Source organism: Halomonas sp. HP20-15, from assembly GCF_033446685.1.
Lineage (GTDB): Bacteria > Pseudomonadota > Gammaproteobacteria > Pseudomonadales > Halomonadaceae > Modicisalibacter.
In genome coordinates this window covers 1-56,734 of record NZ_JAWQLY010000007.1, presented here as the reverse complement: position 1 = coordinate 56,734, position 56,734 = coordinate 1, and the positions used below count along the sequence as shown (strand labels likewise).

At 66.3% G+C, this 56,734-nt stretch carries 52 protein-coding genes and 1 pseudogene (1 of these 53 cut by a window edge); 14 read left to right on the top strand and 39 right to left on the bottom strand.

Annotated elements, in window-relative coordinates:
- From R6258_RS10770 to tcuA, 3 genes are all read right to left on the bottom strand, one after another.
- On the bottom strand, positions 1-796 hold the 5' portion of the coding sequence (locus R6258_RS10770) for a Tex family protein (RefSeq protein ID WP_318450068.1). The gene continues 1,592 nt to the left of window position 1, outside the view; the window shows 796 of its 2,388 coding nt (coding positions 1-796); its start codon is at positions 794-796; its stop codon lies beyond the left edge, outside the window.
- 84 nt (positions 797-880) lie between these two features.
- The gene (tcuB, locus tag R6258_RS10765) at positions 881-2,002 is read right to left on the bottom strand and encodes a tricarballylate utilization 4Fe-4S protein TcuB (RefSeq protein WP_318450066.1); all 1,122 of its coding nucleotides are present in this window, start codon (positions 2,000-2,002) and stop codon (positions 881-883) included.
- On the bottom strand, positions 1,989-3,428 hold the full coding sequence (gene tcuA / locus R6258_RS10760; protein WP_318450064.1) for an FAD-dependent tricarballylate dehydrogenase TcuA: 1,440 nt from the start codon (positions 3,426-3,428) through the stop codon (positions 1,989-1,991). Before tcuA ends, tcuB begins: the two co-directional genes overlap by 14 nt.
- A gap of 113 nt (positions 3,429-3,541) precedes the next feature.
- Between tcuA and R6258_RS10755 the strand changes: the two genes are divergently transcribed.
- The gene (locus R6258_RS10755; protein WP_318450063.1) at positions 3,542-4,228 is read left to right on the top strand and encodes a GntR family transcriptional regulator; all 687 of its coding nucleotides are present in this window, start codon (positions 3,542-3,544) and stop codon (positions 4,226-4,228) included.
- On the opposite strand, the gene R6258_RS10750 is transcribed toward R6258_RS10755, so the two are convergent.
- From R6258_RS10750 to R6258_RS10735, 4 genes are all read right to left on the bottom strand, one after another.
- A complete protein-coding gene (locus tag R6258_RS10750) occupies positions 4,229-5,710 on the bottom strand; it encodes an aldehyde dehydrogenase (protein WP_318450062.1) in 1,482 nt (493 codons plus the stop codon).
- Positions 5,711-5,724: 14 nt separating this feature from the next.
- Positions 5,725-6,186 carry a tripartite tricarboxylate transporter TctB family protein gene (locus tag R6258_RS10745; protein ID WP_318450060.1) on the bottom strand — a complete coding sequence of 154 codons (462 nt, stop codon included), beginning with the start codon at positions 6,184-6,186 and terminating at the stop codon, positions 5,725-5,727.
- Positions 6,186-7,664, bottom strand: coding sequence for a tripartite tricarboxylate transporter permease (locus R6258_RS10740; RefSeq protein ID WP_318450058.1), 1,479 nt, complete (start codon positions 7,662-7,664; stop codon positions 6,186-6,188). The genes R6258_RS10745 and R6258_RS10740 overlap by 1 nt, the downstream gene beginning before the upstream one ends.
- 72 nt (positions 7,665-7,736) lie before the next feature.
- On the bottom strand, positions 7,737-8,849 hold the full coding sequence (locus R6258_RS10735; RefSeq protein ID WP_318450056.1) for a Bug family tripartite tricarboxylate transporter substrate binding protein: 1,113 nt from the start codon (positions 8,847-8,849) through the stop codon (positions 7,737-7,739).
- 310 nt (positions 8,850-9,159) lie between these two features.
- On the opposite strand from R6258_RS10735, the gene R6258_RS10730 reads away from it, so the two are divergent.
- Genes R6258_RS10730 through R6258_RS10715 form a run of 4 tightly spaced genes read left to right on the top strand, consistent with a single transcriptional unit; the run spans position 9,160 to position 13,848 of the window.
- Entirely contained in the window at positions 9,160-9,942 is a 783-nt protein-coding gene (locus R6258_RS10730; RefSeq protein WP_318450054.1) for an SDR family NAD(P)-dependent oxidoreductase, read from the top strand.
- 34 nt (positions 9,943-9,976) lie between these two features.
- Complete coding sequence (locus tag R6258_RS10725) at positions 9,977-11,617, top strand: thiamine pyrophosphate-binding protein (RefSeq protein ID WP_318450051.1); 1,641 nt, start codon at positions 9,977-9,979, stop codon at positions 11,615-11,617.
- Between the two features lie 7 nt (positions 11,618-11,624).
- Positions 11,625-12,839, top strand: coding sequence for an MFS transporter (locus tag R6258_RS10720; protein WP_318450048.1), 1,215 nt, complete (start codon positions 11,625-11,627; stop codon positions 12,837-12,839).
- A 25-nt stretch (positions 12,840-12,864) separates the two neighbouring features.
- Positions 12,865-13,848, top strand: a complete 984-nt coding sequence (locus R6258_RS10715; RefSeq protein WP_318450046.1) for an NAD(P)-dependent oxidoreductase — start codon at positions 12,865-12,867, stop codon at positions 13,846-13,848.
- Between the two features lie 19 nt (positions 13,849-13,867).
- Here the strand turns inward: R6258_RS10715 and R6258_RS10710 are convergent, their stop codons facing one another.
- Positions 13,868-14,119 carry a DUF1127 domain-containing protein gene (locus R6258_RS10710; protein ID WP_318450043.1) on the bottom strand — a complete coding sequence of 84 codons (252 nt, stop codon included), beginning with the start codon at positions 14,117-14,119 and terminating at the stop codon, positions 13,868-13,870.
- A 114-nt stretch (positions 14,120-14,233) separates the two neighbouring features.
- Here R6258_RS10710 and R6258_RS10705 point away from each other — a divergent pair, with 114 nt between their 5' ends.
- Entirely contained in the window at positions 14,234-15,088 is an 855-nt protein-coding gene (locus R6258_RS10705; protein WP_318450042.1) for a LysR substrate-binding domain-containing protein, read from the top strand.
- 313 nt (positions 15,089-15,401) lie between these two features.
- Positions 15,402-17,042, top strand: coding sequence for a methyl-accepting chemotaxis protein (locus R6258_RS10700; RefSeq protein ID WP_412176373.1), 1,641 nt, complete (start codon positions 15,402-15,404; stop codon positions 17,040-17,042).
- Here the strand turns inward: R6258_RS10700 and msrB are convergent.
- The 5 genes from msrB to yrfG form a co-directional block, all read right to left on the bottom strand.
- Entirely contained in the window at positions 17,039-17,551 is a 513-nt protein-coding gene (gene msrB / locus R6258_RS10695; RefSeq protein WP_318450037.1) for a peptide-methionine (R)-S-oxide reductase MsrB, read from the bottom strand. The two genes, R6258_RS10700 and msrB, sit on opposite strands and share 4 nt — an antisense overlap.
- A 140-nt stretch (positions 17,552-17,691) precedes the next feature.
- Entirely contained in the window at positions 17,692-19,272 is a 1,581-nt protein-coding gene (locus R6258_RS10690; RefSeq protein ID WP_318450035.1) for a phosphoenolpyruvate carboxykinase, read from the bottom strand.
- 158 nt (positions 19,273-19,430) lie between these two features.
- Positions 19,431-20,306: an Hsp33 family molecular chaperone HslO gene (gene hslO, locus R6258_RS10685; RefSeq protein WP_318450033.1), complete on the bottom strand. Its 876-nt coding sequence runs from the start codon at positions 20,304-20,306 to the stop codon at positions 19,431-19,433.
- Between the two features lie 54 nt (positions 20,307-20,360).
- The gene (locus tag R6258_RS10680; RefSeq protein ID WP_318450030.1) at positions 20,361-20,756 is read right to left on the bottom strand and encodes an RNA-binding S4 domain-containing protein; all 396 of its coding nucleotides are present in this window, start codon (positions 20,754-20,756) and stop codon (positions 20,361-20,363) included.
- Between the two features lie 17 nt (positions 20,757-20,773).
- A complete protein-coding gene (yrfG, locus tag R6258_RS10675; protein WP_318450028.1) occupies positions 20,774-21,427 on the bottom strand; it encodes a GMP/IMP nucleotidase in 654 nt (217 codons plus the stop codon).
- 70 nt (positions 21,428-21,497) lie between these two features.
- Between yrfG and nudE the strand changes: the two genes are divergently transcribed.
- Together nudE and R6258_RS10665 are read left to right on the top strand one after the other, a co-directional pair.
- Complete coding sequence (nudE, locus tag R6258_RS10670; protein ID WP_318450025.1) at positions 21,498-22,076, top strand: ADP compounds hydrolase NudE; 579 nt, start codon at positions 21,498-21,500, stop codon at positions 22,074-22,076.
- A gap of 229 nt (positions 22,077-22,305) precedes the next feature.
- Positions 22,306-22,686, top strand: coding sequence for a hypothetical protein (locus R6258_RS10665; RefSeq protein WP_318450023.1), 381 nt, complete (start codon positions 22,306-22,308; stop codon positions 22,684-22,686).
- Between the two features lie 231 nt (positions 22,687-22,917).
- Here the strand turns inward: R6258_RS10665 and R6258_RS10660 are convergent, their stop codons facing one another.
- Positions 22,918-23,244, bottom strand: a complete 327-nt coding sequence (locus R6258_RS10660; protein WP_318450020.1) for a hypothetical protein — start codon at positions 23,242-23,244, stop codon at positions 22,918-22,920.
- A 287-nt stretch (positions 23,245-23,531) separates the two neighbouring features.
- Complete coding sequence (locus R6258_RS10655) at positions 23,532-24,608, bottom strand: oxidoreductase (protein WP_318450018.1); 1,077 nt, start codon at positions 24,606-24,608, stop codon at positions 23,532-23,534.
- A gap of 360 nt (positions 24,609-24,968) precedes the next feature.
- On the opposite strand from R6258_RS10655, the pseudogene R6258_RS18885 reads away from it, so the two are divergent.
- Positions 24,969-25,124 (top strand): annotated as a pseudogene (locus R6258_RS18885) (hypothetical protein); the annotation flags it as partial.
- On the opposite strand, the gene ilvD reads toward R6258_RS18885, so the two are convergent.
- Positions 25,054-26,898: a dihydroxy-acid dehydratase gene (gene ilvD / locus R6258_RS10650; RefSeq protein WP_318450422.1), complete on the bottom strand. Its 1,845-nt coding sequence runs from the start codon at positions 26,896-26,898 to the stop codon at positions 25,054-25,056. The pseudogene R6258_RS18885 and the gene ilvD overlap by 71 nt on opposite strands.
- Before the next feature lie 308 nt (positions 26,899-27,206).
- On the opposite strand from ilvD, the gene R6258_RS10645 reads away from it, so the two are divergent.
- Positions 27,207-27,605: a hypothetical protein gene (locus tag R6258_RS10645; protein WP_318450015.1), complete on the top strand. Its 399-nt coding sequence runs from the start codon at positions 27,207-27,209 to the stop codon at positions 27,603-27,605.
- A 107-nt stretch (positions 27,606-27,712) separates the two neighbouring features.
- Here R6258_RS10645 and R6258_RS10640 read toward each other — a convergent pair whose 3' ends face one another.
- The 18 genes from R6258_RS10640 to R6258_RS10555 form a co-directional block, all read right to left on the bottom strand.
- Positions 27,713-28,360, bottom strand: coding sequence for an ATP-binding cassette domain-containing protein (locus tag R6258_RS10640; RefSeq protein ID WP_318450012.1), 648 nt, complete (start codon positions 28,358-28,360; stop codon positions 27,713-27,715).
- The gene (gene thiP / locus R6258_RS10635; protein ID WP_318450011.1) at positions 28,353-30,041 is read right to left on the bottom strand and encodes a thiamine/thiamine pyrophosphate ABC transporter permease; all 1,689 of its coding nucleotides are present in this window, start codon (positions 30,039-30,041) and stop codon (positions 28,353-28,355) included. The genes R6258_RS10640 and thiP overlap by 8 nt, the downstream gene beginning before the upstream one ends.
- Entirely contained in the window at positions 30,017-31,021 is a 1,005-nt protein-coding gene (gene thiB / locus R6258_RS10630; protein WP_318450010.1) for a thiamine ABC transporter substrate binding subunit, read from the bottom strand. The genes thiP and thiB overlap by 25 nt, the downstream gene beginning before the upstream one ends.
- A 105-nt stretch (positions 31,022-31,126) precedes the next feature.
- A complete protein-coding gene (gene lon, locus R6258_RS10625; RefSeq protein ID WP_318450009.1) occupies positions 31,127-33,550 on the bottom strand; it encodes an endopeptidase La in 2,424 nt (807 codons plus the stop codon).
- A 78-nt stretch (positions 33,551-33,628) separates the two neighbouring features.
- Entirely contained in the window at positions 33,629-34,900 is a 1,272-nt protein-coding gene (locus tag R6258_RS10620) for a DUF945 family protein (RefSeq protein WP_318450007.1), read from the bottom strand.
- Positions 34,901-34,976: 76 nt separating this feature from the next.
- The gene (locus R6258_RS10615) at positions 34,977-35,450 is read right to left on the bottom strand and encodes a phosphatidylglycerophosphatase A (protein WP_318450005.1); all 474 of its coding nucleotides are present in this window, start codon (positions 35,448-35,450) and stop codon (positions 34,977-34,979) included.
- Entirely contained in the window at positions 35,447-36,424 is a 978-nt protein-coding gene (thiL, locus tag R6258_RS10610; protein ID WP_318450002.1) for a thiamine-phosphate kinase, read from the bottom strand. The genes R6258_RS10615 and thiL overlap by 4 nt, the downstream gene beginning before the upstream one ends.
- A 13-nt stretch (positions 36,425-36,437) precedes the next feature.
- Complete coding sequence (gene nusB, locus R6258_RS10605) at positions 36,438-36,938, bottom strand: transcription antitermination factor NusB (protein WP_318450000.1); 501 nt, start codon at positions 36,936-36,938, stop codon at positions 36,438-36,440.
- Complete coding sequence (gene ribE / locus R6258_RS10600) at positions 36,935-37,417, bottom strand: 6,7-dimethyl-8-ribityllumazine synthase (protein ID WP_318449999.1); 483 nt, start codon at positions 37,415-37,417, stop codon at positions 36,935-36,937. Before ribE ends, nusB begins: the two co-directional genes overlap by 4 nt.
- A 26-nt stretch (positions 37,418-37,443) precedes the next feature.
- Entirely contained in the window at positions 37,444-38,646 is a 1,203-nt protein-coding gene (gene ribBA / locus R6258_RS10595) for a bifunctional 3,4-dihydroxy-2-butanone-4-phosphate synthase/GTP cyclohydrolase II (protein WP_318449996.1), read from the bottom strand.
- Positions 38,647-38,779: 133 nt separating this feature from the next.
- Entirely contained in the window at positions 38,780-39,916 is a 1,137-nt protein-coding gene (gene ribD / locus R6258_RS10590) for a bifunctional diaminohydroxyphosphoribosylaminopyrimidine deaminase/5-amino-6-(5-phosphoribosylamino)uracil reductase RibD (protein ID WP_318449994.1), read from the bottom strand.
- A gap of 77 nt (positions 39,917-39,993) precedes the next feature.
- The gene (nrdR, locus tag R6258_RS10585) at positions 39,994-40,476 is read right to left on the bottom strand and encodes a transcriptional regulator NrdR (RefSeq protein WP_136067396.1); all 483 of its coding nucleotides are present in this window, start codon (positions 40,474-40,476) and stop codon (positions 39,994-39,996) included.
- A 111-nt stretch (positions 40,477-40,587) separates the two neighbouring features.
- A complete protein-coding gene (gene cphA / locus R6258_RS10580) occupies positions 40,588-43,236 on the bottom strand; it encodes a cyanophycin synthetase (RefSeq protein WP_318449990.1) in 2,649 nt (882 codons plus the stop codon).
- Positions 43,233-44,081 carry a cyanophycinase gene (locus R6258_RS10575; RefSeq protein ID WP_318449989.1) on the bottom strand — a complete coding sequence of 283 codons (849 nt, stop codon included), beginning with the start codon at positions 44,079-44,081 and terminating at the stop codon, positions 43,233-43,235. Before R6258_RS10575 ends, cphA begins: the two co-directional genes overlap by 4 nt.
- Before the next feature lie 170 nt (positions 44,082-44,251).
- Positions 44,252-45,133, bottom strand: a complete 882-nt coding sequence (locus R6258_RS10570; protein WP_318449987.1) for an alpha/beta hydrolase fold domain-containing protein — start codon at positions 45,131-45,133, stop codon at positions 44,252-44,254.
- A 22-nt stretch (positions 45,134-45,155) separates the two neighbouring features.
- Positions 45,156-45,656 (bottom strand): thioesterase family protein, encoded by a 501-nt coding sequence (locus tag R6258_RS10565; protein ID WP_318449984.1) that lies wholly within the window; start codon positions 45,654-45,656, stop codon positions 45,156-45,158.
- 11 nt (positions 45,657-45,667) lie between these two features.
- Positions 45,668-46,624 carry an L-carnitine dehydrogenase gene (locus R6258_RS10560; protein ID WP_318449982.1) on the bottom strand — a complete coding sequence of 319 codons (957 nt, stop codon included), beginning with the start codon at positions 46,622-46,624 and terminating at the stop codon, positions 45,668-45,670.
- Complete coding sequence (locus tag R6258_RS10555) at positions 46,621-47,541, bottom strand: 3-keto-5-aminohexanoate cleavage protein (protein WP_318449980.1); 921 nt, start codon at positions 47,539-47,541, stop codon at positions 46,621-46,623. Before R6258_RS10555 ends, R6258_RS10560 begins: the two co-directional genes overlap by 4 nt.
- A 367-nt stretch (positions 47,542-47,908) precedes the next feature.
- On the opposite strand from R6258_RS10555, the gene R6258_RS10550 reads away from it, so the two are divergent.
- Positions 47,909-48,295, top strand: coding sequence for an antitoxin Xre-like helix-turn-helix domain-containing protein (locus R6258_RS10550; protein WP_318449978.1), 387 nt, complete (start codon positions 47,909-47,911; stop codon positions 48,293-48,295).
- A 134-nt stretch (positions 48,296-48,429) separates the two neighbouring features.
- Complete coding sequence (locus R6258_RS10545) at positions 48,430-48,978, top strand: RES family NAD+ phosphorylase (protein WP_318449976.1); 549 nt, start codon at positions 48,430-48,432, stop codon at positions 48,976-48,978.
- 131 nt (positions 48,979-49,109) lie between these two features.
- Here the strand turns inward: R6258_RS10545 and hrpB are convergent, their stop codons facing one another.
- Together hrpB and R6258_RS10535 are read right to left on the bottom strand one after the other, a co-directional pair.
- The gene (gene hrpB, locus R6258_RS10540) at positions 49,110-51,566 is read right to left on the bottom strand and encodes an ATP-dependent helicase HrpB (protein ID WP_318449973.1); all 2,457 of its coding nucleotides are present in this window, start codon (positions 51,564-51,566) and stop codon (positions 49,110-49,112) included.
- A gap of 110 nt (positions 51,567-51,676) precedes the next feature.
- Entirely contained in the window at positions 51,677-52,549 is an 873-nt protein-coding gene (locus tag R6258_RS10535) for an HAD-IIB family hydrolase (protein ID WP_318449970.1), read from the bottom strand.
- 351 nt (positions 52,550-52,900) lie between these two features.
- Between R6258_RS10535 and R6258_RS10530 the strand changes: the two genes are divergently transcribed.
- Positions 52,901-53,413, top strand: a complete 513-nt coding sequence (locus R6258_RS10530) for a gluconokinase (protein ID WP_318449968.1) — start codon at positions 52,901-52,903, stop codon at positions 53,411-53,413.
- 157 nt (positions 53,414-53,570) lie between these two features.
- Here the strand turns inward: R6258_RS10530 and R6258_RS10525 are convergent, their stop codons facing one another.
- The 3 genes from R6258_RS10525 to dgoD all read right to left on the bottom strand — a co-directional run bounded on the left by R6258_RS10525 (position 53,571) and on the right by dgoD (position 56,542).
- Entirely contained in the window at positions 53,571-54,527 is a 957-nt protein-coding gene (locus R6258_RS10525; protein ID WP_318449966.1) for a 2-dehydro-3-deoxygalactonokinase, read from the bottom strand.
- Positions 54,524-55,210, bottom strand: a complete 687-nt coding sequence (locus R6258_RS10520) for a 2-dehydro-3-deoxy-6-phosphogalactonate aldolase (RefSeq protein ID WP_318449964.1) — start codon at positions 55,208-55,210, stop codon at positions 54,524-54,526. Before R6258_RS10520 ends, R6258_RS10525 begins: the two co-directional genes overlap by 4 nt.
- A gap of 183 nt (positions 55,211-55,393) precedes the next feature.
- Complete coding sequence (gene dgoD / locus R6258_RS10515) at positions 55,394-56,542, bottom strand: galactonate dehydratase (RefSeq protein ID WP_318449963.1); 1,149 nt, start codon at positions 56,540-56,542, stop codon at positions 55,394-55,396.
- Positions 56,543-56,734 lie beyond the last annotated feature (192 nt).

The window sequence follows — 56,734 nt, the reverse complement described above, 5'->3', positions numbered from 1 at the left end:
CGACGTGGCGGGCGATCGCCACCTCGGCCGGGTGCACCGGCACCTCGTCCTCGCCGGGCAACTTGAGGCTCAGCGCCAGTACGCCTTCGTTGCGACCGCGAAACATCGCCAGCGCGCGATGCGAAGGCACCTTGGCGAGGCGCTCGTCATGTTCGAAATAATCGGAGAACTTGGCGCCCTCGCGCTGCTTGCCGTCGACCACCCGCGCGCGCAGCTCGCCCTCGTCCCACAGCCGATCGCGCAGCCGCCCGACCAGTTCGGCATCCTCGGCGAAGCGTTCCATGAGAATCTGCTTGGCGCCGTCCAGCGCCGCCTTGGCGTCCTCGATGGCCGGCGTGTCACCGTCCGCCGCCCGCAGATAGCCCTGGGCCTCGCTTTCGGGGTCCAGGGTGGGGTCGGCGAGCAGCGCATCGGCGAGCGGCTCGAGCCCGGCTTCGCGGGCGATCTGGGCCTTGGTGCGGCGCTTCTTCTTGTAGGGCAGGTAAAGGTCTTCCAGGCGCTGCTTGGTGTCGGCGTCCCGCACCTGGGCAGCCAGTGCGTCGGTCAACTTGCCCTGCTCGTCGATGCTGGCGAGCACCGCTGCACGGCGCTCCTCGAGTTCGCGCAGATAGCGCAGACGCTCCTCGAGTTCGCGCAGTTGGCCGTCGTCGAGGCCGCCGGTGGCCTCCTTGCGGTAGCGCGAGATGAACGGCACGGTGGCGCCGCCATCGAGCATTTCCACGGCGGCGGTAACCTGGTTGGGACGAACGGCGAGTTCCCCGGCGAGGCGGGCGATGATCTTGGCTTGGGCGTCCATGAAATCCTTGGCGGTCCAGCGGCAAAAAGTTCGCGACAAGGTATCACAAACGCCGTCGCTGCACCGCCCGTCAGGAGGCACTCGTCAGCTATCCTGGGCGGTTCCCCCGCGGCGGCGCTCCAGGGCGTTGCGATAGAGCGCGCCCAGACGGTACAGGCCATGCACGAACTTGCCGTAAGGCAGCGTGACGAACAGCGCCAGCACGATGCCCAGGTGAATCACCAGCAGCACGCCGAGCGCCGACGACTCGCGAAACAGCATCAGCACAAGGCCGCTCAGCGCGGTGAGCCACAACAGCGCGATAAAGGCCATGTCCATGCCCAGCTGGCGGCCGTCCCCGGTGTCCGGATCGCGCCTGAGCTTGAGATAGCAAAGCCCGGCCGGGCCCACAAGCAGGCCCAGCCCGCCGAGTATGCCGAACAGCTTGGGCAGACTGGCCAGCTCGTAGGGCGCCACCCAGCCAAACAGGTAATGATAGAAGGTAGCGGTGACGGTGGCCGCGAAACACAGCAGGAAGCCATAGGCCGTGAGGTGATGAAAGCGTCGCCGCCAATGGGAGTGATACTCGTCGGGATAGGTGCAACCGACGTCGCCCTGGCCGTGCAGATGGCGCAGCGACGCTGCCTCGCTCAGTGCGTCGCGCCAGGCACGGCGGTCGAACAGCGCCCCCCGACCTTCGCCGCTCTCGCGCCAGAAGCCGACGAACCCCATCGCCAGCGCCAGGACGACGAACAGCGCGACGCCGCCGAACAGCCCCGCCATGACGTTGTGCGGCAGCAGTGCGTAGAAATCGCCGCCGTGTTGCGTCCCGAGCAGTGCCGCCAGGCCGCCGTTGAGCGCGATGGCGACCAGCAGGATCAGCGTCATACCCAGCGCCAGGGCAATCGAGGAAACCAGTCCGTTGCGATCGAACAGCCGCGCCAGGGGCCTCGGCCAGGCGTATTCGCGATAGGAGGAAGCACGCAGCTTGGCCATCGACTTCGGCACGTTGACCGCGAACTCGTGGGGCGGCGCGTACTGGCAGGCGTAGAGACATTCGCTGCAGTTGTGGCACAGGTTGGCGAGGTAGTTGAGATCCTCGCGCGAGAAGGTCAGGCGCCGCTCCATGGCCGGAAAGACCGGACAGAAGCCTTCGCAGTAGCGGCACGCGTTGCACACCGTCATGTTGTGGCGCGCTTCGTCGATCAGGGTATCAATCTGCTGCATGGCTTTTCGCGTAGCCTCCTGCCTGTGTACCTGCGGTGCGCCCGAAGACCGTGCCGATGGTCATGCCGAACCCGGCCACGTAGCCCTGCCCCAGGATGTTGCCGGCCATGATTTCGCCGGCGAGGAAGACGTTGTCGGCGAGTTCGCCGCTGTCCATGTACATGCGCGCCTTGTCGTCGACTTCGGCACCCAAGTAGGTGAAGGTGATGCCGGTGCGCAGTGGGTAACCGTAGAAAGGCGGTGTATCGATGCGCTGCGCCCAGTGGGTCTTCTCCGGCGTGATGCCCTGGGTGCGGCAATCGTCGAGCACGCTATGATCGAAGGTGCCGGGCTGCACGGCGTCATTGAATTCGTCGACGGTGCGCTTAAGCGCCTCGACCGGCAGATCGAGCTTCGCCGCCAGTTCGCCGAGACTGTCGGCGCGCTCCGGCGGGAATACCGACGGCATGAAGCGGCCCTCGGCCTTGGCGTCGGTGATCGAGTAACCGATCTGGTCCGGCTGCTGGGCGATCAGCCGCCCCCAGATCGCGTAGCGCTTGGGCCAGAAATCCTCACCCTCGTCATAGAAGCGCTGACCCTCGCGGTTGACGACGATGCCCAGCGACACGCAGTCGACGCGGGTGACGATGCCGCCGTCGTACTTCGGCGCGCGGGCATCGATCGCCACGGCATGGCCCTGGGTCGGGTCGCCGATCGACTTGGCGCCGTTGTCGAGCAACGAGCGCAGCATCTTGCCCTGGTTGAAGCGCGTACCGCGGATCAGGAAGTTGCGCGACACCGGACCCCAGGCCTCCTCGAGCCACTCCTGATTGGATTCGAACCCGCCCGAGGCGACCACCACCGCCTTGGCGCTCACCCTCACCTGCTCGTCGCCCAGTCGCACCAGGGCATGGTCGAAACGCTTGCCGTCGAATACCAGTTGCTCGGCCTCAGCCTGATAGAGAATGGTCACCCCCAGCCGCTCGGCGGCCTTGTAGTAGGTATTGACCAGCGCCTTGCCACCGCCCAGAAAGAACGCGTTGGTGCGTCCCAGATGCAGGGTGCCGCCCAGCGACGGCTGAAAGCGCACGCCATAGCCCTTCATCCAGTCGGTGCAGGTCTCCGAGGCGCGAATCACGTGACGCGCCAGGGCCTCGTTGGTGTTGCCGCCGGTCACCCGCCAGACGTCCTCGAAGAACTCGCCCTCCAGGTAGGCGTCGGTCAGCACATCGGTGGGCGCCCGATGCATGCAGCGCAGGTTGCGCGTATGGCTGCTGTTGCCGCCACGCACCTCGCGCGGCGCACTCTCGAGCATCAACACGCTGGCGCCCTGCTCGCGTGCCGATAGCGCTGCGCACAAGGCGGCATTGCCGCCGCCTATCACCAGCACGTCATGACCGGTAAGCGCTTCCCGATCAATCGGCCGTCCGAGCGATGAGACGAACATCGAACACCTCCTCTAACTATTAAATACAACTGTATCCACTAGTGTTCAAAATGACAAGATGTGTATGGGCCATTATCATGACGCGACAAAGCGGCGATCAGACAGGCAGCTCCATGGCAGAAAGCAAATCACGCAAGTCCCCGGCAGCGTCCGCCAACGAGCGCGGCGAACCGCGCAGCGAACAGGCCTATCGGTATATCGTCGAGGCGATCAAGGAAGGCTCGCTGCGCCCCGGCACGCGCATCCGCGAAGTCGATCTGGCCGAGCGCACCGGGCTGAGCCGCACCCCGGTTCGCGAGGCGCTCAATCGCTTGCAGATGGAAGGGTTGGTCGCCAACGATCCGGCACGCGGCACGATCATCACCGAGCTAGACCACGGCATGGTCAGCGAGCTGTATGCCATGCGCGAAGTGCTCGAGGGCACCGCCGCCCGGCTGTCGGCACGCCACGCCTCCGACGTCGAGATCACTTTTCTGCGCGAGATCAGCGAGCGCGACGAGCAGTTCACCGAGACCCTCGACCTGGTCAAGAACAATAAGCTGTTCCACAGCACGCTGTACCGCTGCGCGCACAACCGCTACCTGCTGAAGATGCTGCATTCGCTGCAGGATTCGATGGTCCTGCTGGGACGCAGCACCCTGGCCAAGCCGGGGCGTCCCCAGACCGCACGCCAGGAGCATGCCGCCATCGTCACGGCGCTGGAAAACCGTGATCCCGACGCCGCCGAGCAGCATGCCCGCACGCATATCCGCGAAGCCTACAAGGTGCGTCTCGAGGCGTTCTTCGAGGGCGAGGGCTGATCAGGTGCGCAGTGCAAAGGGATCACGAAGCTCTTCGCCCAGATCGATCATCACGTTCTTGATGTCCAAGTACTCGTCCAGGGCGTGATGGCTGCGCTCGCGGCCGAAGCCGCTGGCCTTGACGCCGCCGAACGGCGCCTGTGCCGCCGAGGCGCGATAGGTGTTGACCCATACGCTGCCCACCCGCAGCCGCCCGGCCATCCGGTGGGCCCGCGCCAGATCGCGCGTCCAGACCCCGGCGACCAGTCCATAGTCGGTGCCGTTGGCGATCGCCACGGCCTCGTCCTCGCTATCGAACGGGATGATCGCCAGCACCGGGCCGAACACCTCCTCCCGGGCGAGTTCGCTATCGGGCGCCACGTCGGTGAAGACCGTCGGCTCGACGAAGCAACCGGCCTGCAATGCGGCGCTGTCCGGCGCCCGCCCGCCGACCTTGAGCGTCGCTCCGTCGCGCCTGGCCCGCTCGATGAACCCCAGCACGCGCGCATGCTGCGCGGGATTGGCTACCGGGCCCATCTCGGTCTCGTCGCGGCGCGGATCGCCGAGGCGGATCGCCGCGGCCCGCTGGCAGACCCGCTCGACCACCCGATCGTAGAGCCCGCGCTGGACCAGCAGCCGCGACCCGGCGATGCAGGTCTGCCCGGCGGCGGCGAAGATCCCCGCCACCGCACCGGTCACCGCCTGCTCCAGCGAGGCATCGTCGAAGACGATGTTGGCCGACTTGCCGCCCAGCTCCAGGGTCACCGGCTTGAGCGCATCGCCGGCCACGCGTGAAATCGCCCGGCCGGTCGCCGTACCGCCGGTGAAGCTGATCAGATCGATGCCGGCATGGCCGGTCAGTGCCGCCCCCACCTCGCCGCCACCGGTCACCACGTTGATCACCCCGGGCGGGAAGCCGGCCCGTTCGCACAGCGCGGCGAACTCGAGGGTGGTCACGCTGGCCACCTCCGAGGGCTTGACCACCACCGTGCAACCCGCCGCCAGGGCCGGCGCCAGCTTGTTGGCGAGGATCGCCATCGGCGAGTTCCACGAGGTCACCAGCGCAGCGACGCCACGCGGCTCGCGGGTGGTGTAATCGAGAAGCTCGGGACGATCGAGCGGCAGCGTCTCGCCGTGCAGCTTGTCGGCCCAGCCCGCGAAGTAGCGGTAGTTGCGTGCCGCGAAGCGCATCTGCACACGGGTCTCGCGAATCACCTTGCCATTGTCGGTGGTCTCGAGTTGCGCCATGCGCTCGGCATCGGCTTCGAGCAGCTCGGCGAGGCGGTTGAGGTGCGTCGCTCGCAACAGGCCCGGCGAGCGACCCCAGCCGCCATCGAAGGCGCCGCGCGCGGCGGCCACCGCGGCGTCGACGTCGGCTGCGCTGGCCGCGGGGAGGCGTGCCCAAGTCGCCTGGTCGAAGGGATTGATGGCCGCGAAGCTGGCGTCGCCTTCGGCCGCTCGCCAGCTGTCACCGATACGCAACTTGTAGTCGTGGATACTCACGCACACCTCCGTCGTCAGTGAAACGGCGAGAAGAAATAGCCAGGCGGCCAGTCGAGGTTGAAGCCCTCGCCGAGCGCGATCAGGAACACAACCAGCAGGACGCTGCCGAGCAACGCCGCCCACCAGCGCAGCTTGCCGACGAAATAACCGAAGGCTGCGCAGAACAGCGCCGCCGAGATTACCAGCCCGATCAACGAGACGGCGACGTAGAGCGCGGCCAGCCACAGCAGGTAGGGCATGGTGCGTTTAAGCTTGTCGCCGAACAGCGGCTCACCGTGCTCGGTGGCGGGCTTGTGCCGCGACCGGCGCACGGTCTGCACGAACTCGATCACCAGCAGTAGCAGGGCCGTCCCGGCAACCACCTGCGGCATCAAACGCGCCGTGAACGGATAGTCCATCGCCGCCCAGAGCATGACCACGAGAATCACGGCGATGATCGCCATGAACACCAGTTCTTCCAGTAGACGACGGGACATCACGAGGCCTCCCGAGTCTGGCTCTTGCCCTTGACGCGCGCCCCGGCGAACAAGATCGCGATGGATACCAGGCCGATCACGATGACGATCGGATCGGCCAGCCACGACCAGCCATAGCGCGAGGCCGAGATAGTCAGGTAGCGCTCGATGCTCGGCGCCAGCACGAAGCCGATCAGCACCGGCGCGCGGGGCCAGTCGTAGGTCTTGAACAGCCAGCCGACCAGGCCGATCACGATGAACGCCACCAGATCCCCCCATTGGCGAGTGTTCTGATAGGCGCCGACCATCATCACGATGATCAAAAAAGGCGCGAACTTACTGGCCGGGATCATGCTCAGCCGAGCGATCGGCCGCGACAGCAGGAAACACGCCAGCGCGCCGACGACGTTGGCCAGCGCCAGCGTCCAGACCACCGTCAGGGTGACCGGCAGGTTGGAAGTCAGCATCGACGGTCCGGGCTGGATGCCCAGCAGGATCAAGCCGCCCAGCAGCACCGCCGTGGTGCCGCTACCCGGGATGCCGAACAGCAGGGTGGGGATCAGCGCCCCGCCCTCCTTGGCGTTGTTGGAGCTCTCCGGCGCGATGACGCCACGAATCTCGCCCTGGCCGAAGCGGCTCTTGTCCTTGGTGGTATGCATCGCCTGGCCGTAGGACAGCCAGTCCACTACCGAGCCGCCGAGACCGGGGATGGCCCCCACCGCGACGCCCAGCGCCGACGAGCGCAGCACCAGCCAGCGGTGGGTGAAGGTCGCCTTGATGCCCGATTTCCAGCCTTCGGATAGCGTCTTCACCTTGGACACCGCCCGGTTCTCGGCCAGCAGATCGATGATTTCCGGTACCGCGAACAGCCCCATGGCGAGAATCGCCAGTGGCACGCCATCCATCAGATAGGTGCTGTCACCGACGAAGCGAAAGGTCACCGAGGCCGGCGCCGAGCCGAGCATCGCGATGAGAATGCCAAACAATGTCGCCAGGATGCCGCGAAACGGATACTTCCCCGCCAGCAGCCCGACCACGCACAGCCCCAGCACGGTCAGCATGAACAAGTGCGGCGACTTGAACGACAGGATCACCGGGCGTGCCACCGGCAGGATCAGGAACAGCACCAGCGCGCCGATCAGCCCACCGATCAACGAGGCACTGAAGGCCGCGCTGAGGGCCAGCCCTGCACGCCCCTGCTGGGCCAGCGGATAGCCGTCGAGGACCGTCGCCTGGGAGCCGGCCGAGCCGGGCACCCCGATCAGCACGCTGGGGAAGGTGTCGGCGGTGGCGATCACCGCGGCCATGCCGATCAGCATGGCAATGGCGGCGTAGGTGTCCATGCCGTAGACGAACGGCAGCAGCAGCGACATGCCGACCACCCCGCCCAGCCCCGGCAGGATACCGACGATCAGCCCCACGCTGACGCCCAGCAGCATGAACACCAGCCGCGAGGGATCGAGCACGATGGATAATGCTTCTAGCGCAGCTTCGAACACGGCAAGTGCTCCCTTCACGTGGCAGAAGACAGGAGAGAAGCCGGGGCTCTCTCCTGTCGAGACGCGTCACCGTCAAAGATTGGCGTCGTAGCGTTCACGGAAGGTCTTGCGCAGGAAGTCGAGCGCCTCTTCGGACACATCGAGCGTCGAGCTCATCGCCGTGTAGGCTTCCTCGCCGACCAGCCACTCGTAGGGCCCGTTGGTGGCTTCGGACTCGGCGATGAACTCGGGATCCTGTCGCGCAGTGCGAAACGCTTGGCGAAGGTCCTCGATTGAGGCTTCGGGGGCGTCCTTCTTGGCCCACAACATCTTGATGCTGCCGGCCGAGAGCACCGCACGGTAGGCATCCCAGGCGAGTCCGGACGGCTTCTTGCCGTAACGCTTCTCGTAGACTTCGGCCACCGTCGGCAGCTCGGGGAACGCCGGGTCGCGCACCAGCTCACCCTTGGTGTTGATGACGCCCATGCTGAATAGCGGCACCGCGATGCCCTCGTCGACCAGCGGCTGGACATTCGAGGTGTAGGCACTGGTGGTCTGGAAATCGATATTGGTCTCGCCCTGCTCGAGTGCCAGGCGTGCCGGGCCACGGCTCTGGTAGCCGAAGATCGCCTGATGCGGCAGGTCGAGCAGGACGAAGGCCGCCAGCGCCGTGGAACCGATGGCCTGTGGCGAGACCTCGCCGTAGATCAAGTTGTCGGCTTCCCAAAGCTGTTGCGGGTCCTCGATACCCAGGTCGGAGCGCGCGTAGACGACCCCGCCCTGGGCCATGGCGGCGATCGGCGCGTAGTGACGGAAGTCGTAGCGCACGCCTTGGGAGCCGTACATGAAGGGGAATACCTGGCCGGCGCTCTGCAGCAGCACCGTGTAGCCGTCGCTGGCGGTGCGCAGCTCGAACTCGTTGGTGCCCTGAACGCCGCCTGCGCCCGGCCGGTTGACGACCTGGATGCTGGCGTCGTCGCCCAGGTAGGGCGGCAGTGTGGCGGCCACGAATCGGCCCCAGGTATCCGCCCCGCCGCCCGGCGACCAGGGCGTCAGGATCTCCAGCGTCTCGTCGTCGTAGAATCCGTTGAGTTCGGCTTGCTCGGCTTGCGCGGTCGCGGTCGTCGCCACTCCCAGCGACAGGCCAGCAGCAGCTAGCAGGATGGCCGCAAGGCGACCGGTACGAAGGCGTGCATCGTTATTCATGTTCTCGTCTCCAGAGCGGGAGTTTCCAGGTTTGCCCGGCACCCTCGCCCCGATGACTGACATTGGTTCATCGGTGTCGACACCGCTCAAAGAGTTGTCGAGACGGTGCGATGCGGGAGAAGGCCTTCCCAGGCGCGTTGTCATTGTGTACCTGAGTATGCAAATGGCTTCATTAATATGCAAGAGTGTTCTTCTAGTTTGAAAGCTTGCTATATTGCCAAGGCATTCATGGCTCGGGTAACGCTCAGACGGGAGGCGCCCGCCATCGGCAGTATCGGCAGGCAACCACTGACAACAATGGGACGTCGCGATGGATCTGAACATAAGCAATAAGGTGGCTCTGATTACCGGTGGCAGCGAAGGCATCGGCCTGGCCACGGCACGCGTCCTGGCCGCCGAGGGCGCACGGCTGGTGCTCGCCGCCCGCCGCGAGGCAACGCTGCAAAGTGCCGCCCGGGAGATCGAGGCGCTCGCCGGCCGGGCGCCGGTCATCGTCTCGGCCGACATGGCCGGCCCGGATGGCCCGGCACGGGCGGTGCAGGCGGCCATCGAGGCCTACGGCGAGCTGGATATCCTGATCAACAACGCCGGCAGCAGTGCCTCCGGCCCCTTTCTGGAATCCGACGATGCCCGCTGGCAGGCCGATTTCGAACTCAAGCTGATGGGCGCGATTCGCTGCATTCGGGCGGCGCTGCCCTATCTGAAGGCTTCCGCCGCGGCGGCGATCGTCAATATCACCACCGTCGCCGGCAAGGCGGCACCGGCGAACTCGCTGCCCACCTCGGCCACCCGTGCCGCCGGCATCGCCCTGACCAAGTCGCTGGCCCATGAGTTGGGCAACGCGGGAGTGCGCGTCAATACGGTGTGCATCGGCCGAGTTCGCTCGGCCCAGGTGGAACGCCGCTGGCAGCGCGAAGCCGCCGAGTTGAGCTGGGACGAATACTCGGCCAGACAGGGCCAGGCGATTCCGCTGGGGCGCCTCGGGAATGCCAGCGAGGTCGCCAACTGCATCGCCTTCCTGGCTTCGCCCTGCGCCTCGTACGTGACCGGCGCCAGCCTCAACGTCGACGGCGGACGCAGTCCCGTCGTCTGACTCAAACTCTCGAACAACAAGTCAGGAGCTTGCCATGCCCTCGGTTGCCCACACCCTGATCGAAGGCCTTCGCCGTGAAGGCATCACCCATATCTTCGGTATTCCCGGCACCCAGAACCTGCCGCTACTGGATGTGCTGCGCGGCACGCCGGACATTCGATTCATACTCACCCGCCACGAACAGGGCGCGGCCTTCATGGCCTACGGCTATGCCCGGGCCGGTCAGCGCCCCGCGGTGGTGACCGCCACCGAGGGGCCCGGCGTCACCAACATGGCGACGCCGTTCGGCGCGGCTTATCGCGGCAATGTACCGATCATCGGCATCAACGGTCTGCAGGAAGCCTGGCTACGCGAGAAGGACGCCAGTCAGGAGATGGACCAGATTAGTTTCTTCAAGCCCATCACCAAATGGGCCTATTCGATCAGCGGCCCGGAGAAGGCCCAGGAAGCCTTGCGCAAGGCATTTCGCGTAGCGCTGAGCGAGCCGCCCGGCCCGGTGCATCTCGAGGCGCCGTCGGACATCTATCTGGAAGAGGTCGAACAGGAAAACTGGCAGCCGGCGCAGTATCGCACCACCACGCTGCCCAGCGTGGACGCCGGCGTGCTCGACGAGATCGTCGCGCGCCTCGAACGTGCCGAGCGCCCGGTGATCCTGGCCGGCAGCGGGGTGCTCCGCGAGCGCGCCTGCGAGGCCCTCATCGCCTTCGCCGAGCGCCACGGGATCCCGGTCGCGCCGCTGCAGTTCAGCCCCGATGCGTTCCCCACGGCGCAACCGCTGGCGCTGGGGCCGCTGGGGCGCAACGGCTGGGAAAGCGCCAACCGGGCCGTCAAGCGCGCCGATCTGGTGCTCGCCGTGGGCGCGCGCATGGATCTTTTCTCGACCACCTTCAAGCACGGGCTGATCCAGGCCGACGCCACGCTGATCCATCACGCGGCCAGCGACGACCCCATCGGCACGGTGTTCCCGGTCGACGTGGCCGCCGTCGGCTCGACGCCGAGTTTGCTCGGCGGACTCACCCAGCGATTGGGCGAACGCCGCTGGGCGTGGCTCGACGTCGGCGCGGAAGTCGCGCAGTGGGAAGCGCAGCGCCAAGCGTTGATCGACGCCGACGCCGAGCCCATCCAACCGCCGTTCGTCGCCGACGTGCTGCGCCGCACCCTGCCCAAGGGCGGAATCATGGTGGTCGACGCCGGTAACGCCGGCAAGCACGCACGCATGCACTTCGTCAGCCATGCCCCGGACACCTACATGTTCATCGACAACTGGGCCGCGGTGGGCGCCGGCTTTCCCACCGCCATCGGCGCGGCGCTGGCCCGCCCCGACGTGCCGGTGCTGGCGGTCCAGGGAGACATGGGCTTCATGTGCAACATCGGCGAGCTGGAAACCGCCGTGCGCGAGAAGATCAAGCTGGTCGCGGTGGTCTTCAACGACCAGGGGCTGGGCAACGAGCGTGCCTTCCAAAACGCCCATTACGGCGGCCGGCACTTCGCGGTCGACTATCGCAACCCGGACTTCGGCGAACTGGCCCGGGTGTTCGGCGCGCATGGCGAGACGGTGACCCGCCCCGCCGACCTCGAGGCCGCCATGCAGCGCGCCTTCGCCGCCGAGGGGCCGGCCGTGGTCGACGTGATGATCGACCAGAACCACCTGGCCCCCGTGCTCTTCGAGGCTTGAGGCCAGCGTGCAAGAGACACCGCCCGACAAGCCCGACGCCGCAGCGATCCGCAACCTGGTGCTGGTCTGCATCGGCCTGACCAGCGTCTTCGTCGCCCAGACCATGCTATTGCTGGCGGTGCCGCTGCGCGCGCTGGAGATGGGTGCCAGCCCCGCGATGGTCGGGCTGGTGCTCTCGGCGCCCTACCTGTTGCCGCTGATGTTCGCGATCCCCCTCGGCGGCATCGTGACGCGCGTCGGCGCCCAGAAGGTCACCCTGCTGGGCGCCTGCGGCATGCTCGCCGGCCCCTGGCTGACGCTGCTGATCCCGGGTTTCGCCGGTCTGCTCGCCACTCAGTTGACCATTGGCATGGCACATGTGGTGATGGTCATCGCGGCACAATCGATCGTCGCCTCGCTGGGGCGCGGTCGGCAGCTCGAGCGCTATTTCGGCTGGTACACCATGTGCCTGTCGGGTGGCCAACTCATCGGTCCGCTGCTCGCCGGCCGGTTGGTCGATACCCAGCCGATGGCCAGCGTGTTCATGGTGATCGGCACGATACCGCTGATTGCCGTGGCCGCCTCCCTGCTGTTCGTCGGCGATTCGCGCAAGGGGCACGCGGCGCCCCGGGCCTTGCTCGGCTATCGCGCCCAGGCTTCGTTGCTGCGCGACAATATCGGCGTCAAGATGTCGCTCGCAGTGACCGTCGCGGTGCTCTTCGCACTCGGCGCCCATGCCGCCTTCCTACCCGTCTATCTCGAGAGCATCGCCCTATCGGCGACCGCGATCGGCGTGCTGATCAGTCTGCGCGCCCTGTGCGCGATGCTGATTCGTCCGTTCATGCCCGGCGTCATCCAGGCCCTGGGCGGCCGATCCAGGACGATGATCGCCTCGGTGGCGGCCGTCGCCCTGGGCATGATGTGGACCGGCTCCACCGGGAGCGTCGGCCTGCTGGCCTTTTATGCCGTGTTGGTCGGGCTGGGATCCGGCATCTCCCAGCCACTGTCGATGGTCGTACTGGCCGAGCACGTCTCCACCGAGCAACGCTCCAGCGCGCTGGGGATGAGGCTGATGGGCAACCGTGGCGCCCAGGTCCTGGCACCTTTGCTGCTGGGATTCATTGCCGAATGGCTGGGATTTGCGCTGGCCTTTTTGCTCTGCGGAGCGATACTGCTTTGTCTGCTGACATTGGTGATCCGCCTGGCACCCGGCTTCGACCGCGCCGAGCGCGAAGCCACATAGTGTCCATCCGGCTAAGGAGAATCGTATGTCCGAGCACACTCCCCTGCATCCCGACTGGCCGGTCGTGATCCTCGACGACTTCGACGATGTCTGCGCCCGATCGCCGGCGGTCGAGGCGTTGCAGCGCGATTTTCCCGTTACCGTCCATCGTCAGCACCTGGAGGGCACGGCACGGCAGAGTGCCCTTCGTCAGGCCCGTATCGTAGTTGCCCTGCGCGAGCGCTCGGCGATCGACCAGCGCTTCCTCGAGGCCGCCCCGAAGCTCGAACTCCTGGCGCAGACGGGAACCGGCCTCAACCACGTCGACGTACCGCGGGTGCACGAACGCGGCATCGCCATCGCCACCACCCCGGGTGGTTCGGTCGATGCCGTGGCCGAGCTGGTCATCGGCCTGATGCTGGCCTTCGATCACCGCATCGTCGCGGGCAACCGCAGCGTCGCAAGCGGTGACTGGGCAAGCCAGTTGGGTCGCGAGGCGAGTGGCCAGACGCTCGGTCTGGTCGGCTTCGGGGCGATCGCCCGAGCCGTCGCCCCACGCGCCCAGGCGCTGGGCATGCAGGTCAAGGCCTGGGGCCGCTCGCTCGAGCCGGCGCAGGCCCGGCAGTTCGACGTCGAGGCCATGCCCAGCGTCGAAGCGCTGCTCGAGGCCGCCGACGTCGTCAGCCTGCACCTGCGCTTGACGCCCGAAACCCGGGGTTTCCTGGATGCGCGGCGGATCGCGGCAATCCGTTCCGGGGCGCTGCTCGTCAATACCGCACGCGGGGCGCTGCTCGATCAGCACGCGCTGCTCGACGCCCTGCAGGCCGGACGCCTGCGGGGCGCCGCGCTGGACGTCACCGATCCCGAGCCACTACCCGCCGGCCATCCGCTGCTGTCGCGCGAGGACGTGCTGATCACCCCGCACATGGGCTGGACGACTCGCGGCACCTACGAACGTTTTCTGTCGGATGTCGGTGACAACATCCGCGCCTTCGTCGACGGCCAGCCGCGGCGTCTGGTCGATGGCTGACTGAGCAGGACTCGCGCGTTCAACGCCTCGGCTCGCCATCGTCCCAGAATGGCCGGCTGGCTTCGCGCTCGATATCGGCCCGGGTCAGGCCGATATCCTTGAGCGTGGCATCGCTCAGCGACCACAGCTGGTGACGTTCTCGATGCAGCTGCTGCCAGCGACGCAGGCGCCGGTCCAGACGCCGAAGCCAGCTCGCCGAGCCCGCCTTCGTGTCCGTGCCCTGACGATCGACGTCATGAGTGAAGTGCAACCCCCCATTGAACAGTGCCATGACAACGCCCTCCGCTCTTCGACTGTACTGTGATGGAAGCAGTGTCGCGGGCGGGCTAAAATCAATCCAACGAATGTTTTTGATGTACTCCATCAACCTGGGTGATGAAAAGCCATGTTGCAGACTATCGATCACGAACTGTTGCGGACCTTCGTCGCGATTGCCGACCACGGCGGTTTCACGCGTGCCGCCCAGGCGGTCAATCGCACCCAGTCCGCGGTCAGCATGCAGATCAAGCGCCTCGAGGAGGATGTGATCCAGCGACCGCTGTTTCAGCGCGAGGGCCGCCAGATGCGCCTGACCAGCGAAGGCGCCACCCTGCTCGGCTACGCCCGGCGCATCCTCGAACTGCATGGCGAGGCATTGAACACGCTGCGCCAGCCCGACATGGTCGGGCGGGTGCGCATCGGCGTGCCCGACGACTACGTGATGCGCTATCTGCCCGGCATCCTCAAGTCGTTCTCGCAGAGTTGGCCGCTGGTGGATGTCGAGGTGCACTGCGCGCCCTCTTCCGAACTGCTGAGTCGCCAGCCGGGCAGCCTCGATCTGAGCATCGTGACCCGCGAGGTCGGCCACGAGATCGGCGAGATCCTGCGGCAGGACGAAACGGTCTGGGTGATCGCCGAAAGCCACGCGCCGCATGAACAATCGCCGCTGCCGCTGGCGCTGTTCGAGGAGCCCTGCTTCTGCCGCAGCCATGCCTGCAACGCGCTGACCATGGCCGGGCGCCAGTATCGGATCGCCTACTCGAGCCCCAGCCTGGCCACGCTGCAGGCCGTGGTGGGTGCCGGGCTGGCGGTCTCGGCATGGATGAGGAGCCTGGTCACGCCGGACATGCGCATCCTCGGCGAGGCGGATGGCTTCCCGCCGCTGCCCGACTCGTCGATCGTGCTGCTGCGCGCGCCGGGGGCGAACTCGCCGGTGGTCGAGGGCCTGGCCCGACATATCGTCGAGGGCTTCAGGAGCTGAAACGGAGCCCACCAGGCCTCGAACGTAAACAAACGTGACAGTTTCCGCCGGATCGTCGACGCCGATCATCGGGCGCAGTACTGTTGCGCTTGAACAGGGGAGATTCCGAAATACGCCAACTGTTTTAGCGATCACATCGACTTTAAGAGAAAGCGCGAAGTGCCGATGTAATCAATAGATATGCACATAAAGTTGAATTAGCCACTTAAACTTTATGCAACCTCGCCACTAGGAAATCGCATTTCCAGAGGTCATTATCATGCTCAAAAAAATACATAAAATCAGCGTCAAATACGCTATTGCATTCATTGCAGTGGCACTATCGCTACTCGTCGTCGTGGTCGCCGACTTCCTGCTGGTCGAGTCCGTCAAAGGGCGCATGACCGAATTCAGTACCACATTTAACAAGGCCGTTTCGGAAGTGCTCAATGCCGACCGCGACCTTTACCAGGCCCGTGTCGCCGAACTGGAAATTCTGCGTGCGAAACCCGGGAGCGAACACGCCCAAGCCATCCACGCCGATTACCAGGAAAACGCCCAACAAGCCGTGGATCGTATGCATCAGTTCATGGCGCTCGTGGCCGATTACCCGGACATCGTCATCAAGCTGAACGCCTTCGATAATCTCTACGCTGATTGGCTGCAGAAATCGGGACGAGTCTTCGAGCTTCACGCTTCGGGGGACATTGCCGCCGCCGCAACACTGCTCGATGGAGAATCGCTGAAAGCCTTCGGGGTTCTTCGCGCAACCTATAACTTGGCCGGCGAAGCGGCTGACGCCAAAATCGGCGAACTCCAGACGGCCACGTTGTCCCAGATCAAAACCCAGACCTGGGCAATCGGCTTATTCTCCCTGGCCGTGTTCATTGCTGCGATGGTGATCGCTCTGGTCGGTCCCCAGTTGATGTCCCGCGCTATCCGTCGCGTGACGTCGCGCATCCAAGAGATCACCGAAGGCGACGGCGACCTGACCGCGCGCATCGAATCGAGCCGTCGCGACGAGATCGGCGACCTGGCCCGTCAGTTCAATGCCTTCATCGGTCGCATTGACCAGACCTTGATCTCGGTACGCACCAGTACCCTGGGCGTGAACACCGCGGCGAGCGAAATCTCCAATGGCAGTCAGGACCTGGCCTCGCGCACCGAGCAGGCGGCTTCCAACCTGCAGGAAACCTCGGCCTCGATGGAGCAGATCGCCTCGACCGTGGGCAACACTTCGGACGCTTCGCAGCAGGCCAACAAGCTGGCCCAGTCGACGGTCGAGATCGCCCGTCAGGGTGAGCAAGCGATGCAGCAGGTCGAGCGCACCATGGAAGAGATCAGCGCCTCGGCCGCCCAGATCAGCGAAATAATCTCGCTGATCGATGGCATCGCCTTTCAGACCAACATCCTGGCGCTCAACGCCTCGGTCGAGGCGGCGCGGGCCGGCGAGCACGGCCGCGGCTTCGCCGTCGTCGCCCAGGAAGTGCGCACCCTGGCCAGCCGTTCCAGTGACGCCTCGAAGAGCATCCGCACGCTGATCGACACCTCGGTCGAGCGCACCCAATCGGGCGCCAGCCTAGTCAAGAGCACCGGCAAGACCATGCAGGACATCGTCAAGAGCGTCGAGCAGGTCACCGACGTGATCGGCGAGATCAGCGCCGGCACCAAGGAGCAGAGCCTGGGCATCAGCCAGGTCAACGTCGCGGTCACCGATCTCGACAACATGACCCAGCACAACGCCGCGATGGTCGAGCAGTTCGGTGCCGCGGCCGGCGAAATGCGCGAACAGGCCGAGCGCCTCAATGCCCTGATCGCCAGCTTCAAGCTCAGCGCCACTGCCGAGGCGCCGCCGAGCACCCGGCAGATCGCCGGCATCGCGCAGCGCCCGACTCAGCGTGGCGCCAAGCCGGCCGGCAAGCCGCCATCGAAAGCCGCGCTGAGCGCCGAGGCCGACGAGTGGGCAGCCTTCTAGGCTGCCCCGCCCTGACGTGGTTCGAAGCGCAGCGCCACGCCGTTATTGCACCAGCGTAATCCGGTGGGCTCGGGGCCGTCTTCGAAGACATGGCCCTGGTGCCCACCGCAACGTGCACAGTGATACTCGGTCCGCGGGATCAGCAGCACGAAGTCGCGCTCGCTCAGCAGGTGGCCCTCGATATGATCGTAGAAACTCGGCCAACCGGTACCCGATTCGAACTTGGTCTCGCTGTCGAACAACGCCAGATCGCAGCCCGCGCAATGGTAAACACCGGGGCGCTTTTCGTCGTTGAGCGAGCTCGAGCCGGCCGCTTCGGTGCCCGCCTTGCGCAACACCTCGAACTGCTCCTCGGTGAGCCGCTCCCGCCACTGCGCCTCGCTCAGCTCGAGCGGCTCGATGTCCGCCGCCCGCTTGAGCTCCAGTTGCGGACGCGCCAGCGCCAGCCCCGGCAACAGCCCGGCCAGACCGCCGGCTCCCAACAGCCCCAGAAAGTGACGTCTCTGCATGATCGGATCTCCACGTTGGTCAGCGTCCTCTGACATACGCCTCAGCGACGCCGTTGGATGCACCTGAGACGCAAACAGGGAGCGCCGTGGCGCTCCCTGTTATCGACCGCGCGGCGAAGGCGCGGTTCAGCCGGCAATTCTCAGTCGAGCGTCGGCCCCGCCGCGACGATCGCCGCCCCGACTCCCGAGAACTTCTGGAAGTTGTCGACGAACTTGGCCACCAGCTCCCGGCGCTGGGCGTCGTAGGCGGCCTTGTCGTCCCAGGTCTGGCGCGGATCGAGCAGCTGCGGATCGACCCCCGGCACGCTGGCCGGCACCGCCAGGTTGAGCCCTTCGAGCGTGCGGGTTTCGGCATCCTTGAGCGCGCCGGACTGGATCGCGCCGATCACCGCCCGCGTGGTGGGAATGCTGAAGCGGCTTCCGCCCCGACCGTGGCTACCGCCGGTCCAGCCGGTGTTGACCAGATAGACCCGCGAGCCGAAGCCTTCGAGGCGCTTGATCAGCAGGTCCGCGTACTCGCGCGCCGGACGCGGGAAGAACGGCGCGCCGAAGCAAGTCGAAAAGGTCGCCTCGAGGCCGGCCGACGAGCCCATCTCGGTGGAACCGACCTTGGCGGTATAGCCCGACAGGAAATGATAGGCCGCCGCTTCCTTGGAGAGGATCGATACCGGCGGCAGCACGCCGCTCATGTCGCAGGTGAGAAAGATGATCGCGTTGGGCTCGCCGGCGCGATTGGCGGCGACCCGCTTCTCGATGTGTTCGAGCGGATAGGCGGCGCGCGAGTTCTGGGTCAGGCTGTCGTCGGCATAGTCGGGATGGCGGCACTCGTCGAGCACCACGTTCTCGAGCACCGTGCCGAAGCGAATCGCCTGCCAGATGAGCGGCTCGTTGCGCTCGGACAAGTCGATGCACTTGGCGTAGCAACCGCCCTCGATGTTGAACACCGTGCCCTCGCCCCAGCCATGCTCGTCGTCGCCGATCAGGTAGCGCGCGGGGTCGGCGGACAGCGTGGTCTTGCCGGTCCCCGAGAGACCGAAGAACAGCGTCGTCTCGCCGTCCTCGCCGACATTGGCGCTGCAATGCATGGGCAGTACGTCCTTCTCGGGCAACAGGAAGTTCTGCACCGAGAACATCGCCTTCTTCATCTCGCCGGCATAGCGCATCCCGGCGATCAGCACCCGGCGCCGGGCGAAGTTGAGGATCACCGCACCTTCGGAGTTGGTACCATCGCGCTCCGGCTCACAGGTGAAGTGTGGCGCGTTGAGGATCGTCCATTCGTTCTTGCCCTTGGGGTTGAACGCCTCGGGGCGCACGAACAGGGTACGGGCGAACAGGCAGTGCCAGGCAGTCTCGGTGGTCACGCGAATCGGCAGGTAGTGCTCGGGGTCGGCCCCGACGTGCAACTCGGCGGTGTAATTCTCGCCTTCCGCCAGGTAGTCCTCGACGCGCTCCCAAAGCGCATCGAAACGCTCGGCGTCGAACGGCTGGTTGACCTTGCCCCAGTCGATCAGCTCGGCGGTGGAGGGCTCGTCGACGATGAAGCGGTCGCTCGGGGAGCGCCCGGTGCGCGCCCCGGTATCGACGACCAGCGCACCGTTGTCGGCCAGCCGCCCTTCGCCGCGGGCGATGGCACGCTCGATGAGCTCGGCGGCGCTCAAGTTGAGGTGATTTCTGGCACGCTGTTCCTTGGACGCCTGGGGCGCAGCTTGGTTGATTGTCATGGGTAATGGGTCCTGGGCCGGGGGCCGGTTCTCTCTCGTTAGCCAAAGTGCTTCGCTGGATACCGTCGTGGGCGTTTACCGCCTCTAGGGTCGAATCGGTACACAGACTGAAACAGTATGGCAAAAAGCCCCCGTCCGTCACGCAGCGACGGTCGCCTTCAATGAACGGTCGGCGCGCCGGCGTCCGGCGATTCGATCAGTGACTCGATTTCCGCCGCCGAAAAATGATAGCGGGTGTGGCAGAAATGGCACTGGGTATCGATGGCCTGCTGCTCCTCGAGAATCCCGCGCAACTCCTCGGCGCCCAGGTTGAGGAGCGCCTGGGCGATACGCTCGCGCGAACAACTGCAGGCAAAACGCAACGGCTTGGGATCGAACACCCGCACGGTCTCTTCGTGATACAGCCGGTGCAGCAGTTCTCGCTGACCAAGGTGCAGCAGTTCCTCCTGCTTGACGGTGCCGGCCAGATGCACGGTGCGCTCCCAGGCGTCCGGATCGCGGTTGCTTTGATCGTCGGGCAGTTGCTGCAGCAGCAGCCCCGCCGCACGTTGACCGTCGGCCGACAGCCACAGGCGCGTGGCGAGCTGTTCGGAGCGCGCGAAGTACGCCTCGAGGCAGCCGGCCAGCGAAGGCTCCTCGATCGCCACGATGCCCTGATAGCGATTGCCCTCGCGCGGATCGAGGGTGATCACGATACGCCCCTCGCCGACCAGCGCGTGGAAGTCGGCATCGTCGTCCGGCAACGGCGCGTCTTCGTCGAGACGGGCGATCGCACGCAGTTCACCGCCGGGGTTCGATTCGGCCATCAGCAGGCTCAGGGCGCCTTCGCCGCGAACCTCGATGCTCAGCGTGCCATCGAGCTTGACGGTCTCGGTGAGCAACGCCACGGCGGCGAGCATTTCACCCAAGTGGCGCGTCACCGCCGGGGGGTAGGCATGGCGCTCGAGCACTTCGGCGTAGGACCGCTCGAGGCTGGCGATCTCGCCGCGCACATTGGTGTCATCGAAAAGGAAACGCTGGATCTGGTCGGTCATCGGCTGTCGTCGTAACTCGGGGTCGGGAACGGAGAAATGAAAGAGGACGGCGGACTAGTCGTCTTCGCCGGGGCGCTGGCGCTGGAAACGCTGGATGTTGCGCCGCTCACGCTTGTCGGGGCGCCCGGGCGGCGCGCGCATCGCCTGATTGGCGAGCCGACGATTCTCGGCCTCGCGCTCACGGCGCGCCAGGCTGTCGGCGGTCTCGCGGTAGAGTTCGCGGGCCTCGGTGGCGCCGCGGCGCTGGTCACTGACGGCCAGTACTTCGACTTCCCAGTAATCCCAGCCCTGCGGCACCTTGATCAACGCCCCCGGCTCGACCATCTTGCTGGTCTTCACCCGGGTACCGTTGTACTGGACCTTGCCGCCTTCGATGGCTTTCTTGGCCAAGCCGCGCGTCTTGAAGAAGCGCGCCGCCCACAGCCACTTGTCGATACGTACCTGTTGCATAGTGGGTAAATGGCGACTCAGGCGGTAGGTAACAAGGTCGCGAAGCGATCCAAGACGATAAATTCCTCGAGTTCGCGCTCGGGCCGCTGGCTATCGGGCTGCTTGATGCCCAGCAAATGGCGGATCCCGAACTCGCGGGCGCTTTCCAGCACCGCCGGGTTGTCGTCGATGAACAGCGTACGCTGCGGATCGAACGGCTCTATTTCCTGCAGCGCGAACCAGAACTCCTGATGTTCCTTGGGTACACCGACATCGGCCGACGACACGATCGCGTCCAGGTACTGCTCGAGACCGGTCAGCGGCAACTTGAGCGCCAGACTCTCACGGTCGGCGTTGGTCGCCAGCACGACCCGCGGATGCTGCTGCCTGAGCCAGGTCAGAAAATCCAGCGCGTCGCTGCGCAGCCCGATCAGATGTTGCACTTCGCGCTTGAGCGCCACGATATCCACGCCCAGTTCCTGGCGCCAATAAGCCAGGCTGTACCAGTTCAGCGTGCCCTGCTCGCGGATGATGCGCTCGCGCAGGGTGTCCTGGGTCGCCTCGTCGAGATGATGAAGTTCGACGTAACGCCGTGGTAGATGCTCGAGCCAGAAATGACTGTCGAAGTGCAGGTCCAGCAACGTCCCGTCCATATCCAGCAGAACGGTGTCGATATCGCGCCAATCAAGCATTGGCCAGGGGCTCCGAGGCAGTGGTAAAAGAGACGCACACGATCAGTTCCATTGTACGGATACGCCCGCCATGCCGCCAATATCGCTCCACAAACCCCAGGTCCTCGGCCGCGAGGAGATCGCACGCAGTCGCCTGTTCACCATAGAAAGCCTCGAACTGCGCTTTTCCAACGGCGCCGAACGGACCTTCGAGCGCCTCAAGGGCAGCGGCAGCGGTGCGGTGATGATCGTCGCCATGCCCGACCCCGACCATGTGCTGCTTATTCACGAGTATGCCGCCGGTTTCGACGACTATGCCCTGACCCTGCCCAAGGGTCTGGTCGATCCCGGCGAGGACATCATCACCGCCGCCAACCGCGAGCTCATGGAGGAATGCGGCGTGGGCGCGCGACGCATCGAGCCGCTGGTCGAACTGTCGCTGGCGCCCAACTATATGAATCATCGCATGCAGGTAATGCTCGCCACCGATCTGTACGAAAAGCGCCTACCCGGCGACGAACCCGAGCCCTTGGTAGTGGAAACCCACGCCCTCGATGCATTGCCCGCCCTGCTCGCCCGCGAGGATTTCCATGAGGCCCGGGCCATCGCCGCCCTGTTCATCGCCCGCGAGAAGCTGCGTAGCGAACGCCAGAGCGAGCCTTGGTGGTAACCGCCGTTGAAATGTCATCATTGTTTGACTAGCCTGCTGATACTTAAACCGCGAAGTAACAAGCAGGAACGGCTTTTGTTCCACGCCCATTCCTTTACAGAAGACCTTTCAGTGTCTAGCTTCTGTATAGGTGCAATGAGGACACCAAGCTGTCGTGCAATGATCGGAGGTTGAATTAGCGACGCTTCATCCGCAGGACAGGAAAATGACCATGCAAGGAGGTATGACCATGATGAATATGAAAGGACTCTCACTGACCCTTAGCTCTGCTCTGCTGGCTTCGCTGCTGGCCCTTTCGGGCACCGCCGTGGCTCAGGAAACCTCGGAAGTCGCACCGGATAGTGGCGTCGAAGCGGGCGTCGAAGGGCACAATGTGCCACCGAAAAAGCCCGCCGAGCAGACCAACTCGTCTTCCGTCGATGGCAGCACGAACAGCACCGCAACCCAGGAAAGCGAAGTAGCTAACGATGACGGCGTCGATGCCCTCAAGGCGCGCGACAGTGATTCCGGCGCGCAGGAAGGCGACCAGACGACCTATAACGACGAGGAACTCGTCGAAGACGATGGCGTCGATACCAAAGAAGACAGGATCGACGAAGAAGCGCCGTAATTTTCTAAAGCTCTACGGTGTATCCAAGACCCCGGCTCCGGCCGGGGTTTTTCGTGGGCGCGCAGCGAGCGCTGGTCGACGACAAGGGCGTCGACGGCGAAGACGACCACATCGTTTCCAATCGTCCTTGAATCCCTTCTCCCCCATGAAAAAACCTCGGCAGTGGCCGAGGTTTTTTCATTCTGCTCCACCAAGCGCTAGGCGATTGATGCCAATGCGGCACTTGCTCGTTTATACGCCGCTATCGCGCACCAGCGGGCTGGTGTTGTAGGCGGTACGCGTGTCCACACGCACGGCCTCACCTGTGCGATGCTGCTTGGCATCGATACCGCCGTCAGGCACCAGGCTCACGCCGCGCTCGACGACCGTCGACTGGCTATCCAGGTTAATGGCCGTGTTGCGGACATCCTGGGCCGGATAGGCCGGCGGAACCTGATGGCCATGATCCAGACCGTGATCGAGTACCAGGCTGCCCGACTGGGCAAGCGCGGCGCCGGAAAAGGCCAGTGATGAAGCCAGCAGCAGGGAAGTCAGTGACAGGCTATTTACGCTTTTCATGTTGCTCATCTCCTTTTGAAAGACACGTGACCAAGTGATCGGATTGCGCCGCTTTCGGCATGACGACAAACGGATCGGTTGGCCATCGGACTCGGCGTTCGTGGCGCCTCATCGATGGAAAACATGATAGCAAGCTAACTTTTAGTTAGCAACAACGATTGCACGCTAACTATATTCCCGCTGGATTGGTCCTACCGCCCTGGCGTGATTCGAAAAAAGGGTCCAAACGCAAAGAACCCCGGCATATGCCGGGGTTCTTGATAGCTTCGAACTAGACCGAGCCGCTGCTATCCACGCAGCTTGTTGAGGCCGCCCTCCTTGATGCGCACCCAGCGTTGCTGTCGCGAACTGTCCAGCCCTGCCTCGATAAGCTGCATGACCGCCAGCGCCTCGTCGAGTGGCACCGGATTGCTGCCCTGACCGCGTAATGCATCGCGGATCCCGGCGTAATAGGCCAGGTAGTCGCCGGGGCGGGTCGGCTGCTCGCGGCTGACCAGCGGCGCGTCTTCCCCGTCCCCGTCACGCAGGGTCAGGGTGCCGTTGCGCGGATCCTCGCCCCACTGCGGTGCCGGTGTCTCGCCGGCTTTAAGGCGATCCTCCTGCGGGTCGAGGCCGTACTTGACGTAACTGCCGGCCGTCCCGTGAATCGCGAAACGCGGCGACTCGGATGCCACCAGCGTCGCCGCATGCAGAATGACGCGACAATTGCCGTAGTCGAGCAGGGCATGGAAATCGTCGTCCACCTGAGCGCCATCGCGGCGCTGGACGAGATCGAGCAGGATCGCCTGGGGCATGCCGAACAAGGCGCGCGCCTGATCGAGCAGATGCGGCCCCAGGTCGTACCAGATCCCCGCCCCCGGCTTGGCCTGCTCGCGCCAGCGTTGACGAACTTCGGGTCGAAAGCGATCAAAGTGCGATTCGAAGTGCACCACGCGCCCCAGCGTGCGCTCCTTGAGCAGGTCGCGCACCGTCATGAAATCGCTGTCCCAGCGCCGGTTGTGGAAAACCGACAGCAATTTGCCGGCGTTCTCGGCCTGGTTCTTGAGCTGGCGCCCCTCGCTTAAGGTTATGGTGAAGGGTTTGTCGACCACCACATTCTTGCCGGCGGCGAGCGCCGCCTTGGCCAGCGGGTAGTGCGTCTCGTTGGGCGTGGGGATGACCACCAGGTCGATATCGCTGCGCGCAAACAACGCCTGCGGGCTGGCCTCCACTGCGACGTCCGGCAGATCGGCATGCACCTTGGCGGCATCGCTCGACGACACCGCCACCAGTTCGAGCCCGGGGGTGGCACGAATCAGCGGCACATGGAATGTCTGGCTGGCAAAGCCGTAGCCCACCAGTCCGACGTTGAACGACTCCCTCATTGATTCCTCCTTGTCCAATACAGGCCATCGTGCCCTGCGGGCTTATGCAAAAGACTACGTTGGCTATCGAAAAACGTTCAAAGAAACGTCATGTCGACCTTGGTCTAAGCAGCCATACTCATTACTGCCCACTGTAAGTGAGCGGTGCAAGTTTTATCCACTCGACCGGGAGATAGCGACGATGTGTTGTTGCGAAGAAAGTCTGGAATTGCTGAACGTATGGTATGTCATCGAATGCCAGCTCGAAGCGCTCGAGGATGAGGCTACCGAAGACGCCCGCCAGGCCGCGTGATAGCTGTCGTTGTGGTTAGCCAGGATACAAAGCGCAGCGACGATCAGCGATAGTAATGTGACGAATCAGCGCGACATGCTTGTGTCGGAATTCCAGGACCCGCGGCCTGCGCCGCGGGTCTTACTTTGCAAGCCGCGAAGCGGTCCGCTCAGCTCAATCGAGCTTGGAGAGATCGCGCACTGCGCCGCGGTCGGCCGAAGTCGCCAGCAAGGCATAGGCCTTGAGCGCCGCGGATACCTTGCGTACGCGCTGAATGACCGGCTTCCAGGCCTCGCGCCCGCGCGCTTCCATCGCTTCGCGGCGGCGCGCCAACTCGGCGTCGCTCAATTGCACGTCGATGGTTCGCCGGGGAATGTCGATGCGGATCAGATCGCCGTTCTCGACCAGGCCGATCGCCCCGCCCGCCGCCGCCTCGGGCGAGACGTGACCGATCGACAGTCCCGAGGTGCCGCCCGAAAAGCGCCCATCGGTCAGCAGTGCGCAGGCTTTGCCCAGCCCCTTGGACTTGAGATAGGAGGTGGGATAGAGCATCTCCTGCATGCCCGGCCCGCCCTTCGGCCCCTCGTAGCGTATGACCACCACCTCGCCCGCCTTGACCCGGCCTTCGAGCACATGCTCGACTGCCTGGTCCTGGGACTCGACCACGTGCGCCGGACCTTCGAAGACCAGCACCGACTCGTCGACGCCGGCGGTCTTCACCACGCAGCCATTCTCGGCGATGTTGCCGTAGAGCACCGCCAGTCCGCCCTCGCGGGAGAAGGCGTGGGCGAGATCGCGGATGCAGCCCGTGGCGCGATCGCCGTCGAGGCTCGGCCAGCGTGCCGACTGCGAGAACGCCTGCTGGGTGCGCACACCGCCGGGCCCGGCCTTGAAGAACTCGACCACCTCGGGCGTCGGGTTGCGCATGATGTCCCAGGTGTCCAGCGCCTCGGCCAGGCTATCGCCGTAGACCGTGGGCACCGCGGTATTGAGTACCCCGGCGCGATCGAGCTCGCCGAGTATGCCCATGATGCCGCCGGCGCGATGGCAGTCCTCGATATGATACTGCTGGGTGTTGGGCGCCAGCTTGCACAACTGTGGCACCTCACGTGACAGCCGGTCGATGTCGGCCATGGTGAAGTCGATCTCGGCCTCCTGGGCCGCCGCCAGCAGATGCAGGATGGTGTTGGTCGAGCCGCCCATGGCGATATCCAGGGTCATGGCATTCTTGAAGGCGTCCTTGGAGCCGATCGCCCGCGGCAGCAGGTGCGCCTCATCATTCTCGTAGTAGCGCTTGGCCAGTTCGACGATGCGCCACCCGGCCTGCTCGAACAGGCGACGGCGGTCGCTGTGGGTCGCCAGCGCGGTGCCGTTGCCGGGTAGTGCCAGGCCCAGCGCCTCGGCCAGGCAGTTCATCGAATTGGCGGTGAACATTCCCGAACAGCTGCCGCAGGTCGGGCAGGCGCTGCGCTCGATCTCGGCGATCTCCTCGTCGCTGTACTTGTCGTCGGCGGCCGAGACCATGGCATCGATCAAATCGAGGCCGTGATCGAGCAGCTTGGTCTTGCCGGCCTCCATCGGGCCGCCGGAGACGAAGATCGTGGGAATGTTGAGGCGCATCGCCGCCATCAGCATCCCCGGAGTGATCTTGTCGCAGTTGGAGATGCACACCAGCGCATCGGCGCAGTGGGCATTGACCATGTACTCGACGCTGTCGGCGATGATGTCGCGGCTCGGCAGCGAATAGAGCATGCCGTCGTGACCCATGGCGATGCCGTCGTCGACGGCGATGGTATTGAACTCCTTGGCCACCCCGCCGGCCTTCTCGATTTCGCGGGCCACCAGTTGGCCCATATCCTTGAGATGGACGTGACCGGGCACGAACTGGGTGAAGGAGTTGGCGACGGCTACGATCGGCTTGTGGAAGTCTTCGTCGTTCATCCCGGTGGCACGCCACAGGGCGCGGGCACCGGCCATGTTACGGCCAGCGGTCGTGGTACGTGAGCGATACTCGGGCATGCGATCCTCGTCTTGGCTAGCCATCTTCTACCGTAGCCGGTCAATCGCTGACAGCGGCCCGGCGAGCCCCGCCAGGGCGGGGCTGGATGGTCTGCAGTTGTGTCCAGGTGGGCTGACGATTCTGTCATGTCTCCCCAGCCGAGACCAGCGGGCCGGCCCCTAGAGCGACGCCGCAGATTGTCATGGCGCGCGTTGTGGAGTGGCACTATTGTGAAAAATGACGCGACGGAAACAGCGTCAGTCGAAGGGCCATCAGTGCCCGACGACTCGTCCCACCTGGCAAGATTTCTACGATCAAGGAGTTGTTCATGGAATCTGCAACCAAGAAAACGACCAAGCTGCACGTCTTTGCATCGTCTTTACTGTTGACGGGACTGCTGACCGCAGGGAGCGCACTCGCCAGCGAATCCACCGGCGCCTCCGGGGAGGGCATGAGCGGGTCGGGGAGCGGCAGCATGTCCCAGGAGTGCGCGGAGACGGCTCAGGATGACAGTGGCCAATGTCCGCAAGAAGAAAGCCTTGGCGAAGGCAGCGAAAGCGACTCTAGTGAGGGAACGAGCGCCGGCAGCGGCTCGGGCTCCAGCCAAAGCGGCACCGGCACCGATGCCGGCACCGACAGTGGCGGGAACGGTGACAGTGGTAGCGATAGCGGCAGCGGCAGCGGTTCAGCCGGCGGCGGCACGACCGGTGGCGGCAGCAGCGAATAATCAACCCGTTCCGAGCGGCCTCGGGGCCGCTCGGTCGGCTACACACTTCACTACCGGCCTTGTCCACCTACTCCCGTCCAACTGCTTCCGTCCATTTTGAGCGCGACCTATGTCGTCAACCGTCCCTCGATCAGGGAAAGGCGCCGATCGGCCAACGCGCGGATATCCTCGCTGTCGTGGCTGACCAGCAGGACCGCCACCCCGCGTCGTTGCTGTTCGCGTACCAGCCTCCATAGATGCTGCCGGTTGTCGCTATCCAGACCACTGAACGGTTCGTCGAGCAACAGCAGCGGCTGTTCGCGCAGCAGCGCGCGCAATAACGCCACGCGTTGACGCTGGCCGCCCGACAGCGCATCGGGTAGTCGATCGTGCAGGCCCCCGAGGCCCACGCCTTCGAGCCCGTCGCGAATGCGCCGGTGTGCGGCGGCATCGAGCTTGAGATCGGGCGCCAGGCCGAGCCCCACGTTGGCCCACACCGGCAGGTGCTCGAACAGATTGTGCTCCTGGAAGACCGTGGTCAGCGGACGCTGCCAGGGGGGCAGGTCGTGCCAGGCATCGCCTTGCCAGCTCAACCAGCCCGACGAAGGGTCGAGAAAACCGGCGATCAGACTCAACAGCGTGCTCTTGCCGCCCCCCGAGGGGCCCTGCACCGCCAGGCACTCACCGGGCGCGAGAGCCAGGTCGAAGCAGAAATCCGGCGTCTCGCCGGGATCGGCGCGTCGGTAATGGAAACTCAACTCGCGACACTCAAGCATGACGTCGGGCTCCGGTCGGCCAGTAACGGGATTGGCGATAACGCGGCAAGCGGCGGGACAATCGCTCGAGCAGCGCAAATACCGCCACCACCACCACCAGCAACACCAGCGCCGTGGCGGCGGCGCCCTGCCAGCGATAGCCGCCCAGTTGCTGATAGAGCAGCATCGGCAGGGTCGGCCGGCTGGGGCTGCCGAACAGCGCGATCACGCTGAAGTCGCCCAGCGACAGCGTCATCGCATAGGCCAGCGCCAACCCCAGCGGGCGCCGCAACCTCGGCCACACCAGCCAGCGCCAGCGCGCGATACCATGGATGCCCAACTGGTCGGCCAGCCGGCGCTGGGCCACCGGCGCATCGAACAAAGCGCCCCTGAGCACCTGCATGGCGAACGGCAGCGCCATGCAGGCATTCACCAGCACCACCAGTGCATAACCCTGCCAGCCGCCTCCCAGGCTCGGCCGCAGCAACAGGAACAGCCCGGTGCCCAGCACCAGCGCGGGTATCACCAGAATCAGCTGGCCACCACCCTCCATCAGCGCAGCCGCCCCACTACGCTCCCGGCGATGCAGTTGGGCGCTGCCCGCCAGCAGCGTCAGTGCCACCAGCAGCGCGCCGACGCCGGCTCCCGTGGCCATGCTTAGACTCAGCGCGGTCGCCGGCCATAGCGAGGAGCCACTCGAGACCAAGTCCGGCAAGCCGCCCAGCCCGGCGACGACCACCGCCACCAACGGCGGCAGCAGCAACAGCGCCAGCCCCGCCAGCCACAACGCATCCAGGTAGCGCGTGATGCCCAGCGCATCGCGCCGCCACCAGCGTCCAAGCGGCATGCGTCGCGCACTGGCGGCGATGAGCTGCGTGGCGCCGCCATGACGCAGCGCCAGCGCCCACAGCGACAGGCAGATGGTCAACTGGACCAGTGCCAGCAAGGCCGCCTGGGCCAGATCGCCCTCGAACTTGAGCGCCTGGTAGAGCGCGACCTCGAGCGTGGTCGCCCGCGGCCCACCGCCCAGTGTCATGACGATGGCGAAGCTGGTGAAACACAGCGTGAACACCAGTGCCGCCAGGCGCGGCAGCACCCGCCGGATCACCGGCCACTCCAGCGCCCGCCAGATCGCCCGCCGGGTCAGGCCGAGCTGGGCGGCCAGTCGCCAGTTGGCCTCGGGTTGACGCTCGAGCGCCTGGAGCAGCAGCCGCGCGCTGAGCGGCAGGTTGTAGAATACGTGGGCCAGCACGATCCCCGACAAGCCATAGAGATAGCCAGCGCTCCCGCCGGTCAGCGCCTGCCACAGCGGCGCCGCCCAGCCCTGGCGGCCGTGCACCGCCACCAGTCCGAACAGCGCGATCAGCGTGGGTATCACCAGCGAGAGTTCCATGGTGCGCACCAACAGCCGCCGACCGGGGAAGCGCGGGCGGCGCGCCAGGGCAATTGCCACCGGTAGCGCCAGGGCGACGCTCATCAGCGTCGACAGCATGGCCTGGGTAAGCGTGAAGCGCACCACGCCCATCAGATAGGGGTCGCGCCACAGCGCGGCGACATCGCCCAGCGTGACCCGCGAGAGCAGCGCCGCCAGGCTGGCCAGCCCCATGCCGACCACTGCCAGCCAGGCGAGTGCGCCCAACCACAGCGGTACATCGAGTTTGTGCGCGCTGCTCCGCACTAACGGGTGCTGGCGCGCAGCCACTCGTCGATCCAGGCGCGGCGTTCACGCGCCACGGTCTGCGGCGGGAAGCTGTACACCTCGGGATCGATCAACTCATCGAACGCCGCAGGCAGCGCATCACCGATATCCACCGCCGGATACATCACGTTGGTCAGCGGCAGCTGGCGCTGGAACTGCTCACCGAGCACGAACTCGAGAAATTCGCGGGCCAGCCCGGGATGCTCGCTATGGCGGGTCATCGCCGCGACCTCCACCTGCAGGTAATGGCCCTCGTCGAACGCCACCGCCCGGTAGCGGTCGGTGTTTTCGACCGCCATGTGATAGACCGGCGACGTGGCGTAGGACAGCACCATCGGCGCCTCGCCGTTCATGAACAGCGAGAAGTAGGCCTCGCTCCAGCCGCGGGTGACGGTCAGGATGTGCGGCTGCAAGCCCTCCCATATCTCGTCGGCGCGCTCGCCGTAGGCGTGCTTGATCCACAGCAGCAGGCCCAGCCCCGGGGTGCTGGTGCGCGGGTCCTCGATGATCACCTTGAGGTCGTCGGGAGCGGCGATCAGCTGCTCGAAGCTCGTCGGTGGGTCGGCAAGCGCCTGGGTGTCGTAGACGAAGGCGAACGGCGCCCAGTCGAACGGCACGAAGGTGTCGTCGCGCCATTCGACGGGCAGCGACACCGGCGCCAGGTCGATGCCGTGTGGCACCAGCAATCCCGTCTCGCGGGCGCTGGCCATCAGGTTCATGTCCAGCCCCAGCACCACGTCGGCGGCGCTGTCCTCGCCTTCCAGGCGCAGCCGCTGAAGGATGCCGACGGCACCGTCGAGGGCGACGAAGCGCAAGCGGCAATCGCACTGCGCCTCGAAGGCCTCCTTGACCTTGGGACCCGCGCCCCACTCGGAGACGAAGGCGTCATAGGTATAGACGGTGAGCGTGTCCTCAGCCTGGGCCGCGGCACTGCCGAGCAGTGCCATCAGCGCCAGGCCGCCGACGATCGCCTGTTGAGACATAGCGGTTTCCTAATCGTCATGGGCTTCGAGCTTCGGTGAGCCCTCGAGAGCTGCTTCGAGCTTCGGGGGCAGCATTATACTAGCTCGTTGCCCATGATCGGGCCTTCAATCGAAAACCACTTTCGCGACGTCCCGGTAATGCTTGGCGAAGTGCACCGTCATGCCCTCCTTGAGAAAATCGGGCAATTCGTCGTAGTCGCGGCGGTTGGCCTCGGGCAGGATCGCCTCGAAGATGTCGCTGCGCCGGGCGGCGATGATCTTCTCGCGGATCCCGCCCACCGGCAGCACCTGGCCGGTCAGGGTCAGTTCGCCGGTCATCGCCAGCGCGCGGTCGATGCTCTCGTTCCTGGCCAGCGAGAGCAGCGCGGTGGTCATGGTCACCCCGGCCGAGGGGCCGTCCTTGGGCGTGGCGCCTTCGGGGACGTGCATGTGCACGAACGCCTCGTTGAAGAAGTCCGGATCGGCGCCGTACTCGCCCAGGTGGCCCAGCGCATAGCTATAGGCAATGTTGGCCGATTCCTGCATCACCTCGCCTAGCTTGCCGGTGAGCTTGATGCCGCGCGTCAAGGCATGCACCTTGCTCGCCTCGATGGGCAACGTGGCGCCGCCCATCGCCGTCCATGCCAGGCCGGTGACCACGCCCACGCCCTTGAGCACCTGCTCCTTGCGGAAGATCGGCGCGCCCAGGTACTCCTCGAGATTGTTGACCGATACCTTGACGCTCTGCTGGTCGCCTTCCAGCAGCTTGACCGCCGCCTTGCGCACGATGCGATGCAGCTGCTTCTCGAGTTGGCGCACCCCCGCCTCGCGGGCGTAACCCTCGATCACCTGACGCAACGCCGCGTCGGTCAGGTTGATGCGTTTCTTGGGGATCTTGTCGCGCTCGAGCAGCCGCGGCCAAAGATGGTTCTTGGCGATCGCCACCTTCTCCTCGGCGATATACCCGGACAGCCGCAATTGTTCCATGCGGTCGAGCAGCGCCGGCGGAATGGTGTCGAGCTGGTTGGCGGTGCACACGAACAGCACCTTGGACAGATCCAGGCGCACGTCGAGGTAGTGATCGAGAAAATCGACGTTCTGCTCGGGATCGAGCACCTCGAGCAGCGCCGAGGCCGGGTCGCCCTGGAACGACTGGCCCATCTTGTCGATCTCGTCGAGCATGATCACCGGGTTCTCGACCTCGACCTCCTTGAGCGCCTGCACCAGCTTGCCGGGCATGGCGCCGATGTAGGTGCGCCGGTGGCCCTTGATCTCGGCCTCGTCGCGCATGCCCCCGACCGAGAAGCGGTAGAACTTGCGGCCCAGCGCATCGGCGATCGAACGTCCCACCGAAGTCTTGCCGACCCCCGGCGGGCCGACCAGCATCAGTATCGAGCCGCCCACGTCGCCCTTGAACGTGCCCTCGGCGAGAAACTCGACGATGCGTTCCTTGACGTCGTTGAGGCCGTCGTGGTCGCGATCGAGAACCTGACGGGCATGCTTGAGGTCGAGCTGGTCGTCGGAGGTGACGCCCCACGGCAGCGCGGTCAGCCAATCGAGATAGTTGCGCGTGGTGCCGTACTCCGGCGAGCCGGTCTCGAGTACCGAGAGCTTGTCGAGCTCGTCGTCGATGCGCGACATGACCCGCTCGGGGACCTCGAGATTCTCCAGCCGGGCGCGGAAGGTATCGACGTCGTTCTCGCGGTCGTCCTTGGAGATGCCCAGTTCCTTCTGGATCACCTTGAGCTGCTCGCGCAGGAAGAACTCGCGCTGACGCTCCTGCATCTGCGCGTTGACCTGCTCGCTGATCTCGCTCTGCAACTGGGCGACCTCGATCTCCTTGCGCAGCAGCGGCAGCACCTTCTGCATGCGCGCCATGATCGGCAGGGTCTCGAGGATCTCCTGCAGTTCGCCGCCCTTGGCGGAAGTGATCGCCGCGGCGAAGTCGGTCAGCGGCCCCGGCTCGTGGGGACTGAAACGGTTGAGATAATGCTTGAGCTCCTCGCCGTACAGCGGGTTGATCGGCAGCAGTTCCTTGATGCCGTTGATCATCGCCATGGCGTAGGCGCGCGCCTCCTCGTCCTCGGCGTCGATCGGCTCCTTGGGATAGCTGACCTCGACCAGGTAAGGCGGCTTCTTCGACAGCCAGCGCACGATGCGAAAGCGCCGCATGCCCTGTGCGATGAACTGGATCTGCTGATCCTCGCCCTGAATCTTGTGGACCTTGACCGCAGTGCCGATCTCCGGGAAATCGTCGTGCGCGAGCTCGCCGCCACCGGCGTCGCCGACATAAGCCACGCCCACCGCATGGTGGTTGGTATTGGCGACTCGCTGCATGGTCTCCTGCCAGCGCTGACGCTGGATCACCAGCGGCTGGACCTGCGCCGGGAAGAACGGCCGGTTGTGGATCGGCAATAAGTAGATGCGCTCGGGGAGGTATTCGCTGGTCGGCACCACGGCGCCGTGGTGGCCCTGCGCCTGCTGCTGCTCGGAGGTGTCGCCGAGAATGTCCGCTGCGTTGTGATCGGGATCCTGATCGAATTCGCTCATCGTTCACCTTAGTGTCCGCCGGGCCATGATTGGCCGTCATGCTGCATGCAATGCGGGCAACGCAGACGAAGTTCAAGCTTATAAAGGCAATTCGGGTAGTTCCCGACCGTTGAGGCGCAGCTCGCCGTCAGTCACGCTCAGCGTCAGTTGGCGGGTATCCAGCGGCAGGCCGAGCTGCATCAACAGCAGCGGCGGTACGTCGTAGGCGTTGAGCCGCCCATCGAGACGCTCCCGCCAGGGATCGCGGGTAGCCGCCTGCGCCAGGTCGGCAATCTCCAGCGCCTGGCTGTCGGTGCCGTCGAACGTCAGCTCGCCGTGGCCGCGCATGTCGACCCCGAACATCGCGCTCGATAGATTCAGGGTCTCGAGGGTGAGCCGCGGCGACTCGGCAAGTGTGGCGAGGATCGCCGGCTCGAGGCGCGCCAGCAACGCCCGGCGTTCGGCGACGTCGAGGCTGGCGATAGCGTCGCCGTGCTTTTCCAGCAGCGCTTGCAGCTCGCCGATCAGTTCACGCACCGCCTCGCCATCGAGGCGCTCCAGGACAAGCTCGAGATTGCCGGCCAGCAGCGGCTGGCCGGCGGCTCTGGCCTGCTGCAGCGACAGGCTCATGGCCACCTGCAAGTCCTGTTCGAGGCGGGTCTCGTCGATGTAGCGCAGTGTGTCCAGGGTCAGCGGCGCGCGACGCGGGTCGCGGTACTCCAGCGAGTCGAGGATCAGCTCGTTGCGCTGATGGTAGTAATCGCCGTGGGCGTCGAACCGATAGCGGCTGTCGATGAACAGCGGCCCCGCGATCAGTTGCCGATCGCCCTGAGTGAGTCGCAGCGGGGCGACCTGGCCGGTAAGGCGCAGGTCGCCGAGGCGTCCGCTGAGGTCGAGCTCGGCACCGGTGAAGGCGAGCCGACCGCCCGGCGTCGCCAGTTCGAAGTCGGCGAGCGTGACATGCGCCTCGCCATGGCGCTCGAAATGGTCCAGCGTTGCGGTCCAGCGCGGTTCGGCGCTGGCCAGCACATCGCCGAACAGCGCCCGGGGCTCGCCCGCGTCGCTCGCCAGGCGTATTTGCAGCGCGCCGCCGAGACGCGTATGCAGGAGGCCATGGCGCGCATCAAAGGGCAGCACGAGCCGCCAATCGCCGCCCTCGCCGGCCGGACTCAGCGCAATACGGCCTTGGGAATGAAACCAGCCGCGCTCGCCGACGTCACGCTCGACCCGGAAGCGGCCATCAGCGTTGGCCTCGGCCACCGCGCGCGCCAGCTCGCGCTCGAAGACGTGACTCGAATAGGCCTGGGCGCCCAGGTAGCCCGCCACGCCGACAACCAGCACCAGCGCCACCGCCAGCCATCTCTTGCGCATGCGAGTCTCCTTCACGACTTCGAACCGACGCTAGACCTTAGAAGCGCTGAAAAAATAGATGAGACGTGGGGCCAGGCTAATGCAGCCAGAACCACAGATGCATGGTACTCCAGGCAAAGACCCCGGCGAGCACGTCGTCGAGCATGATGCCGAAGCCGCCGGTGATGCGCCGGTCGACCCAGCGAATCGGCCAGGGCTTGATGATGTCGAAGATTCGGAACACCACGAACCCCCACAGCGCCGCCTCCCATGAGAACGGTACCGCGGCCATGGTCAGCCAGTAACCGACGAATTCGTCCCAGACGATCCCCGAATGATCGTGGACTCCCAGGTCCCGCGAGGTCTTTCCGCACAGCCAGATGCCGACCAGGCCGGCGAACAGGGTCAGGCCCAGGTACCAGGACAGCTCGAGATCGGACAACAGCCAGTAGAAGGGAATGGCCGCCAGGGTACCGAAGGTCCCCGGGGCGAACGGCACGGCGCCGCTGCCCAGGCCAAAGGCGAAGAAGTGCGTCGGCCGACGCCAGACGCTGGCAGGCGCTCGGTTCATGACGCGCCCTCCGGGAAATGCCGCCAACCGTTGCGCAACAGGCCGGCGTCGACCCCGGCGATGCCCGGCGCCTGGCGCAGACGGCCGATGACGGTCAGCGGTACATCGACAGCGGCGAGGCGTTGCCGGGCGGTTTCGAATTGCGCGGCCGGCAGGCTGATCAACAGCTCGTAATCGTCGCCGCCGCACAGCGCCGCCTCGCGGGCAGCCGCCTCGCCGAGGCGTGCCACCAGACCGGCGCTCAGCGGCAGGTCGGCGGCCTCGAGTTCGGCGCCCAGGCCGGAGGCGGTACACAGATGATCGAGATCGACGAGCAAGCCGTCGGAGATATCGATGGCGCTGTGCGCCAGCCCGCGCAGCGCCTCGCCCGCCGCCAGACGCGGCTGCGGCAGCAGGTAAGCGGCCAGCAGCGGATCGTCGAGCTCGCGCTCGCCGGCATACCAGGCGTCGAGCCCGCCGCGGCCGCCGCCCAGCGAACCGGTCACCGCCAGCACGTCGCCGGCTTTACCGCCGCCGCGGGTCAACGCCTGCCCCGCGGGGAACTCGCCATGCACGGTCACCGAGACGCTCAACGGCCCGCGAGTCACGTCGCCGCCGACGAGGATCATCTCGCAGGCCCGGCACAGCGCATGGAAACCCTCGGCGAAACCGGCCAGCCAGGCGTCGTCGGCCTCTGGCAGGGTGATCGCCATCACGCACCAGCGCGCCCGCGCGCCCATCGCCGCCAGGTCGCTGAGCGCCACCGCCAACACCCGGTGACCGATCGCCGCGGCCGGCGCATCGGCGGGAAAGTGCACGTCGGCCAGCGACGAGTCGACGCTGATCGCCAGCTGGCTGCCGGGGGTCGGCGCCAGCACCGCGCAGTCGTCGCCCGGGCCCAGGACGACCCCGGAACCGACGCCAGGCACGCCAGCCGCGGCGGACTGCGCCGGGCCTGCGAAGTAGCGGGTTATGAGCTCGAATTCGCTCAGCATGGGAACGGGCACGTCAGCGACGGCGTGCGTTGACCTCGGTCATCCGCAAGCGTCCGGCGAGCTTGTCGAGGATGCCGTTGACGTATTTGTGGCCATCGGTGGCGCCGAACGACTTGGCCAGCTCGACGCCTTCGTTGATCACCGCGCGATACGGCACTTCGAGGCGATGCGACAGCTCGTAGGTACCGAGGCGCAGGATCGCCAGCTCGATGGGATCGAGATCCTCGATGCGCCGGTCGAGCAGCGGCGCGATGGCGGCGTCCAGCTCGCCGCAGTTACGGGCCACGTTGTGCAGCAGGTCGTGGAACAGCGCCAGGTCGGCGATCTCCATCACCTTGCGCCAGTTCTCGTGGTCCTCGAGATCCTCGTCGGCGATCTGGCTGCGGAACTCGGCTTCCACGCTGGTCACCGCCTTGCCGGTCATCTGCCACTGATAAAGACCCTGAACGGCCAGTTCGCGGGCGGCGTGACGCGCCTCACGGGCGCTGCTCGTCGGCTGTTCCCGGCGGCTCATGCCTGGCCCCCGAAGCGCTTCATCAGCGACACCATCTCCATCGCCGCCATGGCCGCCTCGGCGCCCTTGTTGCCGGCCTTGGTGCCGGCGCGCTCGATGGCCTGCTCGATGGAGTTGACGGTCAGCACGCCATTGGCGACCGGCGTCTCGAATTCCAGTTGCAGCGCCCCCAGGGCGCTGTTGCAGCCGCCGGCGACATATTCGAAATGCGGCGTGCCGCCGCGGATCACCGCGCCCAGCGCGATCACCGCGTCGGGCTTGACCACGCGCAGCGCGCGCTTGACGGCCAGCGGCAGCTCCCAGGCGCCCGGAACGTGGACGAGATCGATGTTGTCCTCGTCGACACCGTGGCGCACCAGGCTATCGACGGCGCCCTCGACCAGGCTGTCGACCACGTGGTGGTTGAAGCGCCCCACGACGATCACGTAGCGACCGTCGACATCGGTGAAGGAACCTTCGACTTGAGAAATCGGTTGCATAACCATGTCCTGACAAAAAAGGGGGCTTATTCTAGCGGCTCGCCCGCATCGGCGGAATCGGCATCCAGCCGTTCGACCACTTCCAGGTCGAAACCCGACAGCGCGGAAAACTTCCACGGCGAACTCAACAGGCGCATCTTGCCGACCCCCAGCTGACGCAGGATCTGCGAGCCGGTACCGATCATCAGGTAGTTGCCGGCGCCATCGGAATCGCTGGTGCGCGGCGCCCGGCGACGTTCGAGGAAGATGTCCAGCTGCGACTTGAAGTCGAGCGAGGCGCGGCCGTCGTCGAGCAGCACGAAGACCCCGGCGTCGGCCGCGGCGATCTTCGCCAGGGCGTGGTGCGCGGTCCAGTTGCTGCGCTCGGGCTTTTGCAGCGTCAGCAGATCGCGCAGGCTGTCGGCGAGATGCACGCGCACCGTGGTCGACGCGTCGGGCGTCGGCTCGCCCTTGACCAGTGCCAGGTGGTGGGCGCCCTGGATGCGATCGTGGAACACCTGCAGGGTCATCGGACCGAACGCAGTCTCCACCGGCTGCGACTCGACGCGCTCGATGGTCTGCTCGGTATGAATGCGATAGTGGATCAGGTCGGCGATGGTGCCGATCTTAAGGCCGTGCTCGGCGGCGAAGCGCTCGAGTTCGGGGCGCCGCGCCATGCTGCCGTCGTCGCTCATCACCTCGCAGATCACGCCGCTGGGCTCGAAGCCGGCCATCGCCGCCAGGTCGCAGGCCGCCTCGGTATGGCCGGCGCGGCGCAGCACCCCGCCCGGCTCGGCCATCAGCGGGAAGATATGCCCGGGCTGGACGATATCCGCGGGCTTGGCGTCGCGCGCCACCGCGGCCTGCACGGTGCGCGCCCGATCGGCGGCCGAGATGCCGGTGGAAACGCCCTCGGCGGCCTCGATCGACAGCGTGAACTTGGTGCCGAAGCCCGAGCCATTGTCGCGCACCATCAATGGCAGGTTGAGCCGCTCGCAGCGCTCGCGGGTCATCGGCAGGCAGATCAGGCCGCGTGCGTGGCGCGCCATGAAGTTGATGTGCTCTGCCTCGACCTTCTCGGCGGCCATGATGATGTCGCCTTCGTTCTCGCGATCCTCGTCGTCCATGAGGATCACCATCTTGCCCTGGCGAATGTCCTCGACCAGCGCTTCGATACGTGCCAGGCCCTGGGCGGACGTCGAAGCGTCGGCGGGCTGTGAAGAAGCGGACTGTGAAGAAGAGAGCGCCATGGAATCTCCGGTCTTTTCGAACGGCGTTGTCGGCAAATGGCGACTGTTTCGCGCGCCTTTGTCACTTCGCCGGGTCAGGTCGGCGGTCAGGGTACCTGTCTGCAGGCGCGCGCGCCAGTCCCCCGAGGGGGCGTCATACGCCGCGTTGCGGACGGGCGATGATACGCCAGTCGTGGCCGACGGCGCGGATGTCGTCGATCAGCAACGGCCGCTGCTGCGCCATGCGCTCGAGCCCGGGGATCGCGAACAGCGGGCGCGCCTCGCCGCCCAACAGCGTGGGCGCGACGAACAGCTGCATCTCGTCGATTAGCTCGGCGTCGAGCATCGCCCCGGCGAGCGTCGCCCCGGTCTCGAGCAGGACTTCGTTGCACGCCTCGTGCGTGGCCAGATGATCGAGCAGCGCCACCAGATCGACGCGGCCGTCGCTTCCGCTGGGCATGATCAGCACCTCGGCGCCGGCCGCTTCCAACGCGGCGCGGCGCTCGGCGTCCTGGCTGCAGGCGACGATCAGCGTACGCCCCGGCTCGCTCAGGCAGGCCGCCGCCAACGGCAGCCGTAGCCGCGTGTCGACGATCACCCGCAGCGGCTGGCGGGCGGCGATCGCCTCGCCCTGCTCGCCCTCGAAGCCCAGTTGATCGGCGCGCACGGTGAGCCGCGAGTTGTCGAAGATCGCCGACTCGACGCCGGTCATCACCGCGCTCGAGCGCGCGCGCAGACGCTGCACCTCGCGCCGCGCCGCGGGGCCGGTGATCCACTGCGATTCGCCGCTGGCCATCGCGGTGCGCGCATCGAGACTCATCGCCATCTTCAACCGCACGAACGGCCGCCCGCGGCTCATCCGCGCGATGAACCCCGGGTTCAGGGCCCGCGCCTCGCTTTCCAGCAGACCGAGCTCGAGCTCGATGCCGGCCTCGCGAAGCAATGCCAGGCCGCGCCCGCCGACCTCGGGGTTGGGGTCGCTCATCGCCGCCACCACCTTGGCGACACCGGCCTCGATCAACGCCTCGGCGCAGGGTCCGGTGCGGCCGTGGTGCGCGCAGGGTTCCAGGGTCACGTAGGCGGTCGCTCCGCGCGCCGCCTCGCCGGCCGCGCGCAGCGCATGGATCTCGGCATGCGGCTCGCCGGCACGCACATGCCAGCCTTCGCCGACGATGCGCCCGCCCTTGACCAGCACGCAGCCGACGCGCGGGTTGGGGTCGGTGGTGTAAAGCCCGCGATGCGCCAACTTGAGCGCGCGGGCCATGTAGGATTCGGGGGTGGTCTTGGCCATGTCATCCCTTGACGCTAGAGGCTAGAGATTGCGCATGAACACGGCAGAGCGCGCCATGCCGATAGATACGCTATCGCTCAGTGCTCTTCTTCGTTGGGCGAGAAGTTGGGCTCCTGAGCCAGGCGATCGATCTCGGCGCGAAACTCGTCGATATCCTGAAAGCGTCGATAGACCGAGGCGAAGCGGATATAGGCGACCTGGTCGAGGCGCTTCAAGGCGCGCATCACCTCCTCGCCGATCTCGCCCGCCTCGACCTCGCGCTCGCCGCGGGCGCGCAGGCGCTGGCGAATGCGTTCGACGGCGGCCTCGGTCGATTCGGCGCTCACCGGGCGCTTCTCCAGCGCGCGCAGCATGCCGTCGCGCAGCTTGCGTTCGTCGAACGATTCCCGCGAGCCGTCGGCCTTGATCACCCGCGGCATGACCAGTTCGGCGGTCTCGTAGGTGGTGAAGCGCTCGCCGCAGCCGGCGCACTGGCGACGCCGTCGTACCTGATCGCCCTCGGCGACCAACCGCGAGTCGGTGACCTTGGTATCGTTCTTACCGCAAAAGGGACAATGCATCGCTGGATATCCGCCGTGGAGCCAATCCCTTTAGTGTAACGGGAATGGGCCGTCGCGCGGAAATCGCCCGCTCCGGCGCCGGCTCACTCAGTCGTCCGCCCGACAGCGCGTTCACGGCTCCTCGCCCGGCGTGGCGGTTGTGAACCGGCGCCCCTTGAGACGCTCGATGACGCTTTCGATGTCATCGACCAGCAGGACCAGCAGATCGTCCTGGCCGGCCTCGGCGAAGGCCGCGTCGATGGCCTGGTGCTCGTCCATGATCAGCGCGACGCGGCATCTCCCTCCGCCGCGCTCGCCCGGCTCCCCCGCGGCCAGCGCTTCGGCGCCACGGCACAACAGCGCGGCGGTTTCACCCACAGCCCGCCCGCGCGGGTCGGTCTCGTAGATGTAGACCGTGTCGTGCATCCGGGCAAGCTGCGCGCCCAGTGCCATGAGGTCCTCGTCGCGGCGGTTGCCCGGTGCGCTGGCCACGGCGATGCGCCGCCGCGCCGGCAGGCAGTTCACCAGCTCGTCGAGGGCGATGAGCGCCGCGACGTTGTGGCCGTAGTCGACCAGCACCTGAACCCCATCGGCCACCAGCAGGTTGGTGCGTCCGGGATTCTGGCCGTGGGTGGGATGGAAGGTCTGCAGGCCACGCTGGATGTCGGCGATGCCCAGCCCCAGGGCATGGGCGGCGGCGCTGGCCGCCAGCGCGTTGGCGACGTTGAAGCGGGCATGGCCCTCGAAGGCGATGGGTACGTCGAAGACCGGAACGATCTCGGCCTGGACCTGCCCCTGGCGCATCACGATGCAGCCGTTGACCACGGTGAAGGCCACACCGTGCTCGCGGACATGACGGCGCACCGACGGCGAATCGGGGTCCAGGGAGAAAAGGATCGTCTCGCCCCGCGCCCACTCCCGGGCCGCCAGGACCCGCGAATCGTCGGCGTTGAGCACGGCGGTTCCGCCGTCGCGCACCGCGTCGATGACCACCGTCTTGCAGCGCGCCAGGTCGTCGAGGGTGTGGATGTCGCTTTCGCCGAGATGATCGCTGGCGATATTCAGCAACACGCCCACGTCGCAGGCATCGAAGCCCAGCCCGCGGCGCATGATGCCACCGCGCGCCACTTCGAGCACCGCGCATTCGGCGGTCGGCTCGCGCAGCACGATGGCGGCCGCCTGGGGGCCGCTGTAGTCGCCGCGCATGATCACGTGGTTGTCGATCTCGATGCTGCCGGTACAGGCCATGCCGACCTTGCGTCCGGCCTGGCGCAGCAGGTGCGCGAGCAGCCGCACCGTGGTGGTCTTGCCGTTGGTACCGGTGATCGCGACGATCGGGATGCGCCCGTCGTCGCCCTCGCCGAACAGCATGTCCACCACGTGGCGGCCGACCTCGCGCCCCTCGCCGTGTGTCGGCGACAGGTGCATGCGAAATCCCGGCCCGGCGTTGACCTCGACCACCGCCGCGGCCTGCTCCTCCAACGGCCGGCTCAAAGTCTCGGCCAGCAGGTCGATCCCGATGATGTCGAGCCCCACCAGCCGGGCGATGCGCTCCGCCATGTAGCGGACTTCGGGATGGACCTCGTCGGTCACGTCGGTGGCCGTGCCGCCGGTGCTCAGGTTGGCGGTGGGCTTGAGATAGACGATCTCGCCGGCGGCGATCACGCTCTGCAGGGTCAGGTTCTGCTGCTCGATCAGGCGCTGCGACTGCTCATCGAGCTGAATCCGGGTGAGCAGGTTCTCGTGGCCCAGGCCGCGCCTGGGGTCGCGGTTCTCGGCCTCCACCAGCGCCTGCAGCGTGGCCACGCCGTCGCCGACGACATGCGCCGGTCGCCGCCGCGCCGCGGCGACGAGCCTGCCGTCGATCACCAGCAGGCGGTGGTCGTCGCCGCGGATGTGCTGCTCGACGATCACCGACGAGTGGCGCCGGGTGGCGGCTTCGAAGGCCTCGCGCAGGATCTGGTCGTCGTGTATTCCGGTACTCACGCCGCGGCCGTGATTGCCCACCAGTGGCTTGACCACGAGCGGATAGCCCAGCGTTCGCGCGGCCTCGAGTGCCGCCTCGAGCGAGTCGCACACCCGGCCGCGCGGCACCGGGATGCCGGCGTCGCCGAGCAGTTGCTTGGTCCAGTTCTTGTCGTCGGCGATGCCATAGCCGATCAGGTTGGTACGCCCCGTCACGGTCGCCTGGATGCGCTGCTGGCGATGGCCGTGGCCGAGCTGCACGAAGCTGCTGTCCTCGCTCAGCCGCATCCAGGGAATGCCGCGCTGGTCGGCCGCGGCGACGATCGAGGCGGTGGAAGGCCCCAGCATATGCGCGTCGCGCACCGCCTTGAGCCGCGCGATGATCAAAGGCATGTCGATCGGCCGGCCATCGAACAGCCGCTCGACGATATCCACCGCCTCGACGCCGGCGGCCAGTCCGCAGGCCTCGTCCCGGTAGCGGTAGACGACGTTGTAGATGCCCGTTTCGCTGGTATCCAGGGTCTTGCCGTAGCCCACCGAGAAGCCGATCAGGTTCTGCAGTTCGATCGCCACGTGCTCGACGATGTGCCCGGCCCAGGTACCGCGCGCCAGGCGCTCTAGGAAGCCGCCGGGGCGACCGATCGAGCAGCGATGCTCCTCGAGGGTGGGCAGATGTTCGGTGATTCGCGCGACGATGCCGGGGACGGTGTCGCTCGGCCGCTGCTCGAGTTCGCCGATGTCCAGGCGCATGAAGATGGCCACGTAGCGGCTGTAATAGTTGGGTCCGCGCAGGGCGCGATGTTCGAGGATCTTCATCGGTGCTCCGCGAGGCAGGCCCGAAGCGCGCCGGCGTCGAGATAGCGGCGCGCCTCGACGTCGAAGCCGTGGCCGCTGATCAGGGCGTGCAGGATCATGTTCTCGATCGCCACCGGCGCGCCCATCGCCAGCTCGGCGATATTCGAGCTGGCCAGGTCGCGGCTGTCGATGATGATAACGTGGCCCGGGCCGATCGCCTCGAGCACGCCATGCCGGTGAATGATCACCGCGGCGTCCTCGCTGAGTCCGACCCCCAGGTGTTGCGGGTTGGCCGCCCCGACCTCCATCAGCCGCGTGAAGCGGCCGCGCTTGAGAAAATGGCTGTCGATGATCAGGCCCTCGACCAGCCCGAGCCCCGAGGACATGTTGACCGCGCCCTTGCGCAGGGCATCCTCGGCGACACTGTTGTAGATCATCGTGCTCGGCAGCGCCGCCGCGCCCGCGCTGGTGCCGGCCACCACCGCGCCGGCCCGCGAGCAGGCATGGATCGCCTTGAGCGCCGGCGAGCCGCCCATGACATGGGTCAGCCGCAACTGATCGCCGCCGGTGAAGAAGATCACCCCGCTGCGCTCGATCAGCCGCACGACGTCGCGCTCGGCCGCCTGCTGGCGATCCTCGATCGACAGCGTGTGGACCTGGCTCGCGCCCAGCCGCTCGAAGGCCGCTTTATAGATGGGCAGTATCTGCTCGGGGATCGAACTCGCGGTGGCTATCACCGCGACTTCGGCGTTGCCCGCCGGGGCGTGGGAAAACACCTGGTTGAGGATCGCCAGATCGGACGTGCGATCCTCGGCACCGCCGATGGCGATGAGCGGACCGCGAGCCGCCAGGGAGCATGCTGCCATTAGCCTTTCGCCGCCGAGCGACGCTTTTGAGAACGCACGGAACCGACGCGTGATTTCCGTTCCGGCCGTCAGTCGGCCAGGTGGAAACCTCCTGTTACTGCCAGTCTAGCCGTCTGCGCGGATCAGGCAGGCGTAAAGTATCGAAGGATCAGGGCGTTCGCCATGCCCGTTCAGTCCAGGCGGGCCTTCAGGGCCTGGCAGTAGTCCCGCCAGGCATCGCGCATCGCCGGCAACAGGGCGTGCGCATGCAGGGCGCCGTGGACCATGCCCGCCGCGCAGAAGTAGTCGATCTCGGCGCCGGTGGCGCGCCAGTCGGCGATCGCCGCCTCGAAGGGCCGCGTCAGCGGATCGCGCTCGACCGCCAGGGCGACGATCTGCGGCGCCGGCGAACGCGCTTCGCAGAGTTTCGAGACGCTGCGGGCGACCTGTCGCCAGCTGGCGAGCACCTCCTCGCGGGTGAGCAGCGGCGCGTCGGGGCCCAGGGTTTCCAGGCTGGGCGTACCCACCGGTGGGTAGACGAGCCCCAGCGGCGGCTGCCAGCCGAGCCGGCGCGCCAGGTCCAGCCCCAGCCTGGCCCCGGCGCTGTCGCCGACCAGCGCGACCGGCCGGGCCAGCTCGACGACCGCGTGGCAGTCGTCGATGGCCTGGCTGTAGTCGGCCTCGGGGGACAGGCGGTAATCGACGCTGATCACTTCGCGCTCGAGGCGCACCGCGAGGTCCGAGGCAATCCCATGGTGGCTCTTCACCGAGCCCAGGCTCCAGCCGCCGCCATGGATATAGAGAACGCATTCCGTGCCGCGGGCATCGGCCGCGGCACCGGCATTGACTCCTGACGGGCGCAGACGGCGCACCCTGACGCCGTCGAGGTCGGTATCCTCGACGCTCAGCGAGTCGGGATCCGGCGGGGCGAAGCTTTCGCACAGCGCCTCGTAGCGCCGCCGCGCGGTGAGCATGTCCTCGGCGTCGTTCACCGCCTGCATGCCGCGCTCGAAACGCCGGATGAAATCATCCACGCCGATATCGCTGGTGTTGTCCGCGCCGCTTGCTGGCATGGTGCCTCCTGCCTCGTCTATCTCAAGTTGACGCCTCCCGCCGGGGGATGGCGATGCGCCGCCCGGCCAGTGCCGGCCAGGCGCCGTCCCCACTGTGCGGCAAGGCGGCGATACGCGCCGCCACCGGTTCGGGGAACGGCCCCGGGCGGACGCTGTCGGTGGCGATCCCCATCAGCATCTGTTCGCTGGTCGCCAGGCACTCGCCCGCTTCGTCGAGCATGCTGAAGAATGCATGCAGGCGCTTGGCGTCACGGTCGATCAACACCACCTCGACCGTCAATGGCTGATCACGATGCGCCTCGCGGCGATAGCACAGATGGGTCTCCAGCGTATAGAGAGTATAGGCATGGCGCTCGCGCCCCGCGCCGTCGAGGCCGATCACCGCCATCAGCGCATCCACCGCCTGGGAGAACACCAGCGCATAGGCGGCATCGTTCATGTGGCCGTTGTAGTCGACCCACTCGGCCGCCACCGTGGTGGCCAGGATGCGCTGCGCGGCGCGGCCTGAATTCGCTTCGCTCATGAGCGTCTCCGTCAAATCCGGCCCTGGAGCCCTTCGGCCTCGGGCCAGTACTCCTCGACCAGCGCCAGCAGGCGCACCAGGAACTCGTCGCGGCGCGCTTCCAGCTCGGCGACCGAGCGACCGGCGGCCTGCTGTTCGCAACCCTCCGCCACCTTGTCGATCAACTCATCGGTGAGCTCCGGGGCCTCGAGCTTGGTCCACGGCAGCTTCAGCGCCGGGCCGAACTGCTCGAGCATGTGGCGCATGCCGCCATCGCCGCCCGCCAGGTGGAAGGTCAGGAAGGTGCCCATCAACGACCAGCGCAGCCCGCAGCCGTAGACCACCGCGGCATCGATCTCCTCGGTGGTGGCCACGCCGTCGTTGACCAGGTGCAGCGCCTCGCGCCACAGCGCTTCCATCAGCCGATCGGCGATATGCCCCTCGATCTCGCGGCGCACCACCAGCGGGCGCATCGCCAGGTCCTGATACAGTGCCTGGGCACGCTCGGTCTGGCCGTTGATGGTGGCCTCGCCGCCCACCAGTTCGACCAGCGGCAGCAGGTAGACCGGGTTGAACGGATGGGCGACGATCACCCGGCCCGGCGCCTTCGCGCAATCCTGTTGAAGATCGCTGGGCTTGAAGCCCGAGGTCGACGAGCCGATCACCGTCTGCGGATCGGCGGCGGCGTCGAGCTTGGCGAGGATCTCGCGCTTGAGCTCGAGCCGCTCGGGGACGTTCTCCTGGATCAGCTCGGCGCCCTTCACCGCCTCCTCGAGGCTGTCGACGAAGGTCAGCCGCGCCGGGTCGGCGCCCTCGGCCAGGCCCAGGCGCTCGAGCGACGGCCAGGCCTGCTCCACCGCGGTGCGGGTGCGGGCCTCGGCGCCGGGCGCCGGGTCGAAGGCGACCACGTCCCAGCCGCGGCCCAGCGCGCGGGCGATCCAACCGTTACCGATCACCCCGGTACCGATTACCGCTAGTTGCCGGCTCATGCCTCACCTCCTGCGGTTTTTTCGACCGTCTGTCCGGTATGCGGGTCGCGCAGCGCCAGGTGCGCGCGGGTCTCGGCGGGGGTCATGACCCGCGATCCGAGGTTCTCGATGAGCCCGGCAGCCTTCTCGACCAGCTCGCCGTTGCGCGCCAGTACACCTTTCTTGAGATACAGGTTGTCCTCCAGGCCGACCCGCGCGTGGCCGCCGAGCAGGGCCGCCTGGGCGACCATCGGCATCTGCGCGCGGCCGATGCCGAACGCCGCCCAGATGGCATTCGCCGGCAGCTTGTTGCGCATCGCCAGCATGGTCTCGGTGTCCGCCTCGGCGCCCCAGGGAATGCCCAGGCACAGCTGGAACAGCGGATCGCCGTCGATCAGTCCCTCCTGCTGGAGCTGGCGGGCGAACCACACATGGCCCAGATCGAAGCATTCGAGCTCCGGCTTGACGCCCGCGGCCTGCACCAGCCGGGCGTGTTCGCGCAGCCAGTCGGCGGTATTGATGTAGACCGAGTCGCCGAAGTTGAGGCTGCCGCAGTCCAGGGTGCACAGCTCCGGCAACAGCTCGCCTACCGGGGCGTGACGCTCGGCGGGGGTCTGGATGTCGCTACCCGGCCCGCCGCGGTAAGGATCCTGGGCGTCCGGCACCCAGTCGCCGCCGCCGCCGGCGGTGATGTTCATGACGATGTCGGTGTCGGCGTCGCGCACCCGCTCCATCACTTCCCGGAAGTGATCCTGCGAGTGGCTGATGCCGCCCGTCTCGGGGTCGCGAACGTGGATGTGCGCCACGCTGGCGCCGGCCTTGGCGGCCTCGATGCAGTTGTCGGCGATCTGCTTGGGGGTGATCGGCACGTTGGGGTTCTTGGCGGTGGTGTCGCCGGCCCCGGTGACCGCACAGGTGAGAATGACCTTGGATTGCATGGCTGTACTCTCTTAGAGATGGCTTGCTTAGAGGTGGCTTGTTCGGCGTGACCTTGTCGACGCAGCCTTTGAGCTGGCTGGAAGCGGCTGGCTTGAAATGCCTTACTTGAAGTGCCTTAAAAGTTACGCCCAGTGTCGTCGTTGAACGCCGTCATCAATTGACGAAAAGCGACAACGGATGCGCGTCACGCGCCTGAGGCGAACCGTCGGCACGGCTTCTGCCGTACCAGCTATCGGACGTCGCTCAAGACTCTCGGCACATGCCCCTCGAGTTCCATACAAGAAGTAACGAAGTGACGTTTTCGCTCGAATGAGCGAAATTTGTACTACAATGCTCAATTGAGCACACTTACACGAGGAGCGTCGTATGACCGTTGCAGTGCCAGCGCAGCATGAGGCCCGGGGAGCGGCCGTCATGCGCACCCTGCCGAACATTGCCAAAGAGTGGCGACTGTCCGGACCTGACATGGCTCACCTGCTGGGGGCCGCCGACTCCACCTACCGGCGCTGGAAAGCCCGGCCAGAAACCGCCCGCCTGGACGCCAATCAGTTCGAGCGAGCCTCCTACGTTCTCGGCATCTACAAGGCGCTGAAGTTGTTGCTGCCCGACCAGACGGCCATCGACCATTGGCTGCATACCCGGAACGCCAACCCCGTATTCAATGGTCAAGCGCCCATCGACCGGCTGAAAGCCGGAAAAATGGGCGATCTCTTTGTGGTGCGCCAGTACCTCGATGCAAGTCGAGGCTGGTGATGCATGACTATCCACGATCGCAGGTAGTGTGGTCGCCTTGTTATCGCATCGTCTCCTCGCGCTTTCCGCCCATCGATCTGTTCGAGGCCGTCAACCAAAACCCGGGGGATTGGGAGCTGCTCATGGAGGTGGAGATGGCAACCAATCCGCGCGTCAGGGATGAGCTGGGCACGATCCATCTAGTCTCGCCCGAGGATCGCCGGGTAGGACCGGGCTGGTCACCCATCATGGCCGCGTTCTGTCATATCAACCCCAACGGCTCGCGGTTTACCGATGGCTCATTCGGTGTCTATTACTGCGCACTCGTCGAAGCCACGGCCATCGCCGAGACGCGCCATCACACCGAGCGGTTTCTGCGTGACGCCTCCCAGCCACCGACGCGAGTGCAAAAGCGTGTGTACCTGTCCAACCTGGCAGCCGAGATGGTGGACCTGCGGGCGGAACCGCCCACTTCGCCGTTGCTCGACCCCGACGACTGGAGCGCCGGTCAGGCGCTGGGTGGAAAGCTCCGCGAAGGGCATCGCTACGGCGTGGTTTATCCCAGCGTGCGCCACCCAGGCGGGGAGTGTGCAGCGGTGTTCCGCCCCCCCGCCTTGAGCCCCGCCTGGCAGGGTCGCCATCTCGAATATGTCTGGAATGGAACGTCCATCAGCCACGTTTACGAAAGCACGCTCGTTTCCTAAGCCGAAGACGGAAGCCGGTGTCGAGGGCCGAACTCGCTCTCACCGAAGTGCGGGCCCTGAGGGCCTTTGTGGGAGGGGATTATTCCGAAGATGACCGCACCGGGACATGGGTATTGCTGGCCGGTCGAGGCTCATGGCTTGCGACGCTTGGTCTTCGCGGTGGGCACCGCCGCTCGGGGGTCCTCGGGCCAGGGATGCTTGGGGTAGCGCCCGCGCATGTCCTTGCGGACCTCGAAATAGCCCTGGTCCCAGAAGCTGGCAAGGTCGCGGGTCACCTGCAGCGGGCGTCCCGCCGGCGACAGCAGGTGCAGCATCACCGGTACGCGACCGCCCGCGAGCCGCGGCGTTTCGCCGAGCCCGAACAGCTCCTGCAGCTTCACGGCAAGCACCGGCTCGTCGCCGCGATAGTCGAGGCGGATACGCGAGCCGCTGGGCACGGTGAGATGCGTCGGCGCCAGCTCGTCGAGCGCCTGGCGGCTCTGCCAGTCGAGCCGGTCGAGCAGGATCCGCTCGAATGGCAAGGCATCGAGGCGATCGAGACGCCGAACTCCGTCGAGATAGGGTGCCAGCCAACTCTCCAGCGTCTCGAGCAGCCGCTGCTCCGACCAGTCGGGCCACTCGTCGCCGCATTCGCGGCGCAGCAACGCCACGCGCGCACACAATTGCTCGGCTTGCGGGTCGAGCGCGAGCCGACCGCGTCGGCGCAGCGCCGCCAGCAGTGCCGCACGCACCGCCTCCTCGGGCATCTCGCGCAGCGGGCGACTCTCCAGCACCAGCTCGCCCAGCGCCCTGACCTCTTCGCCGATCAGCCGTCCTTCGGAATCGCTCCATGTCAGACGGGCACGGAACTCCCGGGTCTCGGGAAACAGCGCCCCGAGGCGCGAGGGATCGATCGCGGCGGCGCGGAAGATCCGGGCCCCCTGCGCCTGGCCGTCGAGTTCCACCGCGACCAGCGCCTCGGCGTGACCCAGCGGGTGCGCGGCATCGATCAGGGCCAGGCTACCCGCGGCCAGCTTGAAACGTCCCGGTGCCTGGCGCAGCGCCACCCGCTCGGGATAGGCCATGGCCAGCAGTTCGCCGAGCGGCGCAAGCGTCCCTACCGCCAGGTCGCAACCGAGCGTCTCGGCCAGTCGCCGGGCATCGCGCTGCCACTGCCGATCCGCGCCCTTGGCCTGCCGCTCGGGCCGCGCGGCCAGGGTCGCCGCCAGGTCCCGCTCCTCGCCGCCGCCCCGCCCCTCGAGCAGGGCCGCCAGCCAGCAGGCCAGCGACCGCGCATCGAACTCGGCGGCCCGCTCGAGCATCACCGCCAGACGCGGATGCACGGGGTAGCGCGAACAGGCCCTACCCAGCGCGGTGAGACGATGGCCGTCGTCGAGCAGTCCCAGGCGTTGCAGCAAGGTACGCCCGGCGTCCAGCGCCCCCGACGGCGGTGGCGTCACCCAGTCCAACGCCTCGGGCTCGGCAATCCCCCAGCGCGCCAACTCGAAGGCCAGCGGTGCCAGATCGGCCTGGCGGATCTCGGGCTCGGCGTGGGCCGGCAGCGGTTGCTCCTCGGCCCACAGCCGATAGCAGATGCCGGGGCCCTGGCGGGCGGCGCGACCGCGTCGCTGGTCGGCGCTGGCCCGGCTGACCCGCCGCGTGGCGAGTCGCGTCAGCCCCAGGCGAGGCTGGAAGACCGGCTCGCGGGCGAAACCGCTATCGATGACAATGCGCACGCCGTCCACGGTGACGCTGGATTCGGCGATGGCGGTGGCCAGTACGACCCGCCGGCGCCCGTCGGTATCGCGGCTCAATGCCTGTTGCTGGGTCTCGAGCGGCAGCCGGCCGTGCAGTTCGCGAACCACCACTTCGCCGGACAGCCCGGCCAGTTCCCGGGCCAGCCGGCGGATTTCGCCGACACCGGGCAGGATCACCAGCACGTCGCCGGCCTCGCGGGCCAGCGCCTCGCGGACCACGGCGGCCTGCTGGGACGCCGCGACGTCGCGGCTGTTGAGGGGACGGTAATGCGTGGTCACCGGGAAGCTCAACCCCGGGCAGTCGATGAGCGGGACCTCTCCAAGCACGGCCTCGAGCGCCTCGACGTCGAGCGTCGCCGACATCACCAAGAGCCGCAGGTCCTCGCGCAGACCGGCCTGGGCGTCGAGCGCCAGGGCCAGGCCCAGATCGGCCTCCAGGCTACGCTCATGGAATTCGTCGAAGACGATACCCGCGATGCCTTCGAGCATCGGATCGTCCTGGATCAGGCGCGTCAATACGCCCTGGGTCACCACTTCCAGGCGCGTGCGGGCACTTACCCGGGTCTCGCCGCGCATGCGATAGCCCACCGTCTCGCCGACCGGCTCTCCGAGCCGCTCGGCCATGTAGCGGGCCGCCAATCGGGCCGCGACGCGACGCGGCTCGAGCAGCAACAGTCGCCCTTCGCCGCACCAGGGTGAGTCCAGCAAGGCCAGCGGCACGCGGGTCGTCTTGCCGGCGCCGGGTTCAGCCACCAGCAGCGCGCGGGAATGCGTGTCCAGGGCGCGCCGCACCTCGGGCAATCGCGCCTCTATCGGCAGGGCTTCTGCGGACCGGGCATCGGAAGCGGTCATCGTCTTGTCCATCTTACAATGGCGAACGGACCGGTACTTTTACCATCGCAACCGGCGACGCGAAATGCCGACCGCCGGAACGCCGGAACGCCGGAACGCCGGAACGCCGCTCATGCAGGCTCGCCCTCCTGCGAGGAAGGCGCGAAGAATCTCTCGCCGAGCCAGTAATCGAGCCCTTCCGCCCAGCCCGCCGGGCCTGGGCTACGGGTGCAGTAGAGGTGCGGATTGACGATCGAGACCGGCTGACGGTGCTCGCCGCGAATCAGCACCGCCTGGTCCACCGTCTCGAGCATCGAGGTGTCGTCGGGGCCGTCGCCCAGGCCCAGGGTCGCGGGCATCTCGCCGCGCAGCGCCTCGAAGCGGGCCATCAGCCAACGCAACGAGCGCCCCTTGTCGACATCGCCCATGACGTGCCAGAAGTGTCCGCCGCGGGTCAGCGTCAGTCCGTCGTTGTGCAGCGCCCTGCGGAAGACTTCCAGCGCCTCGTCGCTATCGTCCCAGAGCAGCGGTTCGCTGCCCTCGCGGATGCGCGACTGGCGCGCCTGCGGCTCGTCGAGCCCGGTCGCGCGCATGACCTCTTCGACGGTCATCTCGCGCATGCAGCGGTAATACAGCTTGAGCCGCTCGCGCAGTACCTCGAGGCGCCGCCACAGGAAGTCGTTGTCGACGCTCGGGGTCTTGACGCACAGGCCGTCGAGATTGCGTGGGTCACGGTCCAGCCGGGCGTGCTGCCAGCTCGCCGGCAAGCCGATCACCGCGCCGTTCTCGGCGATAAACGGCGAGTCGGCGAGTCCCAGGTCGAGCCGCAGCGACATCAGCTCGGCGCGGGTCTTGCTGGTTACCGGAATCACCGGGACGCCCGCCTGCTTCAAACGCTTCAGCCACGGCACGGCAGGCGACCAGTCATAGCTGTAGTGATCGAGCAACGAGCCATCCAGATCGGTGAAGATCAGGCGCGGGCGTTGCGACATGGGTTGCGTCATCACGACCTCCAGGAAATGCTTGGCGCCCCTCGAAGCCAGCGGGAGCCGCATCATGGCGATGAACATGCATGGAACGTGCCAACCGGAGCGACCGACAGCCCGGCGGGGCTCCGCATGCACCGCCGGTTCGACCGCTCCCTCACGATAGTCGATAGTCCCGCTTCGTTCAGGTCCCCAAAACCATGTCGGGCCGGCGATACGCCGTGGCGCGCCAAAGTGGCCCGACATCGGCTAGCCCCGTCGCGGTTAATCGAAAAATGGCGGATGCCAGCCCGACAATCCGCCCATTGGCGGCTGAAAAATGCTAGTATCGAAGCTAAATTGACATCAATAAATGAGTGCTTCCCCGACATGGAAACCACATCTCATTGCATCCTGGTCATGGGGGTTTCGGGATCAGGAAAGTCGCACATCGGACGCGACGTAGCCGCGTCAATTGGTGCTGAATTCGTCGATGCCGACGATCATCACAGTCCGACCAGCATCGCCAAGATGTCGCGGGGCGAACCCTTGAACGACGAGGATCGAGAAGGCTGGCTGGCCACGTTAGCCGACATCTTCAGGCGCTATAGAAGTGAGAACCGCCACGTGGTCATCGGTTGCTCGGCACTCAAGCGCCATTATCGCGACGTGCTGCGCCAAGGGGCACCCAACCTGAAGATTCTCTACCTTCACGGCAGTCGTGAAGTCCTGCTGCAGCGTCTCAACAACCGCGGCTCGCATTTCTTTGCCGGCGAGCACATGCTCGACAGCCAACTGAGCACGCTGGAGCCGCCGACTGCCGATGAAGCCTTTCGCGTCGATATCCGCGAATCGCCCAAGGCCATCGTCGAACAGTTCGAAAGCTATCTGAAGCTCGCCTGAGCGTCTGCTTCTTGCCTCGACATGCCTCGCTTATTGAACCGGCAATTTTACGAGCCATTGACATGAAAAAGGCGGGCCACAGGGCCCGCCTTTTTCAGCATCGCTCGTTTGGCTTTGAAAGCGCAGACGCTCGATTTCGGACAGCGATTAGGTGCGCTCAATGCGAGGCTTTTCGCTGGTGCTGCTCGGCTAGAGTGCACAAACCGGCCAGTGTCGCCTGGTCGCTATCGATCTCGCGAACCTCGAAACCCACCGCGGTCATCGCCCGACGATAAAGCGCGTTGAGCGTGCTCGACCCGACCAGAATCACCTCGCCAGCTTGCGGGTGAATTCGCCGTTGGCTCAGCACTTCACTGCCGATGGTCACCCCCGAGAGATAGCTTCCCACCTGCTCGCTCGCCAACCCTGAATAGAGATGACGACTGCGCGCCTCGAACAGCGCGTGCAGTATTCCCGCCGGATGACCGGCCGCCTCGAGCCCCTGGTCGAACGCCGCGGCCTCGAACTCCGCCGATTCGCGAGCCGGTTCGCCGGGCAGGGTGTGAAAGCGCACCGCATGGTAGAGCTCGCCGGTCATGGCGGTGGTGAAATCGACCAGTTGCGCATCGACGAGCCGCGCCCACTTGCTGTGCGTGCCCGGCAGGCAACACAGCGCCTCCCGGGTATTGCACAGCGACAGCGCACCGAAGGCCTGGATCTCCTCGCCGCGCATCACATCGACATGCGTGGCGTCGACGATCTTCACCCCCGGCACGATCCAGGCATTGTCGAGCCCCGGCGCGGGCACGACATGCGCCGCCAGATCGGCGGCACTCACCGGCAGGTCCAGTTGCGGCGCCTCGCTCCAGCCGCGCTTGGAGCCGACCATGCCGGCCAGGTAGATCGGCACGCTTTTAGCGCCCGACGCCGCGCCGCCCTCTTCGCGCCAGTCGCCCACCTGGGCGGCGCAATAGTGCGGGAATTCGGCACTGGAGAGCGAGCGCAGGCCGGCTTCGGAGCGGCGGCTATCGAGGCATTCGCCACTACTGCGATCGACCAGGAAGGCGCGGAAGTTGCTGGTCCCCCAGTCGATGGCGATCAGGCGATCGGAACCGGCGTGCGTAGCGTCACTCATGCGTCGGCCTCGCGCTCGAGTTCCGAGGCCTGGCTCAGGCCTTCCCTGATGCGCCGCCATTCACTGATCAGCCCGCGCGCCCTCTCGCCGACTTCATCGGCCGACCAGCCGGGCTTGTAGACGCTACCGCCGAAGCCGAAGCCGTCGATCCCGGCGGCGATCCAGTCGCCCATGTTGTGGACATCGATGCCGCCCACCGCGAATATCGGCATGTCGAGCGGCATCACCGCCTTGATGTCCTTGAAGTAGGCGGTTCCCAGACTGCCGGCGGGGAACAGCTTCAGCGCCGTCGCCCCGGCCTGGGCAGCGGCCAACGCCTCGGTCGGGCTCAGGCAGCCGATCATCGGCGCCAGCTCGAGTCTCGCGGCTTCGCTGACCACCAGCGGGTCGCTGTTGGGAGTGATCACCAGCGGCGCGTCGAGATCCGCCAGGCGCTGGCAGACATTGGGGTCGAGCACGGTACCGGCGCCGATCACCACATCGTCCGGGCAGCGCTTGGCGATCCGCTCTAGGCTCTCCCATGGTCGCGGCGAATTGAGCGGAATCTCGATCATCTTGAAGCCCGCCGCCACCAGCGCATCGAAGATAGCGTCGATTTCGTCCGGCCTGACGCCGCGCAGGATCGCCACCAGCGGCAGCTTTTCGAGAGCCGCATCCAGTGCGGCCCGGCGTGTCTCGTTCATAGCATTCTCCAGGGTTTCCAAGGCCTTACTCCGGTGGAGCGAGAGCCTTTCGAGCGATGGTCAGACCGGGGCGCGTAGCTAAGGCGAAAACGATTCAAGCGACGGAGTTTACGCTCGTAAATGGGTAAGCATGGATCGTTTTCAACACAGTATGACCGAGCGCAGATGGCTCCCGCCCAGCGGTCACCACTCGGCGATCGAGCCATCCTCGTGCGTCCACACCGGGCTACGCCAGCGATGGCCGACCTTGGCACGCTCCTCGACGAACGCCTCGTCGATCTCGACGCCCAGGCCCGGCCCCTGCGGAATCTCGCAGAAGCCGTCCTTGATCGACAGCGCCGACTTGTCCACCAGGTAATCGAGCACGTCGTTGTCCCGATTGTAGTGGATGCCCATGCTCTGTTCCTGAATGAAGGCGTTGTGGCTGACCGCGTCGACATGCAGCGAAGCCGCCAGCGTCAACGGACCCAGCGGGCAGTGCGGCGCCAGCGCCACGTCGTAGCAGGAAGCCAGCGAGGCGATCTTCAGGCCTTCGCTGATCCCGCCGCAGTGCGAGAGATCAGGCTGGATGATGTCGACCATGCCTTCGGTGAGCAGGTCGCGGAACTGGAAGCGCGTGTGCAGCCGTTCGCCGGTGGCGATCGGGTAGCCCAACCCGGTGGCGATGTGCTTGAGGCTCGGCAGGTGCTCGGGCGCCACCGGCTCCTCGACGAACATCGGGTGGTACGGTTCGAGCTCGCGCAGCAGCGCCTTGGCCATCGGCCGGTGCACGCGGCCGTGAAAGTCGATGGCGATGCCGACATCCGGTCCCACCGCCTCGCGGGCCTCGGCGACCCGCGCCACCGCGTCGTCGACCTTGGCGTGCGAGTCGACGATCTGCAGCTCCGGGGTGCCGTTCATCTTGAACGCCGTGAAGCCCTGATCGACGAGCGCCTTGGCGCCGGCGCCCACGTCGCTCGGACGATCGCCGCCGGTCCAGGCGTACATGCGCATCCTGTCGCGCACCTTGCCACCCAGCAACTGATAGACCGGCACGCCCAGGTCGCGCCCCTTGAGATCCCACAGCGCCTGATCGATACCGGCAATGGCACTCATCAGGATCGGCCCGCCCCGGTAGAAGCCGGCGCGATACAGGGTATTCCAGAGATGCTCGATACGATGCGGATCCTGGCCGATCAGGTAGTCGGAAAGCTCGTGCACCGCCGCCTCGACGGTCGCCGCGCGGCCCTCCACCACCGGCTCGCCCCAGCCGTAGCAACCCTCGTCGGTCTCGATCTTGAGAAACAGCCAGCGCGGCGGCACCTGCCAGGTTTTCAGCTTGGTAATTTTCAAGATTTCACCTATCTAGAAATTTTTGATCGCAGCCGTGGGAGCGAACTCATTCACAACCTATCGGGAACGAGTTCCCTCCCACCGGGCCCTTCAGACCCGGGTCCCGGGTCTAACCCACCAGCCACATGGCCAGGTTGGGCCACACCAGCAGCAGCGTCAGCACGCACAGCTGGATGGCGATGAACGGCAGCA

Coding starts and splice junctions, on each gene's coding strand:
- tcuB (WP_318450066.1), bottom strand. CDS start 2,002: ATGCAGCAGATTGATACCCTGATCGACGAAGCGCGCCACAACATGACG.
- tcuA (WP_318450064.1), bottom strand. CDS start 3,428: ATGTTCGTCTCATCGCTCGGACGGCCGATTGATCGGGAAGCGCTTACC.
- R6258_RS10755 (WP_318450063.1), top strand. CDS start 3,542: ATGGCAGAAAGCAAATCACGCAAGTCCCCGGCAGCGTCCGCCAACGAG.
- R6258_RS10745 (WP_318450060.1), bottom strand. CDS start 6,186: ATGTCCCGTCGTCTACTGGAAGAACTGGTGTTCATGGCGATCATCGCC.
- R6258_RS10735 (WP_318450056.1), bottom strand. CDS start 8,849: ATGAATAACGATGCACGCCTTCGTACCGGTCGCCTTGCGGCCATCCTG.
- R6258_RS10730 (WP_318450054.1), top strand. CDS start 9,160: ATGGATCTGAACATAAGCAATAAGGTGGCTCTGATTACCGGTGGCAGC.
- R6258_RS10725 (WP_318450051.1), top strand. CDS start 9,977: ATGCCCTCGGTTGCCCACACCCTGATCGAAGGCCTTCGCCGTGAAGGC.
- R6258_RS10715 (WP_318450046.1), top strand. CDS start 12,865: ATGTCCGAGCACACTCCCCTGCATCCCGACTGGCCGGTCGTGATCCTC.
- R6258_RS10710 (WP_318450043.1), bottom strand. CDS start 14,119: ATGGCACTGTTCAATGGGGGGTTGCACTTCACTCATGACGTCGATCGT.
- R6258_RS10705 (WP_318450042.1), top strand. CDS start 14,234: ATGTTGCAGACTATCGATCACGAACTGTTGCGGACCTTCGTCGCGATT.
- msrB (WP_318450037.1), bottom strand. CDS start 17,551: ATGCAGAGACGTCACTTTCTGGGGCTGTTGGGAGCCGGCGGTCTGGCC.
- R6258_RS10690 (WP_318450035.1), bottom strand. CDS start 19,272: ATGACAATCAACCAAGCTGCGCCCCAGGCGTCCAAGGAACAGCGTGCC.
- hslO (WP_318450033.1), bottom strand. CDS start 20,306: ATGACCGACCAGATCCAGCGTTTCCTTTTCGATGACACCAATGTGCGC.
- R6258_RS10680 (WP_318450030.1), bottom strand. CDS start 20,756: ATGCAACAGGTACGTATCGACAAGTGGCTGTGGGCGGCGCGCTTCTTC.
- yrfG (WP_318450028.1), bottom strand. CDS start 21,427: ATGCTTGATTGGCGCGATATCGACACCGTTCTGCTGGATATGGACGGG.
- nudE (WP_318450025.1), top strand. CDS start 21,498: ATGCCGCCAATATCGCTCCACAAACCCCAGGTCCTCGGCCGCGAGGAG.
- R6258_RS10665 (WP_318450023.1), top strand. CDS start 22,306: ATGATGAATATGAAAGGACTCTCACTGACCCTTAGCTCTGCTCTGCTG.
- R6258_RS10660 (WP_318450020.1), bottom strand. CDS start 23,244: ATGAAAAGCGTAAATAGCCTGTCACTGACTTCCCTGCTGCTGGCTTCA.
- R6258_RS10655 (WP_318450018.1), bottom strand. CDS start 24,608: ATGAGGGAGTCGTTCAACGTCGGACTGGTGGGCTACGGCTTTGCCAGC.
- ilvD (WP_318450422.1), bottom strand. CDS start 26,898: ATGCCCGAGTATCGCTCACGTACCACGACCGCTGGCCGTAACATGGCC.
- R6258_RS10645 (WP_318450015.1), top strand. CDS start 27,207: ATGGAATCTGCAACCAAGAAAACGACCAAGCTGCACGTCTTTGCATCG.
- R6258_RS10640 (WP_318450012.1), bottom strand. CDS start 28,360: ATGCTTGAGTGTCGCGAGTTGAGTTTCCATTACCGACGCGCCGATCCC.
- thiB (WP_318450010.1), bottom strand. CDS start 31,021: ATGTCTCAACAGGCGATCGTCGGCGGCCTGGCGCTGATGGCACTGCTC.
- lon (WP_318450009.1), bottom strand. CDS start 33,550: ATGAGCGAATTCGATCAGGATCCCGATCACAACGCAGCGGACATTCTC.
- R6258_RS10620 (WP_318450007.1), bottom strand. CDS start 34,900: ATGCGCAAGAGATGGCTGGCGGTGGCGCTGGTGCTGGTTGTCGGCGTG.
- R6258_RS10615 (WP_318450005.1), bottom strand. CDS start 35,450: ATGAACCGAGCGCCTGCCAGCGTCTGGCGTCGGCCGACGCACTTCTTC.
- thiL (WP_318450002.1), bottom strand. CDS start 36,424: ATGCTGAGCGAATTCGAGCTCATAACCCGCTACTTCGCAGGCCCGGCG.
- nusB (WP_318450000.1), bottom strand. CDS start 36,938: ATGAGCCGCCGGGAACAGCCGACGAGCAGCGCCCGTGAGGCGCGTCAC.
- ribE (WP_318449999.1), bottom strand. CDS start 37,417: ATGCAACCGATTTCTCAAGTCGAAGGTTCCTTCACCGATGTCGACGGT.
- ribBA (WP_318449996.1), bottom strand. CDS start 38,646: ATGGCGCTCTCTTCTTCACAGTCCGCTTCTTCACAGCCCGCCGACGCT.
- ribD (WP_318449994.1), bottom strand. CDS start 39,916: ATGGCCAAGACCACCCCCGAATCCTACATGGCCCGCGCGCTCAAGTTG.
- nrdR (WP_136067396.1), bottom strand. CDS start 40,476: ATGCATTGTCCCTTTTGCGGTAAGAACGATACCAAGGTCACCGACTCG.
- cphA (WP_318449990.1), bottom strand. CDS start 43,236: ATGAAGATCCTCGAACATCGCGCCCTGCGCGGACCCAACTATTACAGC.
- R6258_RS10575 (WP_318449989.1), bottom strand. CDS start 44,081: ATGGCAGCATGCTCCCTGGCGGCTCGCGGTCCGCTCATCGCCATCGGC.
- R6258_RS10570 (WP_318449987.1), bottom strand. CDS start 45,133: ATGCCAGCAAGCGGCGCGGACAACACCAGCGATATCGGCGTGGATGAT.
- R6258_RS10565 (WP_318449984.1), bottom strand. CDS start 45,656: ATGAGCGAAGCGAATTCAGGCCGCGCCGCGCAGCGCATCCTGGCCACC.
- R6258_RS10560 (WP_318449982.1), bottom strand. CDS start 46,624: ATGAGCCGGCAACTAGCGGTAATCGGTACCGGGGTGATCGGTAACGGT.
- R6258_RS10555 (WP_318449980.1), bottom strand. CDS start 47,541: ATGCAATCCAAGGTCATTCTCACCTGTGCGGTCACCGGGGCCGGCGAC.
- R6258_RS10550 (WP_318449978.1), top strand. CDS start 47,909: ATGACCGTTGCAGTGCCAGCGCAGCATGAGGCCCGGGGAGCGGCCGTC.
- R6258_RS10545 (WP_318449976.1), top strand. CDS start 48,430: ATGGCAACCAATCCGCGCGTCAGGGATGAGCTGGGCACGATCCATCTA.
- hrpB (WP_318449973.1), bottom strand. CDS start 51,566: ATGACCGCTTCCGATGCCCGGTCCGCAGAAGCCCTGCCGATAGAGGCG.
- R6258_RS10535 (WP_318449970.1), bottom strand. CDS start 52,549: ATGACGCAACCCATGTCGCAACGCCCGCGCCTGATCTTCACCGATCTG.
- R6258_RS10530 (WP_318449968.1), top strand. CDS start 52,901: ATGGAAACCACATCTCATTGCATCCTGGTCATGGGGGTTTCGGGATCA.
- R6258_RS10525 (WP_318449966.1), bottom strand. CDS start 54,527: ATGAGTGACGCTACGCACGCCGGTTCCGATCGCCTGATCGCCATCGAC.
- R6258_RS10520 (WP_318449964.1), bottom strand. CDS start 55,210: ATGAACGAGACACGCCGGGCCGCACTGGATGCGGCTCTCGAAAAGCTG.